The 57,531-nt window shown below is 66.6% G+C and carries 48 protein-coding genes (2 of these 48 only partly in view); 25 read left to right on the top strand and 23 right to left on the bottom strand.

The window, feature by feature from the left end; genetic code table 11:
* The 4 genes from J7I89_RS16850 to J7I89_RS16835 all read left to right on the top strand — a co-directional run.
* A protein-coding gene (locus tag J7I89_RS16850; protein WP_214972694.1) for a 3-hydroxyacyl-CoA dehydrogenase family protein crosses the window boundary here: on the top strand, positions 1–955 show its 3' portion. The gene continues 14 nt to the left of window position 1, outside the view; 955 of the gene's 969 nt are visible here — the last part of the coding sequence; its start codon lies beyond the left edge, outside the window; its stop codon occupies positions 953–955.
* A 136-nt stretch (positions 956–1,091) separates the two neighbouring features.
* The gene (locus J7I89_RS16845; protein WP_214972692.1) at positions 1,092–1,859 is read left to right on the top strand and encodes an SDR family NAD(P)-dependent oxidoreductase; all 768 of its coding nucleotides are present in this window, start codon (positions 1,092–1,094) and stop codon (positions 1,857–1,859) included.
* Between the two features lie 245 nt (positions 1,860–2,104).
* Positions 2,105–3,460 (top strand): MFS transporter, encoded by a 1,356-nt coding sequence (locus tag J7I89_RS16840; protein ID WP_214972689.1) that lies wholly within the window; start codon positions 2,105–2,107, stop codon positions 3,458–3,460.
* Positions 3,461–3,564: 104 nt separating this feature from the next.
* Positions 3,565–4,452 carry a triose-phosphate isomerase family protein gene (locus tag J7I89_RS16835; RefSeq protein WP_214972687.1) on the top strand — a complete coding sequence of 296 codons (888 nt, stop codon included), beginning with the start codon at positions 3,565–3,567 and terminating at the stop codon, positions 4,450–4,452.
* A 37-nt stretch (positions 4,453–4,489) separates the two neighbouring features.
* On the opposite strand, the gene J7I89_RS16830 is transcribed toward J7I89_RS16835, so the two are convergent.
* Positions 4,490–4,786 carry a hypothetical protein gene (locus J7I89_RS16830; protein WP_056633683.1) on the bottom strand — a complete coding sequence of 99 codons (297 nt, stop codon included), beginning with the start codon at positions 4,784–4,786 and terminating at the stop codon, positions 4,490–4,492.
* Positions 4,787–4,999: 213 nt separating this feature from the next.
* On the opposite strand from J7I89_RS16830, the gene J7I89_RS16825 reads away from it, so the two are divergent.
* Positions 5,000–7,591, top strand: a complete 2,592-nt coding sequence (locus J7I89_RS16825) for a Tex family protein (RefSeq protein ID WP_374102022.1) — start codon at positions 5,000–5,002, stop codon at positions 7,589–7,591.
* Between the two features lie 149 nt (positions 7,592–7,740).
* Here the strand turns inward: J7I89_RS16825 and J7I89_RS16820 are convergent, their stop codons facing one another.
* Positions 7,741–10,053, bottom strand: a complete 2,313-nt coding sequence (locus J7I89_RS16820; protein ID WP_214972685.1) for an FdhF/YdeP family oxidoreductase — start codon at positions 10,051–10,053, stop codon at positions 7,741–7,743.
* Positions 10,054–10,244: 191 nt separating this feature from the next.
* Here J7I89_RS16820 and J7I89_RS16815 point away from each other — a divergent pair, with 191 nt between their 5' ends.
* From J7I89_RS16815 to J7I89_RS16805, 3 genes are all read left to right on the top strand, one after another.
* Positions 10,245–11,639 carry an OFA family MFS transporter gene (locus J7I89_RS16815; protein WP_214972743.1) on the top strand — a complete coding sequence of 465 codons (1,395 nt, stop codon included), beginning with the start codon at positions 10,245–10,247 and terminating at the stop codon, positions 11,637–11,639.
* A gap of 189 nt (positions 11,640–11,828) precedes the next feature.
* Positions 11,829–13,742, top strand: a complete 1,914-nt coding sequence (locus J7I89_RS16810; protein ID WP_214972683.1) for a gamma-glutamyltransferase family protein — start codon at positions 11,829–11,831, stop codon at positions 13,740–13,742.
* Between the two features lie 92 nt (positions 13,743–13,834).
* Positions 13,835–14,155, top strand: a complete 321-nt coding sequence (locus J7I89_RS16805) for a hypothetical protein (RefSeq protein WP_214972681.1) — start codon at positions 13,835–13,837, stop codon at positions 14,153–14,155.
* A gap of 314 nt (positions 14,156–14,469) precedes the next feature.
* Here J7I89_RS16805 and J7I89_RS16800 read toward each other — a convergent pair whose 3' ends face one another.
* The 4 genes from J7I89_RS16800 to J7I89_RS16785 all read right to left on the bottom strand — a co-directional run bounded on the left by J7I89_RS16800 (position 14,470) and on the right by J7I89_RS16785 (position 18,931).
* Complete coding sequence (locus J7I89_RS16800) at positions 14,470–16,515, bottom strand: HNH endonuclease signature motif containing protein (RefSeq protein WP_251045434.1); 2,046 nt, start codon at positions 16,513–16,515, stop codon at positions 14,470–14,472.
* Positions 16,516–16,605: 90 nt separating this feature from the next.
* Entirely contained in the window at positions 16,606–17,019 is a 414-nt protein-coding gene (locus tag J7I89_RS16795) for a DUF1622 domain-containing protein (RefSeq protein ID WP_214972679.1), read from the bottom strand.
* 113 nt (positions 17,020–17,132) lie between these two features.
* Entirely contained in the window at positions 17,133–17,993 is an 861-nt protein-coding gene (locus J7I89_RS16790; RefSeq protein WP_214972678.1) for an SDR family oxidoreductase, read from the bottom strand.
* Positions 17,994–18,001: 8 nt separating this feature from the next.
* Positions 18,002–18,931 (bottom strand): MSMEG_6728 family protein, encoded by a 930-nt coding sequence (locus J7I89_RS16785; RefSeq protein WP_214972677.1) that lies wholly within the window; start codon positions 18,929–18,931, stop codon positions 18,002–18,004.
* A gap of 280 nt (positions 18,932–19,211) precedes the next feature.
* Here J7I89_RS16785 and J7I89_RS16780 point away from each other — a divergent pair, with 280 nt between their 5' ends.
* Positions 19,212–19,739: a hypothetical protein gene (locus tag J7I89_RS16780; RefSeq protein WP_214972676.1), complete on the top strand. Its 528-nt coding sequence runs from the start codon at positions 19,212–19,214 to the stop codon at positions 19,737–19,739.
* A 150-nt stretch (positions 19,740–19,889) separates the two neighbouring features.
* Here J7I89_RS16780 and J7I89_RS16775 read toward each other — a convergent pair whose 3' ends face one another.
* Both J7I89_RS16775 and J7I89_RS16770 read right to left on the bottom strand, forming a co-directional pair.
* Positions 19,890–20,546 carry a transglycosylase family protein gene (locus J7I89_RS16775; RefSeq protein ID WP_214972675.1) on the bottom strand — a complete coding sequence of 219 codons (657 nt, stop codon included), beginning with the start codon at positions 20,544–20,546 and terminating at the stop codon, positions 19,890–19,892.
* Between the two features lie 348 nt (positions 20,547–20,894).
* Complete coding sequence (locus J7I89_RS16770; RefSeq protein ID WP_251045433.1) at positions 20,895–23,627, bottom strand: excinuclease ABC subunit UvrA; 2,733 nt, start codon at positions 23,625–23,627, stop codon at positions 20,895–20,897.
* Between the two features lie 132 nt (positions 23,628–23,759).
* On the opposite strand from J7I89_RS16770, the gene J7I89_RS16765 reads away from it, so the two are divergent.
* On the top strand, positions 23,760–24,728 hold the full coding sequence (locus tag J7I89_RS16765) for an adenosine deaminase (protein ID WP_214972739.1): 969 nt from the start codon (positions 23,760–23,762) through the stop codon (positions 24,726–24,728).
* A 15-nt stretch (positions 24,729–24,743) separates the two neighbouring features.
* Here the strand turns inward: J7I89_RS16765 and J7I89_RS16760 are convergent, their stop codons facing one another.
* Both J7I89_RS16760 and J7I89_RS16755 read right to left on the bottom strand, forming a co-directional pair.
* Positions 24,744–25,358, bottom strand: coding sequence for a hypothetical protein (locus tag J7I89_RS16760; RefSeq protein ID WP_214972674.1), 615 nt, complete (start codon positions 25,356–25,358; stop codon positions 24,744–24,746).
* Between the two features lie 100 nt (positions 25,359–25,458).
* Positions 25,459–26,280 carry a CPBP family intramembrane glutamic endopeptidase gene (locus tag J7I89_RS16755; RefSeq protein WP_214972672.1) on the bottom strand — a complete coding sequence of 274 codons (822 nt, stop codon included), beginning with the start codon at positions 26,278–26,280 and terminating at the stop codon, positions 25,459–25,461.
* Between the two features lie 251 nt (positions 26,281–26,531).
* On the opposite strand from J7I89_RS16755, the gene J7I89_RS16750 reads away from it, so the two are divergent.
* Positions 26,532–28,829: an FdhF/YdeP family oxidoreductase gene (locus J7I89_RS16750; RefSeq protein ID WP_214972670.1), complete on the top strand. Its 2,298-nt coding sequence runs from the start codon at positions 26,532–26,534 to the stop codon at positions 28,827–28,829.
* A 57-nt stretch (positions 28,830–28,886) separates the two neighbouring features.
* Here J7I89_RS16750 and J7I89_RS16745 read toward each other — a convergent pair whose 3' ends face one another.
* Entirely contained in the window at positions 28,887–29,252 is a 366-nt protein-coding gene (locus J7I89_RS16745; protein WP_251045432.1) for a DUF6457 domain-containing protein, read from the bottom strand.
* 321 nt (positions 29,253–29,573) lie between these two features.
* Positions 29,574–29,864 carry a hypothetical protein gene (locus J7I89_RS16740; protein ID WP_214972668.1) on the bottom strand — a complete coding sequence of 97 codons (291 nt, stop codon included), beginning with the start codon at positions 29,862–29,864 and terminating at the stop codon, positions 29,574–29,576.
* Between the two features lie 262 nt (positions 29,865–30,126).
* Between J7I89_RS16740 and J7I89_RS16735 the strand changes: the two genes are divergently transcribed.
* Positions 30,127–30,999, top strand: coding sequence for a glycosidase (locus tag J7I89_RS16735; RefSeq protein WP_214972666.1), 873 nt, complete (start codon positions 30,127–30,129; stop codon positions 30,997–30,999).
* Positions 31,000–31,100: 101 nt separating this feature from the next.
* Here J7I89_RS16735 and J7I89_RS16730 read toward each other — a convergent pair whose 3' ends face one another.
* A complete protein-coding gene (locus J7I89_RS16730) occupies positions 31,101–32,318 on the bottom strand; it encodes a mechanosensitive ion channel family protein (protein ID WP_251045431.1) in 1,218 nt (405 codons plus the stop codon).
* Between the two features lie 222 nt (positions 32,319–32,540).
* On the opposite strand from J7I89_RS16730, the gene J7I89_RS16725 reads away from it, so the two are divergent.
* Entirely contained in the window at positions 32,541–33,266 is a 726-nt protein-coding gene (locus J7I89_RS16725; protein ID WP_308159942.1) for a hypothetical protein, read from the top strand.
* A 91-nt stretch (positions 33,267–33,357) separates the two neighbouring features.
* A complete protein-coding gene (locus tag J7I89_RS16720; RefSeq protein WP_214972665.1) occupies positions 33,358–33,660 on the top strand; it encodes an acylphosphatase in 303 nt (100 codons plus the stop codon).
* Here the strand turns inward: J7I89_RS16720 and J7I89_RS16715 are convergent.
* Both J7I89_RS16715 and J7I89_RS16710 read right to left on the bottom strand, forming a co-directional pair.
* A complete protein-coding gene (locus J7I89_RS16715) occupies positions 33,635–37,420 on the bottom strand; it encodes a TM0106 family RecB-like putative nuclease (protein ID WP_214972664.1) in 3,786 nt (1,261 codons plus the stop codon). The genes J7I89_RS16720 and J7I89_RS16715 overlap by 26 nt on opposite strands.
* Before the next feature lie 135 nt (positions 37,421–37,555).
* Complete coding sequence (locus J7I89_RS16710) at positions 37,556–37,840, bottom strand: DUF1540 domain-containing protein (protein ID WP_056633635.1); 285 nt, start codon at positions 37,838–37,840, stop codon at positions 37,556–37,558.
* A gap of 276 nt (positions 37,841–38,116) precedes the next feature.
* Here J7I89_RS16710 and fdhA point away from each other — a divergent pair, with 276 nt between their 5' ends.
* Positions 38,117–39,328 (top strand): formaldehyde dehydrogenase, glutathione-independent, encoded by a 1,212-nt coding sequence (gene fdhA, locus J7I89_RS16705; RefSeq protein WP_214972663.1) that lies wholly within the window; start codon positions 38,117–38,119, stop codon positions 39,326–39,328.
* 404 nt (positions 39,329–39,732) lie between these two features.
* Positions 39,733–40,278, top strand: a complete 546-nt coding sequence (locus J7I89_RS16700; protein WP_214972662.1) for a YceI family protein — start codon at positions 39,733–39,735, stop codon at positions 40,276–40,278.
* Positions 40,279–40,336: 58 nt separating this feature from the next.
* On the opposite strand, the gene J7I89_RS16695 is transcribed toward J7I89_RS16700, so the two are convergent.
* Positions 40,337–41,068: a GntR family transcriptional regulator gene (locus J7I89_RS16695; protein ID WP_214972661.1), complete on the bottom strand. Its 732-nt coding sequence runs from the start codon at positions 41,066–41,068 to the stop codon at positions 40,337–40,339.
* 162 nt (positions 41,069–41,230) lie between these two features.
* Between J7I89_RS16695 and J7I89_RS16690 the strand changes: the two genes are divergently transcribed.
* From J7I89_RS16690 to J7I89_RS16655, 8 genes are all read left to right on the top strand, one after another.
* Positions 41,231–42,676 (top strand): MFS transporter, encoded by a 1,446-nt coding sequence (locus J7I89_RS16690; protein ID WP_214972660.1) that lies wholly within the window; start codon positions 41,231–41,233, stop codon positions 42,674–42,676.
* Complete coding sequence (locus tag J7I89_RS16685; RefSeq protein WP_214972658.1) at positions 42,673–43,707, top strand: L-idonate 5-dehydrogenase; 1,035 nt, start codon at positions 42,673–42,675, stop codon at positions 43,705–43,707. The genes J7I89_RS16690 and J7I89_RS16685 overlap by 4 nt, the downstream gene beginning before the upstream one ends.
* A 54-nt stretch (positions 43,708–43,761) precedes the next feature.
* Positions 43,762–45,003: a D-mannonate dehydratase ManD gene (gene manD, locus J7I89_RS16680; RefSeq protein ID WP_214972735.1), complete on the top strand. Its 1,242-nt coding sequence runs from the start codon at positions 43,762–43,764 to the stop codon at positions 45,001–45,003.
* A 62-nt stretch (positions 45,004–45,065) separates the two neighbouring features.
* Positions 45,066–45,992: a PfkB family carbohydrate kinase gene (locus J7I89_RS16675; protein WP_214972734.1), complete on the top strand. Its 927-nt coding sequence runs from the start codon at positions 45,066–45,068 to the stop codon at positions 45,990–45,992.
* A gap of 71 nt (positions 45,993–46,063) precedes the next feature.
* Entirely contained in the window at positions 46,064–47,449 is a 1,386-nt protein-coding gene (locus tag J7I89_RS16670; protein ID WP_214972656.1) for a mannitol dehydrogenase family protein, read from the top strand.
* Positions 47,442–48,068 carry a bifunctional 4-hydroxy-2-oxoglutarate aldolase/2-dehydro-3-deoxy-phosphogluconate aldolase gene (eda, locus tag J7I89_RS16665; protein ID WP_214972654.1) on the top strand — a complete coding sequence of 209 codons (627 nt, stop codon included), beginning with the start codon at positions 47,442–47,444 and terminating at the stop codon, positions 48,066–48,068. Before J7I89_RS16670 ends, eda begins: the two co-directional genes overlap by 8 nt.
* A gap of 122 nt (positions 48,069–48,190) precedes the next feature.
* A complete protein-coding gene (locus J7I89_RS16660; RefSeq protein WP_214972652.1) occupies positions 48,191–48,361 on the top strand; it encodes a CsbD family protein in 171 nt (56 codons plus the stop codon).
* Positions 48,362–48,643: 282 nt separating this feature from the next.
* Positions 48,644–49,207: a serine hydrolase gene (locus tag J7I89_RS16655; protein WP_214972650.1), complete on the top strand. Its 564-nt coding sequence runs from the start codon at positions 48,644–48,646 to the stop codon at positions 49,205–49,207.
* Here the strand turns inward: J7I89_RS16655 and J7I89_RS16650 are convergent, their stop codons facing one another.
* The 7 genes from J7I89_RS16650 to J7I89_RS16620 form a co-directional block, all read right to left on the bottom strand.
* On the bottom strand, positions 49,208–50,404 hold the full coding sequence (locus tag J7I89_RS16650; RefSeq protein ID WP_214972648.1) for a TerC family protein: 1,197 nt from the start codon (positions 50,402–50,404) through the stop codon (positions 49,208–49,210).
* A gap of 214 nt (positions 50,405–50,618) precedes the next feature.
* A complete protein-coding gene (locus tag J7I89_RS16645) occupies positions 50,619–51,368 on the bottom strand; it encodes an SRPBCC domain-containing protein (RefSeq protein WP_214972646.1) in 750 nt (249 codons plus the stop codon).
* A gap of 208 nt (positions 51,369–51,576) precedes the next feature.
* Positions 51,577–51,870: a winged helix-turn-helix domain-containing protein gene (locus J7I89_RS16640; RefSeq protein WP_214972644.1), complete on the bottom strand. Its 294-nt coding sequence runs from the start codon at positions 51,868–51,870 to the stop codon at positions 51,577–51,579.
* Between the two features lie 95 nt (positions 51,871–51,965).
* A complete protein-coding gene (locus J7I89_RS16635) occupies positions 51,966–53,246 on the bottom strand; it encodes a dicarboxylate/amino acid:cation symporter (protein WP_251045429.1) in 1,281 nt (426 codons plus the stop codon).
* 267 nt (positions 53,247–53,513) lie between these two features.
* Positions 53,514–53,675, bottom strand: coding sequence for a hypothetical protein (locus tag J7I89_RS16630; protein WP_214972642.1), 162 nt, complete (start codon positions 53,673–53,675; stop codon positions 53,514–53,516).
* A 62-nt stretch (positions 53,676–53,737) separates the two neighbouring features.
* Positions 53,738–54,445, bottom strand: a complete 708-nt coding sequence (locus J7I89_RS16625) for a FadR/GntR family transcriptional regulator (RefSeq protein WP_214972640.1) — start codon at positions 54,443–54,445, stop codon at positions 53,738–53,740.
* 167 nt (positions 54,446–54,612) lie between these two features.
* On the bottom strand, positions 54,613–56,295 hold the full coding sequence (locus J7I89_RS16620) for a RecQ family ATP-dependent DNA helicase (RefSeq protein WP_308159946.1): 1,683 nt from the start codon (positions 56,293–56,295) through the stop codon (positions 54,613–54,615).
* A gap of 292 nt (positions 56,296–56,587) precedes the next feature.
* Between J7I89_RS16620 and J7I89_RS16615 the strand changes: the two genes are divergently transcribed.
* Positions 56,588–57,531: the 5' portion of a LacI family DNA-binding transcriptional regulator gene (locus J7I89_RS16615; protein WP_214972638.1), read on the top strand. 115 nt of this gene lie beyond the right edge of the window; 944 of the gene's 1,059 nt are visible here — the first part of the coding sequence; the start codon lies at positions 56,588–56,590; the stop codon falls past the right edge of the window.

The raw sequence follows: 57,531 nt of genomic DNA, 5'->3' as shown, positions 1-57,531 counted from the left end.
TAATAGCTCGCGCAAGATTGCCGTCGTCGGTTCGGGATACATGGGCGGCGGCATCGCGCAGGTCCTGGCCCTTGGCGGCGCACGCGTTGCCCTGGCCGACGTGTCCGCCGAAGTGGCGCAGAAGAACTTCGAGCGGCTGCTCACCGAATCCGACCAGTTCGTGGCCGACGGCCTGTTCCCGGCGGGATCCACCGAGATCCTGAAGCAGAACCTCTGGGCTGCGAAGGACATCGAGGAGGCCGTGGCGGACGCCGACTTCATCGAGGAGGCCGTGCCCGAGGTCATCGAGATCAAGCACCAGACGCTGGCCCGCATCAGCGCCGCCGCCCGTCCCGACGCGATCATCGGCTCCAACACCTCCACCATCTCCATCGCGGAGCTGTCCGAACCGGTCGCCAACCCGGAACGCTTCCTGGGCGTGCACTTCTCCAACCCGTCTCCGTTCATCCCCGGTGTGGAGATCATCCCCCACGCAGGCACCTCGGCCGAGACCGTGGGCGCCGCCCGCGACCTCGTCCACGCCGCCAACAAGCAGACCGCCGTGGTCAAGGACGTCACCGGATTCGTGCTGAACCGCCTGCAGTACGCGCTGTTCCACGAGGCCGCGCAGCTGGTGGAACAGGGCGTCGCGACGGCGGAGGACGTGGACACCCTGGTCCGCACCACGTTCGGCTTCCGGCTCCCGTTCTTCGGCCCGTTCGCCATCGCCGACATGGCCGGCCTGGACGTCTACAACTTCTGCTACAAGTCCCTGCAGACCGACTTCCCCGAGCGCTTCGCCACGCCCAAGATCCTCACGGACCTCGTCGAGGCCGGCAAGCTGGGCACCAAGACCGGCGCAGGCTTCCTGAACGTCCCGGCCGAGCGCACGCCCGAGCTGATCGCCTACCGCAACAAGGCCTACGTCGCGATGCAGAAGCTCATCGAGGACCTGGGCCCGGCGCCGATCAACTAAGCGCTCATCAACTAATAATCCATTAGTCCGGGCCGCCTGATCCGGACTGTCAAGAGCCTCAGTCACTGCCCGGTTTCCGCCGGGCAGTGACTGCTGCCTGCCCACTTTTCCTTCGCCACAACCTAGGAGCCTATTCATGAGCATTTTTCCGTCAGAACGCACAGCCATTGTCACCGGAGCCGTCTCCGAGCGCGGGATCGGCCGGGCCACCGCCAACTACCTCGCGGAGCTGGGCTGGAACGTCGGCATCATCGACCTCGATGACGCCCTGTGCCGGGCCACGGCCAAGGAAATTGCGGAACAGTACGGTGTGAAGGCGCACGGTGTCGGCGCCAACGTCGGCGACGAAGCGTCTGTCCGCAGCGCGATCGATTCGATCGAGGCGGAGCTTCCCCAGATCGTCGCGCTTGCCAATGTGGCCGGCGTCAGCTCGCCCGTTCCGTACCTGGAGCTCGACGCCGCCGAGTGGGACCGCGTGCTCAACATCAACCTCAACGGCGTCCACTACGCCACGCGCCGCGTCGCCGAGTCCATGGTGAAGAACCGGATCGGACGCATCGTGAACATCTCGTCCGTCTCCGCCCAGCGCGGCGGCGGAACGTTCTCCAAGACCCCGTACTCCGTGGCGAAGGCCGGCGTGATCGGTCTGACCCGCTCCACCGCCCGGGAGCTGGGGGAGCACGACATCACGGTCAACGCCATCTCCCCGGGCCCCATCGACACCGACATCATGGGCGGCACCCTGAGCCAGGAACGAAAGGACGAACTCACCAAGGACCTCGTGGTCAACCGCGTCGGCTCCACCCGCGACATCGCAGCAGCCATCGCCTTCCTCATCAGCGAGGACGCCGGATACATCTCCGGCCAGACGCTGAATGTGGATGGCGGACTCTACATGCATTAGGAAGGACCACCATGGCCCAGAACAGCCACCGCGGATTCAGCTCGTGGACCAGGGAACGGAAGATCTACCTTGCCGTCGGCGTCCTCGCCAGCCTGGTCGGCGTACTGCTCATTGCGTTCTCGCTCTGAGGGCGGCGCGCCACTGATTTAGGCGTTCCACTGATTTACCTGGCCGGTTCCCGTCGAATCGGCCTCATCGTTTTGCCCTTCTGATTTGCTCACTGACTTACTCAACGAGGAGTTTGAATGACTGTCACAACTACGACGTCCACCACCAAGGAGTTGCTCGACTCGCCGGTTCTCAAATCGGCCATCTCCAAGGCGTCCTTCCGGCTCATGCCGATGCTCGTCATCCTCTACGTCGTGGCCTTCCTGGACCGCACCAACGTGGGCTTCGCCGAGGCAGCCCTCGAGGTGGACAAAGGCATCACCGCCGGCGCGTATGCCCTTGGCGCCGGCATCTTCTTCATCGGCTACGCCCTGTTCGAGATCCCGTCCAACCTCCTGCTGACCAAGTTCGGCGCCAAGGTCTGGCTGGCACGCATCGCCATCACCTGGGGCATCGTCTCGGCCTGCTTCGCCTTCGTCCAGGGCGAAACCTCGTTCATCATCCTGCGGTTCCTGCTGGGTGTGACCGAAGCCGGACTCTTCCCGGGCGTCATCATGTTCCTCGCCGCCTGGTTCCCGAACAAGGTCCGCGTCAAGATGTTCGCCATCTTCTACCTGGCACAGCCGTTCTCCCAGATGATGGGCGCGCCGCTGTCCGGCTGGCTGATCAACATCGGCGACCAGGTCCCCGGCGTCCAGGGCTGGCAGGTCATGTTCTTCGTCGAGGGCATGCTGGCCGTGCTCGCCGGTATTGCCGCCTACTTCTTCCTCATCAACAGCCCGCAGGACGCCAAGTTCCTGGACAAGGACGAGAAGAAGGCACTGCAGGACGTCATGGCCCTCGAGGACACCGTCAAGGAAGAAACGGGCCCCCGTGGCGTGCTCGCGGCCATGAAGAACGGCAAGGTCTGGTACTTCACGGTCATCTACTTCTGCCTCCAGATCGCGGTCTACGGCGTGACGTTCTACCTCCCACAGCAGGTGGCCCAGCTGACCGGTCAGAAGGTGGGCCTCGCCGTCGGCCTCATGGCGGCCATCCCGTGGTTCTTCGGCATCTTCGCCTGCTACTTCATCGGGAAAGCGGCAAATACGGTTGTCCGCCGCCGTGTCTGGGGCACCGGGCTGTTCATCTCCACCGGCCTGTGCATCTTCGGCTCCGCCTGGGCCGGCGCCAACCACGTCCCGGCGCTGGGCATCGTCTTCATTTCGCTGGCGGTCTGCAGCTTCCTGTCGATCGGTCCCATCGCCTGGTCCTACCCGACGGCGTTCCTCACCGGAACCGCTGCGGCTGCCGGCATAGGACTCATCAACTCGCTGGGTAACCTGGGCGGCTTTGTGGCCCCGATTCTTCGGACCACAGTCAACCAGGTCACCGCATCGGACACCGGAACCATGGGTGTCTACGCGCTCGGCGTGCTGCCGTTCCTCGCAGCAGCGATGATGTTTGGTACCCGGAAGTTCACGAACAAGGCCGACGAACTGCTGGAAAAGTAGGAAAGACAACAGGCTGACGCAGGCGCCCGATCGAGAGTCTCAGCGATCGGGCGCCTGCGTCAGCCCGAGAATGTCAGTACAAGAACGAAACGGCGGGAAACCACATGACGCAGCCCGGCCCAGCCAGCACCGCAGGCACCATTTACGTCGGAGTCAGCACCAAGATGTACCTCGGCTACGGGGACAGCCTGCGCTGGCTGGGCGAGCTGCGCCATGAAGTGGACGCCCGTCCGGCCCTCGCGGCCGGGCGGGTGGTCCCGTTCGTCATCCCGTCCTTTCCAGTGCTGCCTGCCGCCAGCAAGATCATTGCCGGTTCGCCGCTGATCCTCGGAGCGCAGAACTGCGGCTGGGCCGACGGTCCGTGGACCGGGGAGGTATCGCCGTCGCTCCTCGCGGAGCTGGGTGTCCGGCTCGTCGAAATCGGCCACGCGGAACGGCGCCGGCACTTCGGCGAGGACGACGCCATGGTGGCGCTCAAGGTCAAGGCGGCCGACGATGCCGGCGTCACCCCGCTGCTGTGCGTCGGGGAGGAAGCCGCACCGGCTGCGGACGCCGATCCTGCCGGCGCCGCCGGCGCCGCCGAAGCCGCCGCCACGTTTGTGTACGGACAGATCGAGGCCGCGGTCCGCGGCGACTGGGACCTTGCGGCCAGGCTGGTCATCGCCTACGAGCCCGTCTGGGCCATCGGCGCTGCCGAGCCGGCCAGCGCTGGGTACGTGTCCGCCGTCGTCCGTTCCTTGCGCGAATTGTTGGCCGCCCACCGGCCGGATGCACACGGCTCGGACGCCCAGCGGCCGGACGGCGGACCCGGTTTGCAGGAACTGCCCGTCATCTATGGGGGCTCGGCGAAACCCGGGCTGCTGCCAACGCTCGAGGGGGTGTCGGGCCTGTTCCTGGGCCGGTTCGCGCACGACGCCGCGAACTTCGGCAAGGTGCTGGATGAGGCGCTGTCATTGTCGGAGGACCCAAGCGTTGAGGCCCCAAAGCTCTGAGGAACCAAAGCGCTAGGGCCCTGAGGCGCTAAGCGCTTCAGAGGAATGCCTCGCGCCCCGTCCCTTCGCTGAGCACCAGTTCGCCGTCCTCGATGGACACCAAGAGGCTGCGCGGCCGGCCGTGAAGCTTCTTTTCGGCGCTCAGATTGCGGCTGGTGACTTCCACGCCCACCGTGGCGCCTTTAGCCGGCAGTTCCACGGACACTTCCTCGGCCATTCCCAGGAGGGCCCGGGTGGTGACGTCGCGGTCGTACCGGGCCTCCTTGCCGTTGACCGTGATGGCGACCTCATCCCCGTTGAAGCCGTCCTGGAGAATGATCAGCAATTCCTGCATGATGCGCCGCCTATGCCGAGGACTTCCGCTGCCTATTGTCACTACACCACTTAAGCCGGGCCGTGGGTAGAGCGCGTTTGTTCAGCCGGTGCCCGCCTGCGGCTCTTGCTGTTCGCTGTGGTTCCCTCCCGGCACCCCGCCCCGCAGGACTGTTTTCCCGCCCGGTTGGGCTGTTTTCGCGCTTGGCGAGGCCAAGTGAGGCAAAATGTTCTGGTGACCCAATTCCCGCAGCCCCCTTCCGTGCCCGCGCCAGCAAAAGCATCCACACCGGCGCCCGCTGCCGATCACGGCGCCGCCCACATCGCGGCCCAGATCGCCTCCGAGCTGGGCGTGAAATCCTGGCAGGTGAAGGCTGCGGTGGAACTGCTCGACGGCGGTTCCACCGTTCCCTTCATCGCCCGGTACCGCAAGGAAGCCACCGGGACGCTTGACGATACCCAGCTCCGCGAGCTCGACGAGCGCCTGCGCTACCTCCGCGAACTGGAGGACCGCCGTCGCTCCGTCCTGGAGGCGATCGCCGCGCAGGGCAAGCTGACCCCGGAACTGCAGGCCGCCGTCGTCGGCGCCGACACAAAGTCCAGGCTGGAGGACATCTACCTGCCCTTCAAGTCCAAGCGCCGCACCAAGGCGCAGATTGCCCGCGAGGCCGGGCTGGAGCCGCTCGCGGATGCGCTGCTCAAACGCCCCGAGCTGGATCCGGAGCGGGAGGCGGCGAGGTACCTGAACTCCGAGCACGCTATCGACGACTTGACCTCCGCGCTCGCCGGCGCGCGGGCCATCATCGTGGAGCGCGTGGCGCAGGATCCCGACCTCGCCGAGACCCTGCGTGAGCGGCTGTGGACGCAGGGGCGGATGGCGTCGCGCGTGAAGAAGGGCAAGGAGACCGAGGGCCAGAAGTTCGCCGACTACTTCGAATTCTCGCAGGCACCGTCCGGGATGCCGTCGCACCGGGTGCTGGCGCTGCTGCGCGGCGAGAAGGACGGTGTGCTGGAGCTCGACCTCGCCGAGGCGGACCCGGCCGACGACGACGCCCTCGCAGCCGCGCGCGCCCGTTACGAATCCGCGGTGGCCAGGTTCCTCGGGGTCGCGGACCGCGGCCGGCCCGCCGACGCCTGGCTGCTGCAAACGGCACAGGTGGCGTGGCGCTCAAGGGTGCTTGCACGGCTGACGGCGGACCTGCGCGGGCGGATGTTCGCCGCCGCGGAGGACGAGGCCGTCCGGGTCTTCGCCGCCAACCTGCGGGACGTGCTGCTTGCTGCTCCCGCCGGAAACCGCGCCACGCTGGGCCTGGATCCCGGGCTGCGCACCGGCGTGAAGGTGGCTGTGGTGGACAGGACGGGCAAGGTGGTGGCCACGGACACCGTCTATCCGCACGCACCCGCGCGCAAGTGGGACGAGGCCCTGGCGACGCTCGTGCGGTTGGCGCGGAAGCACGGCGTCGAGCTCGTGGCGATCGGCAACGGCACGGCGTCGCGCGAGACGGACAAGCTCGCGGCCGAACTGCTCAAGCGGCTGTCCGCGGAGGCGGCTGCCAAGCCGCAGAAGCTCGTGGTGTCCGAAGCCGGCGCATCTGTCTACTCGGCCTCAGCCTTGGCCGCGGCGGAACTGCCGGGCATGGACGTCTCCCTGCGCGGCGCCGTGTCCATTGCCCGGCGGCTGCAGGACCCGCTGGCGGAACTCGTGAAGATCGATCCCAAGTCCATAGGCGTCGGGCAGTACCAGCACGACGTCACGGCCGCCAAGCTGGACCGCAGCCTGGATGCCGTGGTTGAGGACTGCGTGAATGCCGTGGGCGTGGACGTGAACACGGCGTCGCCCGCGTTGTTGAGCCGCGTGGCCGGCGTGGGGCCGCTGCTGAGCGAAAACATTGTGGCCTACCGGAACGAACACGGTCCCTTCGCCAAGCGCAGCGAGCTGAAGAAGGTGCCGCGGCTGGGCGCCAAGGCGTTCGAGCAGTGCGCCGGGTTCCTGCGGATCACCGGCGGAGCCGAGCCGCTGGATGCGTCGAGCGTGCACCCGGAGGCGTATTCGGTGGCGCGGAAGATCCTGGCCGCGGCCGGGGCTGCATCAGGGGCTGTGTCAGGCAAGGCTGGCGGGCCGTCCCAGGGAGGGCTGCCGCCGGCGGGTCTATCCGGCGCAAACGTCCTGAACCCGGAGGATTTCGTGGACGGCACCTTCGGCCTGCCCACGGTCCGCGACATCATCGCTGAACTCGAGAAGCCCGGGCGGGATCCGCGGCCGGCTTTCAAGGCGGCCACGTTCTCGGAAGGCATCGAGAAAATCTCCGACCTCAGGCCCGGAATGGTGCTCGAGGGAACGGTCACCAACGTTGCCGCGTTCGGCGCGTTTGTTGACGTGGGCGTGCACCAGGACGGGCTGGTCCACGTGTCCGCGCTCGCCAACCGGTTCGTGTCCGATCCGCGCGAGGTGGTGAAATCCGGCCAGGTCGTGAAAGTGAAAGTGCTCGAGGCGGACCCTGAACGCAAGCGAATCTCCCTCACCCTGAGGCTCGACGACGAGCCGGCACCTTCCGGCGGTCGCGCATCTTCCGGCGGCCGCGCATCATCAGGAGGGCGCCAGGATGCCGCAGGCCGCCAGGATGCCGGGAGCCGCCAGGCGGGCCGGGGTGGCAGTCCTGCGCGGGCTGCCGGCGGCGAAGGCGGGGCGCCCGCCCGCGGCGCACGTCCCGCAAGCAGCAACCGCAACGAGGCAGCAGCACCACAGAAGGCCTCTCCTAAACAGGCACCGAACGCGGCGAACACCGCCATGGCGGAAGCGCTGCGGAAGGCCGGCCTCGCGAAGTAGCGGCTGCGCAGGCACGCCACGCGCCTGAGCGCAGCGCAGGCATGCCGCGCCACGGAAGCAGCGGGCAGCCCGCCACGCAACTGAAACGGCCGACGGCTATACCGTCGGCCGCTTCAGTTGGGTGTTGCCGCTTCAGTTGAGCGTTGAGGTCAGCTCAACTGCCTGACCTGCTCCTCATGCGGAAGGAACCGCACCGTCATGGCCTTGTAGCCGGGGGTGTTCGACTCGCGGGCCACGAGCTCGCGGTGCACCAGCGCGTTGGCCTCCGGGAAGTAGGCCGCCGCGCACCCGCGGGGCGTGGGGTAGAACACCAGCCGGAACTTGTCCGCCCGGCGCTCCTGGCCCTGGAAGGTGCTGATGACGTCAACAAGTTCGCGGTCCTGGAAGCCGAGCTCGGCGGCGTCGTCCTGGTTGATGAGGATGACGCGCCGGCCGTTGGAGATGCCGCGGTAGCGGTCGTCCTGGCCATAGAACGTGGTGTTGTACTGGTCGTGGCTGCGGACCGTCTGGAGGATCAGATGTCCCTCGGGGGCCTTCAGGTACTCCAGCGGGCTGACGGTAAACCGCGCCTGGCCGGTGTCGGTGGCGAAGCTGCGGGTGTCCCGCGGCGGGTTCGGGAGAATGAAGCCGTTCTTCGTCCTGAGCCGCTTGTTGAAGTCCTCGAAGCCAGGCAGAACGCGGGAGATGTGGTCGCGGACCACGTCGTAGTCATCCGCCATCGCCTTCCAGTCCACGGCATGGTCCGGGCCCAACGTGGCTGCGGCCATGCGGGCCACGATCACGGGTTCGGCCAGCAGGTGTTCGGACACAGGGGTCAGCCGGCCCTGGGTGGAGTGCACGCAGGACATCGAATCCTCGACCGAGAGGATCTGCCGGCCGCCGGGGTGCTTGTCGTCGGTGTCGGTCCGGCCGAGCGTCGGCAGGATGAGCGAGGTCCGGCCGTGCATCACGTGCGAGCGGTTGGGCTTCGTTGAGATGTGGACGGTCAGCCCGACGCGCTGCATCGAGGCCTCCAGGACCTCGGTGTCCGAGCACGCCAGCGCAAAGTTGCCGCCCATCGAAACGAAGACGTCGACGTCGTCGTTCTCGAAAGCCTCCACGGTCTCCACGGAGTCCAGGCCGTGCTCGCGCGGCGAGACGATCCCGAACTCCTGGTCGAGGGCGGCGAGGAGCCATTCCTTGGGTTTTTCCCAGATGCCCATGGTGCGGTCGCCCTGGACGTTCGAGTGGCCGCGGACGGGGCAGGCCCCCGCGCCGGGCTTCCCGAAGTTCCCCTGCAGCAGCAGGATGTTGATGATTTCCTTGATCGTGTCCACCGAGTGCGGCTGCTGGGTGAGGCCCAGGGCCCAGCAGATGATGGTGGCCTTGGACTTGACCAGCATCTGCGCGACCGTGGAAATCTGCAGCCGGGACAGTCCGGTGGCGGTTTCGATTTCCTCCCAGTCCAGATCCTTGCGGGCTGCGCGGTACGCTTCGAAGCCTTCGGTGTTCGTGGTGATGAACTCGTGGTCGACGACGGAGCCCGGGACCCGCTCTTCCTCTTCAAGCAGGAGGTGCCCGAGCGCCTGGAACAGTGCGAGGTCGCCGCCCACCTTGATGGGCAGGAACTCGTCGGCCAGCGAGGATCCGTTGCCGATGACGCCGAAGATCGACTGCGGGTCCTTGAAATTGAAGAGACCGGCCTCCGGCAGCGGGTTCACGGCCACGATCTTGCCGCCGTTGCTCTTGCAGTCGGCAAGCGCGGAAAGCATCCTCGGGTGGTTGGTCCCCGGGTTCTGCCCGACGACGAAAATGAGTTCGGCCTTGTGGATGTCCTCCAGGGACACGGTTCCCTTGCCGATCCCGATGGTCGGGTTCAGGGCGCTGCCCGAGGATTCGTGGCACATGTTGGAGCAGTCCGGCAGGTTGTTGGTGCCGATGGACCGGGCGAACAGCTGGTACATGAACGCTGTTTCGTTGGCGGTCCGGCCGGAGGTGTAGAAGACCGTGCGTTCCGGGGTGGAGGCGCGGATGTGCTCGCCGATGAGGTCGAAGGCTTCCTGCCACGCGATGGGGGAGTAGTGGGTGTCACCGGGGCGGATCACCATCGGATGGGTGATGCGCCCCTGGTTTCCCAGCCAGTACTCCGTTTTGGTGGCCAGTTCCGCGATGGAGTGCTCCGCCCAGAATTCCGGGGTCACGGTGCGGAGCGTGTTTTCTTCCGCGACGGCCTTGGCGCCGTTCTCGCAAAACTCAGCCGGCTTGCGGGTTCCTTGCGACTCCGGCCAGGCACAGCCCGGGCAGTCCGTGCCGTCACGCTGGTTCAGGCGCAGCAGGGACTGCATGGTGCGGGTAACGCCGGCCTGGGCGATCCCGCGTTCGAGGGCGACCTCGACCGCCTTCAGCCCGGCGGCTGATTTCTTCGGTTTTCCGACCAGCAGGTCATCTTCATTGATGTCATCGACAGGAGCTCCACGTTTCATTAGTTCATCCTGACCGGTACCCGACGCGAAATCGAGCTTATGGGGCAAATTGGCCGCGCGGAAACCTCGCCGGGACCGCTCATCGCTGAATTGTTACCGTTCGGCGCAAAGCTGCAACCAGCAACTGAGAGATGACTCATGCTTGCCAAGGGGAAAGCGCATTCGCGATGGAGCGGCAGAAGGAGACACTCGTGGGCTGGCTGGACAGGGACCGAAGCATCGCCCCGCCGGGCTTCAACCGCTGGCTCGTCCCGCCCGCTGCGCTGGCGGTGCATCTGTGCATCGGGCAGGCGTATGCCACCAGCGTCTACAAGACGGCGTTGGTGAAGCATTTCGGCGCCAGCCTGACGGAGATCGGCGTGATCTTCTCCATCGCCATATTGATGCTGGGCCTCTCGGCGGCCGTCATGGGGACGTGGGTGGACCGGAACGGACCGCGCAAGGCGATGTTCACGTCCGCCCTGTTCTGGTCCAGCGGCTTCCTGATCGGGTCACTCGGCATCTTCACCGGCCAGCTCTGGCTGGTCTACCTCGGCTACGGCTTCATCGGCGGCATCGGGCTGGGCATCGGCTACATCTCGCCGGTGTCCACCTTGATCAAGTGGTTCCCAGACCGGCCGGGGCTGGCAACCGGCATGGCCATTATGGGCTTCGGCGGCGGCGCCCTGATCGCCAGTCCGGTGTCCACGGCGCTGCTCAAGTTCTACGATCCCGCTTCTTCGGACAAGGGCTGGATCGCCAGCGGGGACGCGGTGGGCAAGCTCTTCCTGACGCTGGCCGCCGTCTACCTTGCCTACATGCTGTTCGGGGCGCTCACCATCAAGGTGCCTGCCGAGGGGTGGAAGCCCGCAGGGTTCGACCCCGCCAAGGTCAAGGCGGCCAAGCTGGTGACCACGAATAATGTGTCCGCAGCCAGTGCCGTCAAGACCCGGCAGTTCTGGCTGGTGTGGATTGTGCTGTTCTGCAACGTCACTGCGGGCATCGGGATCCTCGAGCAGGCCGCTCCGATGATCCAGGACTTCTTCCGCCAGTCCGACGGCGCGTCCCTGGTGAGCGCTGCCGTCGCCAGCGGTTTTGTGGGGCTGCTGTCCATCGGAAACATGGGCGGCCGCTTCGCATGGTCGGCCACGTCCGACGTCACCGGGCGTAAGCGCATCTACATGGTCTACCTCGGCGTCGGAGCGGTGCTGTACACCGTGCTGGCGCTGGCGGGCTCCGGCAGCACGGCGTTCTACGTTGCCCTCGCGTTCGTCATCATCTCGTTCTACGGAGGCGGCTTCGCTACAGTCCCGGCGTACCTGCGTGATCTCTTCGGAACGTTCCAGGTGGGGGCAATCCACGGGAGGCTCCTGACGGCCTGGTCTGCAGCGGGCATTGCCGGTCCGCTGATCGTCAATGCATTCCTGGATGCCCAGGGAAAGCCAGGGGAGCTGACGGCGGCGTCCTACCAGCCGGCGCTGCTGACGATGGTGGGCCTGCTGGTGGTCGGCTTTGTGGCCAATCTAATGGTCAAACCGGTGGACGCGCGCTTCCACGAACCGCGTCCGGACGGCATCCGGTCCGCAGAACCCGCAATGGAGGCCTGATATGAACTCGACAAAACTGGCAGTCGGCTGGTCAATAGTCGGCATCCCCCTGGCCTACGGGGTCATACAAACGCTCACCCGCGTGGCCGCGCTGTTTGGCTGAGCCGGGAATTGTCTGGGATTAGAGCTTGGGCCGTGTCCCGGGCGCGGTGTCCGAGCAGCAAGGAAGCTGGTGCCTAGAGTAGCTCCATGAGTTTCACGCGGCCGGATCCCTTCACCACCCGTCCCACCCTGCAAGGCACGTTCGGCATGGCGGCCTCCACCCATTGGCTCGCCACGGCCACTGCCCAGGCTGTGCTCGAACGTGGCGGCAACGCTTTCGACGCAGCCACGGCGGCTGCGTTCGTCCTGCACGTCGTGGAGCCGCACCTCAATGGGCCGGGCGGGGACATGACCGGAGTGTTCAGCGCAGCAGAGGACCCGGGAAGGCCCGTCATCCTGATGGGGCAGGGCCCGGCGCCGGCAGGCGCCACAGTGCAGCACTTCCGGGCCGAAGGACTGGACCTGGTTCCCGGCTCGGGTGCCCTGGCCGCCGCCGTACCCGGCGCCGTCGACGCCTGGCTTTTGCTTTTGCGGGACCGCGGAACGTGGGAGTTGGCGGAAGTGCTGGACTTCGCGATCGGGTACGCGCGGGACGGGCACCCGGTGTTGGCGCGGGTAGGGAGCACCATCTCCGCGGTTGCCGGGCTGTTCCGGGAGCACTGGCCCACGTCCGCTGAGTTGTGGATGCCCGGCGGTCGGATCCCGGCGGAGGGCGACCTGATCCGGAATCCGGCCCATGCCCGGACCCTGCAGAAGCTGGTGCAGGCGGGGGCGGGCATCGGTGAGGCGGTCAGCAGCGCGGCGCACACGCGTGAAGAGCGCATCGATGCCGCCCGACGCGAGTGGAGTGAGGGCTTCGTGGCGCGCGCCGTGGCCAAGGCAGTGCAGACGCCACACCGCCACTCGTCCGGGACAGATCACCGCGGCGTCCTGACCATGGCGGACATGGCAGGATTCCGTGCGTCCTATGAGGGTGCGGCGACGTTGGAATTCCGCGGCCACAGCATCGCCAAGACGGGGCCCTGGGGGCAGGGGCCGGCCCTGCTGCAGACCCTCGCCATACTGGGCGGCTTCGACGACGACCGCCTCGACCCGTCCACGGAACTCGGCGCGCACACCGTTCTTGAGGCGCAGAAGCTGGCGCTCGCAGACCGCGAGGCGTACTACGGCGACGCGGACGTTCCACTGGACTACCTGCTGTCGGCCGAATACTCCGCTTCGCGCCGCGAGCTGATCACCGAGAACGCCTCCCATGAGTTCCGCCCAGGAACGGTTCCCGGCCGGGAGCCGTTCGTGCCCGTATTTCGCACCGAGTATGTTCCGCCGGCGCTCTCCGGTGACGACGGCGGTCCGCGCACCGACGGCGGTCCGCGCCTTTCCGGCGGAGTGGGTGTTGGCATGGCTGGTGTCGGCGAGCCGACGCTCGGCGGGCCCACACTCGGCGAGCCCACAGTGGATGCGACAGGCGAGACGCGCGGCGATACGTGCCACATCGACGTTGTGGACCGCTGGGGCAACATGGTCTCGGCCACGCCGTCCGGCGGTTGGCTGCAGTCGTCCCCGGCGATACCGGAGCTGGGCTTTTGCCTTGGAACCCGGCTGCAGATGACCTGGCTTGACGAGGGAACGCCGTCAACGCTCATGCCGGGCAAGCGGCCGCGTACCACGCTGACACCAACACTGGTGCTGCGCAACGGCGTTGCCGTGACCGCACTTGGCTCACCGGGCGGAGATCAGCAGGATCAGTGGCAGCTCCTGTACCTGCTCCGGACGATCGTTGGCGGATATACGCCGCAGCAAGCGATCGACGCCCCGGCGTTCCATACGACGTCGATGCCCGGCTCGTTCTGGCCCCGCACGTGGGAGCCTGGCGGCGCCGTCGTCGAGGACCGGCTAGGCGACGACGTGATAGCGGGACTCGAGCGCAGGGGGCACCGGATCACGAGGGCGGGTGACTGGGCGCTGGGGCGGCTCTCCGCCGTCGTCCGTGATCCTGCAACGGGGCTGCTGCAGGCCGCCGCCAATCCCCGCGGTGCGCAGGGATACGCGGCAGGGCGATAGCGGTGCGCAGGGACGCACGAGCTCCGGGCCGGCAGGAGTCGCCGCGGCGCGGCGGGGTTTCGGGCGTGCGGCCTTTCTGCAAGGCTGGCAACATGACTTACTTTCTGGAGTACACGATTCCCGCTGCCCCCGACAACGCCGAATTCGAGTTTCCGCACGATGAGATCCAGACCGGGACCACCATCCCGCTGTCCGAAACGGACGCCGAGATAGTCCACACGCCCGAACTGCCGGCGCGCACCGGCATCATTGGCGCGACGGTTCCTGAGGCGAAGCTTGAAGCCGAACAGCTCATCATGCACAGCCGCGCCACCGAAGCCACCCTTTATGAGGACCCCTCCAACTCGCTGCAGGCTGGGATCGGAAACGTCGTGGCCACATTCGTGGAAGGCCGCGGCTGGCAGGACGCGTAAGCATAGCGATGAATTGAGCAGTTACCACGCAGCGCCCGGACTCCTTGAATGGGTCCGGGCGCTGCGTTGATTAAGGCGCGTTGTTGATTAAAGGCTGTGTTGATTAAAGGCGCGAGGGTCAACGCCCGGGCCGCATGCCTCGCCGGCCAAAGGCTGCTTCGACTTGGCCTGCAGGATCCAGCGTTATTCGGACAGTCCCTTCAGACATTCCCAGCGCGCGGGCGAGTGCTTTGTTCGCCGCCTCGCCTTGGACCGTGTCCGCTGGCCTGTGCGGACGGTTCTGCGTTGTTGTGTGCGCGGTTTTCCGGGCGTGTTCATGTTCGGTGGTGGTGGTTGCGGCGGGGTGTTTGTTTGGGGTCGATGTGGGGTGGCGGGATGAACCAGGGGACGCCGGTTTGCATCCGGATTTGCCATTGTTCTTTGTGGATGAGGTGGTGGTGGTGGGTGCACAGGAGGGTGCCGTTGTCGGTGTTGGTGGGTCCGCCGTGTGACCAGTAGGTGGTGTGGTGGGCTTCGCACCAGGGGGCGGGGATGGTGCAGTTGGGGAAGGCGCAGCCTTGGTCGCGGGCGGTGATGGCTTTGCGGATGTGGGGCGGGAAGATTCTGGTGGTGCGGCCGATGTCGAGGATGCGGCCTTCGCTGCCGAGGAGGACGGGGATGATGTCGGCGTCGCAGGCGATTTTGCGGATAGTGGCGGGGGTGACGGGCCCGGTGAAGGTGAACGTTCCGGTGCCGGTCGCGGTGCCGGGAGGCCCGTCCGCGGTGGGCGCGGGGAGGTGGCCTGTCGGGGACGCGGGGTGGCCGGCGGTGAACGCAGGCCCGTCTGCCAGGGACGGGTGGTTGCCGCGGGTGGGGCTAGGGTTTCCGGTGGTGTAGCGGGGTCCGTTGGTTGAAGCCGTTTCGAGGCGGTTCAGGAGGTCCTGGTAGCTGATGGTGACCATGACCTGGGGTCGGAGTCCCCCGGTGGCGGGCAGGGTTCCGGTGGCGAGGGCAGCCTTGCAGGCGCCGATGAGGCCGTCGAGGAGTTGCTGGGGCCGGGTGCGGCGTTCCAGCGGCGCGTCTGCGGCGGCGGTTTCGGCCTCCTCGCCGAACCCCGGCCCGGTATGGGGTCCCGCGGCCCTGCCGTCGTCCGTGCCGTCGTCCGTATCCGTGGGTGTGTCCGTGGTGGCGCCGTTCTCGGCGCGGGCCGCCTCGCTGTTTCCTGCCGCACTGTCGGTGCCGGCGGCTCCGCTGTCTCCGCTGTCTCCGCTTGTGCCTGCATCGGGGCCGGGTGTGGGTTGGGTGCGGGGGTTGGTGGCGGTGTTCATGACGGTGAGGAGGTGTTCGTATTGGTCGGGGGTGGCGAAGATTTCGAGGTGGTGGAGTCCGCGGCGGGGGCGGCGGAGGAAGGCGCCTTGGCGGTGGCGGAGGTCTTCTTCGGTGGGTTCGGTGCCGTCCTGGTCGATGGCGTCGGCCCAGCGGTGGGCGATGCGGGTGAGGAAGTCGTGGTCGTTCTGGATCGCGGTGCGGGTGAGGGTGTGTTCCATCCGGGCGAGGTCGGCGGGGGCGGCGAGGTGGCGGACGCGGTCCAGGGCGGTGGTGATGATGGTTCCGGCGCGGGAGGCGATGGTTCCGGTAGCGAGTGCGGCGGCGGTTTCTTCGTAGGCCGGGGGCATGGGCTGGCCGGTGATGCCGGTGCGGGGGAGTATGGCGGAGGCGAGGGCGAGGCGGCGGCGGGCTTCTCCGGCGCTGATTCTTAGCCGGGTCCTGAGGAACTCGGCGGTGTTGCGGGATCCGTCATCGGCCGGCGACACCGCCGGGACCGGGACGGAGACCGACGTGGAGCTGGCAGCGGAGCCGGAGGCAGCAGCGGCTTCGGTGCCGTCGTCCGTGCCTGTGCCCCAGCCGGTGGTCCATCCGGCGGCTTTGCTAGCGGGGCCGGCGGCGTTGATCGCCTCGGTGCGGGTCCGGTCCACGGCGGCCGCGCCCAGCAGCTGCAGGTACTCGGCACCGCGGGAGATCTCCTCGGCCAGCCCGGCGAAATCCGCGGCGGCCGGGAAACCGGCCAGGGCCAGCTCACCGGGCGCGGACACGACCGCTGCCCCCAGCAGGTCCAGGCAGCGTTTGAGGCAGTCGGTTGGCCCCGTAGTCATGGCATCCCCGCCGGCGGTAACAACGCCGGTGGCACCAAAACCGGCGGCAGCCCCGCCGTCGTGCCCGTCCTGATCGGCGGCTGGCGGTACGATGCGCAGGCCGCCAGCAACGGCGGCACCCAGAGCAACAGCGCGCGAATCGGGGACGCTCCACAGCCTGGCACGACGCGGACCGGGCATTGCTGCCCGGTCCGCGTAACCGCTTGCGCCTTCCCCGATGGCTTCCATATGAATACTTTGTCAGAGGGGTCTGACATTATTGCTCGGGCCGGGATATCAGGCCGAAATAGGTAATTTCAGCCCCACCAGCGGGCCGGGTTACGTCTCCGAAACCGCGGACTCCCGCCGGTGCGAGGCGCCCGATCCAGCTGCGGACGGTTCCTTCTGCCAAGGCCACCGGCCGGTGATCTCCAGCTCCAGCGAGAAGCTCAGGAAGGTACGGATGAGCACGATGATCGCCAGCACGCCCACACTTTCGTACGTCGGCGTGACGGCTACGGTGCGGATGATGTCGGCCGCCACGAGCAGCTCCAGTCCTAGCAGAATGGAGCGCCCCAGCAGTTGGCGGTAAGACCGGTAAACGGACATGCGCTCGGCATCCGCAGGCAGTCGCTTGGGCTGGTAGCCGCGCAGCGCCATTGGGATCGAGACCACGGCGCCGATGACCATCACGGCCACGCCGGCGAAATCCATGTACCTGCCGACTGCTTCAATGATGTGCTGAAAATCCATCGTGCCCCTCGTAGTTCCGGTCTAAGTGGTTCCGCGCTCGTCGAATCGGGAGGCCCGAATCAGGCTGGCGAAACCAGGCAGGCTGAACCAGGCTTGCCCAGGGCCGACGGACGCTATGGATGCCGTACCCCAACACCCGCCAGAATGTCTCGATACCCTTCGCGGAACGTGGGGTACGCAAACGAAAATCCCGAGCCGCGGAGTAGGGCGTTGCTGCAGCGCTTGTTGCCGCCGCGTGCTTCGCCAGCACTGCCCGACGGCGGGACCTCGAGCCCCAGCTCCGAGGCCAGGAAGCGGAGGACGTCGCCGAGTTCGGCCGGATCGTCGTCGACTCCCAAGTACACGGGTGCGGGCTCTTCGGCCATGGTGCACAAGTGCACGATCGCGCCCGCGGCGTCGTCGCGGTGAATACGGTTGGTGTACCGGGGGTTGGCAGGGATGACCGCCGTTCCGCCTCGGACCTGGTCAATGAGCCGCGTGCGGCCGGGTCCGTAGATGCCGCCCAAACGGAGCACCACGGGCGCGGTCCCGGTACCGCGGAACCGCTTCGTCAGGAGTTCCTCCGCCTCGCGGAGGATGCGGCCGGAGAACCCGCCGGGTGCCGGCGTCGTGCCCTCATCCACCCAGCCGCCGTCGGCGTCGCCGTACACCGCGGTGGAGGAGACGAAGAGGACGCGACGCGGGGTCACGCCGTCGCGCTCAAGGGCGTCCAGGACATGCGACAGCCCGTCAACGTAGGCAGCGCGGTAGGCCGCCTCCGTTGGGGAATCGGCAGCAACGGCGACGACGACGGCGGTTGTGTCCGCCGGGACCGGCGGCAGTTCGGCGGTGCTCAGGTCAGCCGGGGAGCCTTCGATTGCCGCTGGCAGTTTTTCCGGCGTACGCCGCCAGCCCACGACTCGGTGTCCGGCAGCGGCGAACCGCAGCCCCGCCTCGGTGCCAAGGTCGCCGCAGCCTGCGAGGAGGATCGTCATACGCCTGTTCAGAGGGCGGGGACCGGGAAGAAGACGCGGGGATCCTGGAGCAGGGCGGGGTAGTCGAACGCTGAACGGTCTACAACGTCGGTGACTTTGAAGTTGCGGCCGAAGCGGCCGTCGTCGAGCGTGATGGGCCGTCCCAGCACCATCCCGAGGGCGAACTTGCTGCCGTTCTCGAGCGGGATGGCCACCGCCGTCTTGCCCGGCAGGGTTGAGAAGGCCGCTTCCTGGCGCTGCCGTTTCCGTGACGGCTTCTTGACGAGCTTTTTCGGGAGCTTTCGGGCGACCTTTGCCGGTCGGCGCGATCCGGTGTCGGCGTAAACGAACTGGTAGTCGTCGTCGCCGGAGTCGCCGCTGCCGGAAGCCTTGCCGGCAGCCTGAGCCGCACGGCCAACGGCCGGCAGGGCAATCTTGTCCAGCCGCTCGGGGTCGGTGTCGCCCACGTGTTCGCGCAGAATCCAAAGAACATCGCCCTCAGGATCCTCCGGCAGAAACTCATGCCGTGGCTCGGGCCAGATGTACTCGAGGTCCGCCTCGGTGCCCGGGAACACCTCCGTGTAGAAGCGCGGTTCCTTGCGGATGAGGTTCGAGCGGTGGCTCAGGTGAAACTCGGGATCCCCGAGCCACGGCGGCATGGGAATCTTGGCAGCGTAGTCCGGATGGGCGGCCTGAGGTGCGAACTCGCGGATGTTCGCCCCGGTGTTGTCAGCGAATCCGCGTTTGGTCCATTCATCCACCATGGCCAGCCCGTACATGGTCAGCGCCGGAACGTAGCCCATCCACATGCGTATCGCGGGGTGGGACTGCCAGCCGTACTCCGGGATCACCAGCGCACGGAGTGTCTGCAGCGCCTCGACGCGCTGCTTGCCGAGCCTGGCAGGGTCCAGCGCGGCTGCACTTTGCTGGAAATCGGGGTACGGAAGGAAGGTTTGCATCCCTTCAGTCTGACGCCCCGGGCCCGATGTGCCAATTGTGGTGGCCGAGGCCACATGCCGCCGCGGGTGCCAGCTGCCGCGCGGGCTGCACGGAGATGTTCACATTGTGGACTGATGCATACGGCAAGGCGTGTTAACCACTAAGATAGCCGAAACCTCCCTAGCGTTCGGAAGCCTTCACATGACTCTTACCTCGCCAGCGCCCCTGTCAGCGGCGTCCTCTGAGCCGAAATCACACGCGCCACAGGAGCCTCAGCTGTTCGTTCCAAAGTACGGCCGGATGCTCGGCCCGGACGCGAACGGCATCCTTGTTCTCGACGAGTTTACGCTGGATCCCGCGGCCACCCGCAAGGAGCAGCACCGCTTCCGCACGGCCCTGGCCTCTGTGGCATTGACCCTGCGCCGCCTGGTTGCCCTCCGTGTGGTGATCGCCGTCGTGGCCGTCGCCAATCTTCCTCTGTTCCTGATGTCCACAGGTTGGTGGATTTACGCCGTATCGCTGTCCCTGGTGATCGGAGTGCACGTGGCCGTGAACTGGCTGAACCGCCACGAACCGCGTGTAAAGCAGCGCCACGAACTTGAACTCCACCAGCACCGCGAACGCAGCGCCAACTACCGCAAAGTGCGCGACGCCGTGAAGTTCGTCATTGACACCCCCTCGCGCATGAACGAGCACCTCTACCTCGAACTGCTGCACGCCAAGCGCGTTGCCCTGCACCTCACCTCCGGCACCGTCGCACTCCTGGACACGAGCGACGACGCCGCCTGGAAGGTTCGCATCGTCCGGGAACTTCCGACCGCCGCCTAGCCGCAGCAGCAAAACACCAAGCAAGAGAACGACGCCGGGCGCCCCTCAAGGGGGCGCCCGGCGTCGTAAGTCACAGCCAGGGTGGTCGCCGTGGTGACAACCGAGCCCGATGCATCAGAGGCTCACGCTGTCGGCAACCGAGCCTGGTAATTAGGCAGGCAGCTGCAGAACCTGGCCGACGAAGACCAGATCGGGATCGGTGATGGTGTCGGCGTTGGCGTCGGCGAGGTGCTGCCATCCGCCGTGAACTCCGAGCTCGTCGGCGATCTTGCTGAGGGTGTCGCCATCCTGGACGGTGTAGGTCTCGCCGCTCAGGGGCACTGTGGCAGCGTGCCTGGCCTGGGTCGGGGCCTCGGCGACCGGCGCCTGGGCCACGGGAGCCGTCTGAACCGGGGCTGCCTGGACAGGGGCGCTCTGGGGCTGGATCTGCGGGGCAGCTGCGGTTGCGCCGCCGCTCAGGCCCAGCTTTGCGGCACAGGCAGGCCATGCGCCCCAGCCCTGGCCGGCCTGGACCTTCTCGGCTACGGCGATCTGCTGGGCGCGTGAGGCGCTTTCAGGGGATCCCGTGCCGCCGTAGGCAGCCCAGGTCTGAGGGGTGAACTGGAGGCCGCCGGAGAATCCGTTGCCGGTGTTGGTGGCCCAGTTGCCGCCGCTTTCGCACTGGGCGAGGGCGTCCCACGTGGAGGCACTGGTGGCCGTGGGCGTTGCTGCGTTTGCGGCGGTGGCGGACAGGGCCAGGCCTGCGACGGAAACGGCGGCCAGGGTGACTCCGCGGCGCGCGGCAGTGCTGAAAGTTGATTTCTTCATGATTGGGATGCTCCTGAGGCCACCCGCGCTCGGTCCGTCCCCGGACGTTGTCGCGCTACCGCCCGCCCCTGACATATAGAGGTCATTACGGTGTCTGCCGGCCGGGCAGTAACTGGTGGAGGCAGCACCGGGCATTCATGGGCCCGCGCGGCGCGGGCATGTGTCCACGGTAAGGCAGTCCTGCTCCGTTATCAAACCGAGATCATCTTCGGCAGTCAAACCAATTTGCACAGCTAACGCGCGTCGCCGAGGTTCGTGGCAGACGGCTCCGGCGGTATCCCGGGGGCGGGCTGCCCGCCTGCTCACCTCAGAGCTGCAGACCCGCCCACTTCAGCGCTCACGCCGTGGTCAGGACGCCAGGGCGGCGGCCAGATACGGTGCCGTCCGGCTGTCGGGTGAAAGGGCGACGGCGGCTGCCGTCCCGGCGGCGACGATCTCGCCGCCGGCGTCGCCCCCGGCAGGTCCCAGGTCAATGACCCAGTCCGCGGCGGCCACCACATCCATTTCGTGTTCCACGACGATGACGGTGTTGCCGGCGTCCACGAGGCGGTTCAGCTGTGCCATAAGTAGCTGGACGTCCGCCGGGTGGAGCCCGGTGGTGGGTTCATCCAGCAGGTAAAGCGTGTGGCCCCGGCGGGCCCGCTGGAGTTCCGTGGCGAGCTTGATCCGCTGGGCCTCGCCGCCGGAAAGTTCGGTGGCGGGCTGGCCCAGGCGGAGATACCCCAGGCCCACCTCGATGAGGGTCTGGAGGCTGCGGGCGGCCGCCGGTACATCGGCGAGGAACCCGGCTGCGGCGTTGACGGTCATGCCCAGGACTTCGGCCACGTTCTTGCCGCGGTACGTGACTTCCAGTGTGTCGGGGTTGTAGCGCGAACCGCCGCATTCAGGGCAGGGCCCATAGCTTCCGGGCAGGAAGAGCAGTTCGACGGCCACGAAGCCCTCACCCTGGCAGGTCTCGCAGCGGCCGCCCGCCACGTTGAAAGAGAAGCGTCCGGCGCCGAAGCCCCTGGCCTTGGCTTCGTCCGTGGCGGCGAATTCCTTGCGGACCGCATCGAAGAGTCCGGTGTAAGTGGCGAGGTTGGATCGCGGCGTGCGGCCGATCGGTTTCTGGTCCACCTTCACCAGCCGGTCCACCTGGTCCAAGCCGGACACGGGACCTACCGTCAACGGTGTGCCGAGCGCATCGGAATCCTCCGCTGGGGCCGCGTCCGCGGGGTCCGCCGTGTCGGCACCGCCGGTACTGCCGCCATCGGGTCCCGGGTGCAGCAGCGATCCCACGACCTCCGCGAGCACCTGGCTGACCAGCGTCGACTTGCCCGAGCCGGAGACGCCGGTGACGGCCGTCAGAACGCCCAGGGGGAAGTTGGCGTCAAGCTCCCGCAGATTGTGGCGGCTGATGTCGCGCAGCTCCAGCCAGCCCCCGGGTTCCCGCCGCGCATCGTCAGAAGCGGGGCCGTCAGCATCGGGGCCGTGTCCGGCGCCACCGTCACCCGTGTTTCCGGCTCCCGAACCGGCGGTGCGCGCGCCGCCGTCGTCCTTCTTTGCACTGGAACCGTTGGAACTCGCGGAACCGTTCGCCGCAGCGGAACCGTTGGAACCCTTGGAGTTCGGGAACAGGAACGGCCGGGTCAGTGAGGCTTCCACCTCGGCGAGCCCGGCCACGGGGCCGCTGTAGAGCACTTCGCCGCCGCCTTCACCGGCGCGTGGTCCGACGTCGACGAGCCAGTCGGCATGGCGCACGATGTCCATGTTGTGCTCCACGACGAACACCGAGTTGCCGGACGATTTGAGCTTGTCCAGGACGGCGAGGAGGGGTTCGGCGTCGGCGGGGTGCAGCCCGGCGGACGGCTCGTCCAGCACGTAGATCACGCCGAAGAGCCCGGAGCGCAGCTGGGTGGCGATCCGGAGGCGTTGCATTTCGCCGGGGGAGAGGGTGGGCGTGGAACGGCCCAAGGCCAGGTAGCCCAACCCGAGCTCCAGCAGCACGTTTACCCGCTGAAGGAGGTCGCGGGTGATGGCCACCGCCACCTCGTTGCTTTCGCCCGAATCGTGCTTGCCAGAGGCCTGCTTCCGCGAGGCGGTTCCGGCTTCGGTGAGCTGGGCGGTGGGGCGGATGATGTCCGCCAGTTCGGCCATGGGCACGGCGTTGAGCTCGGCGATGGTGTGGCCGGCGAAAGTCACGGCCAGTGCCTCCGGAGTCAGGCCGGTGCCGCTGCAGCGCGGGCATGGCCCGGTTTCCATGAACTTCAGTACGCGCTCGCGCATGGTGCTGCTTTTGGAATCGGCCAGGGTGTGGAGGACGTAGCTTTTGGCGCTCCAGAACCGGCCCTTGTAGGGCTTGGCCACGCGGTCGCGCTCGGGCGTCACTTCCACCACGGGCTGTTCTTCGGTGAAGAGGATCCAGTCGCGCTGCTTTTTGGGAAGCTTCCGCCAGGGGGTGTCCACGTCATAGCCGAGGTGGCTGAGGATGTCCCGCAGGTTCTTGCCTTGCCACGCTCCCGGCCATGCCGCGATGGCGCCGTCGCGGATGCTCAGCGAGGTGTCTGGGACCAGCGATGCCTCGCTGACGGTGTGAGCAAGGCCGAGCCCATGGCATTCGGGGCAGGCGCCGGCGGCGGTGTTGGGGGAGAACGCGTCGGAGTCCAAGGATGCGGCGCCGGACGGATATGTGCCGGCACGGGAATATAGCATGCGGAGCGAGTTTGAGAGGGTGGTCACCGTGCCCACGGTGGACCGGGAGCTGGGTGAGCCGCGGCGCTGCTGGAGGGCGACGGCGGGTGGCAGCCCGGTGATCATTTCCACCTTGGGGTTGTTGCCCTGCTGGATGAGCCGGCGGGCGTAGGGCGCCACCGACTCGAAGTAGCGGCGTTGGGCTTCGGCGTAAATGGTTCCGAAGGCCAACGAGGACTTGCCCGAGCCGGAGACGCCGGTGAAGGCGACGATTGCGTCGCGGGGAACGTCCACGTCAACGCTGCGGAGGTTGTTCTCGCGGGCACCCCGGACGCGGACAAAGCCGTCAGTGTGATGTGTCAGCTCGGTTGTCAGCTCGGGCAGGTAGGCGGCAGGCAGTTCACTTCGCATCTGTTCGACTCTAGCGGTGATGTCTGTGCCGGGGTCTATTCTTGCGGTGTGGATACTTACGACGGCGCCGCCGAACCGAACGATCAGACCGCACTTCTGAACGAAACGGAGGCTGCCGCAGCGCCGCCGATCATGCCCGTGGCTGAACTGCACCTGCACATTGAGGGCACGCTGGAGCCCGAACTGATCTTTGCGCTCGCGGAGCGGAACGGAATCGATCTGCCGTATTCAGGCCTGGACGAGCTGCGGGCGCGCTACGAATTCACGGACCTGCAGTCGTTCCTGGATCTGTACTACGCCAATATGGCCGTGCTGCGGACCGAGGCGGACTTTGCGGACATGACCCGGGCCTACCTGGCGCGGGCCGCGGCTGGCGGAGTGCGGCACGCGGAAATCATGATGGATCCGCAGGCGCACCTTTCCAGGGGAGTTTCGCTGGAGACCTGCGTCAACGGGGTTGCCTCGGTGCTGGCCACGTCCCAGGAGGAGTTCGGGATTTCCACGCTGCTGATCGCCGCATTCCTGCGCGATCTGTCCGAAGAGTCCGCACTGGAGGTTCTCGAGGCCCTGCTGGCCATGAATGCGCCGATCGTCGCCATCGGACTGGATTCCGCCGAGGTGGGCAATCCGCCGGCCAAGTTCGAGCGGCTGTTCGCCCGGGCCGGCGAAGCAGGCCTGCGGAGGATCGCCCACGCCGGCGAGGAGGGCCCGCCGTCGTACATTATCGAGGCGCTGGATGTGCTGGGAGTGGAGCGGATTGACCATGGCATCCGGTGCATGGAGGATCCCGACCTGGTGGAGCGGCTGGTGGCTGACCGCGTGCCGCTGACCGTGTGCCCGCTGTCCAATGTTCGGCTCCGGGCGGTGGACATGCTCACCGACCATCCGCTTCCCGCGATGCTGGCGGCCGGGCTGAACGTCAGCGTCCATTCGGATGATCCGGCGTATTTCGGCGGCTACGTGGATGACAACTTCGCGCAGCTGGAATCGGCGATGGTGCTCTCCGAGTTCGACCGGGTCCGGCTTGCCGCGAACTCGATCGGTTCATCCTTTGCCACGGACGAGCGCAAGGCGGAGCTGCTGGCCGAGCTTTCTGGCTAAGCGGAGCGTTTCAGACTAAGCGGAGCGGGCGGGCGGTGCCGCCGTCCTGTCTCCGGTGCGCACGATCCACCAGCCCAGGGCGGCCATAGCCAGCCCAATCGGGATACCGTACGGCGGCAGGCCCGCGTTGTAGCCCAGGAAACCGGCCACGATGAATGCCACGCCCGCCCAGGCCGGGAACATCCGCACCCGCCAGCCGGCGATGCCGAAGACTATCCAGCCGAGGGCAAACAGCACATAGCTGGACAGGCCGCCGACGGCCAGCATGCCCGAGCCTCCGGCGAGGATGGCGCCGGGTGCGACGTCGGCGATCCACGGCGCGGCGAATCCGTCGAACCACATGTTGCCTGCCATGTCCAGCGTGCCCACGAGCGCGAAGCAGAAGCCGACGGCGCCGAGTCCGCCGGTGCGGCTAGCCGAGCGGAAGTACACGGAGACGAGGGCCAGGACGAGCCCGATGAACACCACCCAGTACAGGGCGTTGGTCACCTGGAACGGCGCCTGCCTCATCATTTCGATCCGGTCGAGGCTGCGGTCGGCGGTGAGCAGACGTGCGAGGTCCACGGCGGCGAAAGCGAGGCCCGCCACTAAGGCGATCGGACCGGCAGCTGCGACGAGTGGTGAGGACATCTTCTCCTCCTGGGGATCGGTTGTGACGATGAGCCGGGTGCTGTCCGGTTGGGTTCTGTTTGGGCGCTACTTGAGGCGCGCGACTCCGGGGTGGCCGGTTTCACATGGGGCGCATCCTGAGGGAAAAACGCTCGACGGCGGTGGCTGAGCGGGGTGCCTTGCGCCAGGCTTCGCGGTCGAACATCACGGTGGCGAGAACCGCCAGGAGGACCACGACGAAATAGATCAGCTCAGCGCGGCCGGCGACCGCGCCCGTGAAGCCGAAGGAACCCACGGTGAAGGTGCCCTGGCTGTTGTGGAACAGGAGTGTCAGCAGGACGCTGCCGCCCGTGCGGTTGAACAGCCACACGTACAGGAAGGTGATGGCGAACGTCGTCGGCAGCGCGATCAGGCTCAGCCCTTCGAAGAGGACCAGCGGCAGGTGCCAGAGCGCCACCAGCAGGCCAAGAATCGCCGCGGACTTCAGCGGCGGACGGGCGGCCTGGAGCAGGGGGAGGGCATAGCCGCGGAAACCAGGCTCTTCACCCAGCGGCCCGTCCATCGGATTGACCAGGCGGATGGCGAACACCATCAGCATCCCGCTCCACGTCAGGCGGGCGAGGCCCGGGGCCGACGAGCCCAGGGCGATGGTGACGAGTCCCGTCGCCAGCACCAGAACGGCCGGGAGCAGCAGGGCCACGGCGTACCAGACCCAGCCCACGCGCCAGCGGATCAGCCGGCGGCCCCATGCCCGGAACCCGGCCCTGCCTTCCGCCAGGGCGATCACGATGACTGCGGCAGCCAGCGGGCCTATCGGCAGGAATTCCATCCGCGGCACCAGCCCCGCCGCGTAGGCCGGCCAGGAGGACCATGAGATTGCATAGGCCAGGACGAAGAAGGCCAGTAGCCTGTGGTGTTTCAGCCAAGATTTGGAACGACGCATGACGGGCTCCAAACGATCATTGTTTGGTGGTCCAATTGTCCGCCCCGCTCGCGCGGGGGCGCCAGAGGGAGGGGGCTGGGCGGTGACCCGGCTCAGCGCTGGGCGGCGGCGGAGCAGCCAAGTGGAATGCGCACACGGAATGCTTGCAGCGGCCTGCCATACCTGCTACGCCTGTGAAAGGGGGAACACGAAGGCGGGTCCCGGGCCGGAGGCACAGGAACCCGCACGGGGCGAGTCAAGGAGAGTGCAGCATGCCGCGCAAAAACCCGCGGGTGGAAAAAGCTGACGAAAAAGACCTTGAAGTGGGCAAACCGAAGGAATGGGCCGCCGGAATACCGGGCGTCTACCACTCGATTCAGCCGGCGCTCAAGCACATGGGCGTGGGCAGGACCGGAAAGACGCTGCTGGGGCTGAACCAGAAGGACGGCTTTGACTGCATGAGCTGCGCGTGGCCGGATCCCGGCGACCGCAAGACGTTCGAGTTCTGCGAACAAGGCGCCAAAGCCGTGACGTGGGAGGCCACGCCGGTGGTCATTGCCTCGGAGTTTTGGGCGGAGCACCTGGTCAGTGAACTGCGGCAACAGCCTGAGTACTGGCTCGGAATGCAGGGTCGCCTGACGGAGCCGGTCTACAAACCGGCAGGGGAGGACTACTACCGGCCGGTGAGCTGGGATGAGGCCTTCGGGATCGTGGGCGGCAAACTGAAGGGCCTTTCCAGCCCGGACGAAGCAGCGTTCTACACCAGTGGCCGGACGTCCAACGAGGCCGCCTTCCTGTACCAGCTGTTCGTGCGTGCGTATGGGACCAACAACCTGCCGGACTGCTCCAACATGTGCCACGAGTCTTCAGGCTGGGCCATGGGCCAGACCATCGGCATCGGCAAGGCCACCATCTCCTACGACGACTTCGCCAAGGCGCAGCTGATCATCATCATGGGGCAGAACCCGGGCAGCAACCATCCGCGCATGCTCACCGCCCTGGAGGAAGCGAAGAAGGCCGGCTGTGAGATTGTCGGCGTGAATCCGCTGCCGGAGGCCGGGCTCATGCGCTACAAGAACCCGCAGAAGGTCAGTGGAATCGTGGGCCGCGGCACGGAGCTCGCGGACCAGTATCTGCAGATCCGTGTGGGAGGGGACATGGCGCTGCTGCAGGCCCTCTCCAAGCGCGTCCTCGAGGCCGAAGCGAAGAACCCCGGAACAGTCTTGGACAGCCAGTTCCTCGCGGAACACTGCCAGGGGCTGGAGGAACTCAAGGCGCACCTCGAAGAACTGGACGAGGAAACCGTCCTCCAGGCCACGGGCCTGCGCAGCGACGAAATTGACGAATTGGCTGCCCGCTATTTGAAGGCGGAACGGGTCATCATCACGTGGGCCATGGGCATCACCCAGCACAAAAAGGGCGTCGCCACTATCAAGGAGATCATCAACTTGCTGCTGCTCCGCGGCAACATGGGCAAGCCCGGCGCCGGCGCCTCGCCCATTCGCGGGCACAGCAACGTCCAGGGTGATCGCACCATGGGCATCTGGGAGCGGATGCCGCCCGCGTTCCTCGACGCCCTCGGCAAGGAGTTCGATTTCGATCCGCCGCGAGAACCAGGCGCGGACTCCGTGGACACGATTCGAAAAATGCGCGACGGCGGCATCAAGGTTTTCGTGGCATTGGGCGGCAACTTCGTTTCCGCCATCTCGGATACGCATGCCGCGGAAGCAGCGATGGAGAACACCGACCTCTCCGTCCAGATTTCCACGAAGCTCAACCGCTCGCACACGGTAACGGGCAGGGCCGCGCTTATTCTGCCCACGATGGGACGCACCGAGATCGATATGCAGGCGTCCGGCCCGCAGTTCGTCTCCGTGGAGGACACGGTCTGTGCTGTGCATGCCTCCGAAGGCAGGGTAAGGCCCGTTGCGCCGAACCTGTTGTCCGAGGTGGCCATCGTCTGCCGCCTTGCCCGCGAGACCGTAGGCGGCAAGACCAGCGCGGACTGGTCCGGATTCGAGAAAAACTATGACCTGGTCCGCGAACACATCTCCCACGTGGTGGCGGGCTGCGAGAACTACAACGACCGGATCAGGCAGGAAGGCGGCTTCGTCCTGCCGAACGGACCGAGGGACTCCCGCACCTTCAACACTCCCACCGGCAAGGCAATGCTGACGGTCAACCACCTGGAGCATATGGAGCGGCCCCCCGGAACGCTGATCCTGCAATCCGTCCGGTCGCACGACCAGTTCAACACCACCATTTACGGCTACAACGACCGGTACCGGGGGATCAAGAAGGGCCGCGACGTGGTCTTCGTCAGTCCTGAGGACATTGCTGAGCTCGGGCTCAGCGACGGCCAGTTCGTCGATCTCCATGGGGTGTACGAGGACAACGTGGAGCGCGTGATGCGGAAGCTGCGGGTGGTGTCCTATCCCACCGCCAGCGGATGCGCGGCAACGTACTATCCCGAGTCCAATGTGCTGGTTCCCCTGGACAGCGTCGCGGAGGGAAGCAACACGCCGGCGTCGAAGGCGGTTATCGTACGGTTGGAGCCCAGTACCGCGTGAGGACACGGCGTTAGGACCCGCGGGGTTTAGGACCCGCGGGCAGTCATTGCCGGGTAGTCATTGCCCGGTGCTTGACCAGCCCTCGCTGTCGGGGCCGCCGTCGGCTCCGTCCTCGCAGAGCCGCAAGGCCACCTCGGCAGCGGACTGGACTGCTTCGCCCGGTGTCGTGTTTCCGCTGCGTGCGGCAAGGCCGGCCGCGTAGCCAACGAGCAGGGCGGTGACCGGTCCGGCCGCACTGTTGACGGCACTGGCCGACTCGTCGGTGAGCCTGGCAACGAGCTTTTGATCAACTTCAAGGTCCAGGATCTGCAGCGCCTGGGTGAGCCGCCGGGTCCATTGGGACAGCTCCTGGTCTTCGGCGGCATTGCTGGCAGCGTCCCCGGTGCCGTCTGTGCCGCCGGTGCCCTCGATATTGCCCGTCATGGGATTCCCTTTCGGTTGCTGCTGCGGATGCCGACTACGTCTTGGGCTTGCGGAAATGCAGAACGCCACTATAGGCACCCCGCCTCCGGGGCCACAACGGCCGGAAACACGCCCGCGGCGGCATTTCTGCACCTCTTTAGCCGGGCGATGCCGCCGCCGGGCCCGTGCTGCCGGGGGCCGGGACTGGCGGGGCAGCCCAAAGAGGTGCAGAAATGCGTGGTGGCATGCTTTCGGCTAGGTCGGCTCGGCTCCGTCGGTTCGATGCGCCAGCCAGCGAGGAAGCAGCCGCGCCCAAGCGGACGCGCGGAAGCAGGGATTCGGTTACTGCTCCGCGCCGCCGTGCAGCCCGTCGTCGCTGCTGTCTCCGGAAGCTGCATCGCCGGTGTCGTCGGAGAGGTCCATGTTCCCGCGCGCTTCGTCCATGGTGGGGCCGCCGGCGGGGACGCTGTAGGTTTCGGGCCGGATGCCGTGCGCCTGTTCCTCGATCAACGCCTGTTCTTCGCTGAAGCGGATCACGTTCGCGTCGTCGCCGGCGTCACCCGGAATGTCTTCGCGGATCTCCGAAGGGTTCGGAATTACAAAGCCGTCTTCATTCGAGCTGTGTTCGGTCACTGGTTCGTCCCTTCCATGCGGTGGCTTACATGGTAAGCCTACTTTCCATTTTGGAGCCCCGCGCAACATGGGCGGCCATCGGACCCCAATCGGCAACATTTAGAACGGCTGCAGAGGCCGCCGGATCTGAGACTTTAGGCTCAATTCCGGTGTAATCCTCGTCATAGTCGGTCACGACACACAATGTTTACCGTTTCAAGTCGCCAGATTTGCCGAGTACTTGGCAAACTACTGTGGGAACAATCGCTCTATAAGGGGAACCATGCGCAAGACCGCCGCAGAAAACACCAACTTCCGGCTCAAGACCGTGCTGGACGTTCTGGCAGAGGGGGTGCTGTCTGGTGATCCGCAGAATGCCGGCACCGTCCTGGCTGAAGCTCTCGTCCGGGTTCCATTGAACGCCTACGAGGCCGAGCTGCTCAGCGGGGGCATCCCCCGGGGCCACAAGTCACTCACCACCGCAACTGCCAAGCTAGTCAAGGCCGGCTGGCTGATCAAGGGCCGCTCCGGCTGGACCATCACCGACGACGGCCTGCGTGCCACGGTCGCCTTCGCGGATGCCGAGATTTTCTCCGCAGCGCTCGACGCCGGGACCCCGGTTCCGGCCGGCACGCCCCTTCCGGTGGCGTCGGCCGCCAAGCCGGCGGCCAAGAAGGCTCCCGCAAAGGCCGCAAAGTCTGAGAAGGCACCTTCCAAGACGGCCAAGGTCGTTGACAAGGCTGCCCAGCTGATCGAAGAAGCCGTGGCTCCGGTTGCCAAGGCCGTCCGTGGCAAGAAAGCCGCGGCCGGCAGCGCAACTGAAGCCGCCGCCGTCGAAAGTTCTGTTGAAGCGGTTGAGCAGCCGGGGGCCGTGGCGGTTGCCGGTGACTTCAACATGTTGCTTGGTGCCCCGGAAAACTGGGCACCGCAGTACGACGAAGCGCAGATGCAGTTGGACGTCCTAGACCAGCTGTGGAAGATCTCGGCTGACATCCCGGCCGGGTACTACACCTTCAAGATCGCGCTGAACCGCTCTTGGGAAGAGAACTACGGCGCCTTCGGCGCGTTCGATGGCGCCAACCACGAGCTGCACCACGATGGCGGCCAGCTCACCATCCGCTACGACCACCGCACCCGGGACATCACCGTCAACTGATTCCCGCTGAGGAAGCGCACGACCGGTCGGGTCGAACCCGGACAGTCTGAAGCCCCGTTGCCGCAACCGCGGCAACGGGGCCTCGCCGTTCCCGGCCACACTCACTCGTGCGCGGACAGGGTCTTTTCCCGGTCCTCGAAGACCTGTTCGCCCGGGCCGGTGAACGCCCGGGAGCGTTCCACGGCTTCGATGGAGCCTGTGAAAAGCTGGGAATCGTGGGGATCGGAGGGCTGCCGGGGGTGCGCTTCCAGCTCCGGCCGCTGCGCCGGGGAAGGACTTCCTTGGGCGGAACTCACAGTCTCCCAGCGCAGATGCGGGAGGGCCTGCGGATGGTGCTGCTGCAGGAAGCCGACCAGCTCTTCCCTGATAAGGCAGCGCAGGTCGAACAGTGCCGCGCTGTCCGCGGCGCTGACCAGGATCCGCACGCGAACGAAGCCGCTGGTGGCATCGGTGACCTGGAGGATTCCCACGCGTTCGTCCCAGAGCGCCGTGCCGGCCAGCAGGGACTTGAGCTCGGTGCGCATGGCCTCGACCGGTGCACGCCAGTCGAGGTCAAACTCCACGGTGCCCATGACTTCGGAGCGGCGGCGCGTCCAGTTTTCGAAGGGGGTGGTGGTGAAGTACGTGGAGGGCAGGATGAGCCGGCGGTCATCCCAGATGTGGACCACAACGTAGGTCAGCGTGATTTCTTCGATCCGGCCCCATTCCTTCTGCACCACCACGACGTCGTCAACGCGGATGGCGTCGGTGAAGGCGAGCTGGACGCCGGCAAAGACGTTGACCAAGGCGGACTGAACGGCGAGCCCGGCCACGATGGAGAGCAGCCCGGCCGACGCCAGGATGCCGGCACCAAGGGCGCGGACGTCGGGGAAGGTGAGCAGCGCAACGCCGAAGGCCAGGATCACGATCAGGGCGATGCCGACGCGGCGCGTGAGAATCATCTGGGTGCGGAGCCGCCGGGCGCGGCGGTTGTCCGCCACGTCCACGCTGTAGTGCGTGAGCATGAGCGCCTCGATGATCATGAGGATGGCCACCGCCAGCCAGGCAACCGAGGCGATCAGTGCAATCAGCAGGACGTGGTCCACATTCCTGCGCCACGGGGCGTCTTCAGTGGTCAGCGCCAGGGCGATCCGGACGCCGATCAGGCACAGGGTCAGGCGAAGAGGAACCCGCCCCATCCGGGACGTTTCGCGGAGCGCGGTGAGCCTGCGGTTGAGCCGGACGAGGACCCGGCGGAGGAGCCACGAGAGGAAAAGTCCTGCGGCCACGGCAATGGCGATTGCGAGAAAGGGCATTGCTTGGTCAAGGAGGTCTGGCATGTCTTAACCTCTATCAACCTTCGCCGCCGCCCTGAAATCGAGCCCTACCCGGGCGAGCCCCTCACTGGTTAAGCCCCCCACTTGTTATGAGGGGCAACGCTTTGGATTCAGTGGCCGCCAACTCGTTCCCAATCGATGGATAAACCTCCACAATTGGGAGCACCGTTCGCATCTCAAGGAGGAGCCTTGCGTTATTTAGGGAATTTGCCAGGGGCCGCGGTTGTGGCTGCCGTGCTTGTTGCGCTGTCCGGTTGCGGGGCGCCGGCGTCGCCCGGGGCGGGCGGATCGGCGTCGCCGACCGTTTCACCGGGCGCCTCCGATTCCACCGCCTCGCCTGGGGCCGGTTCCCAGAAGGCGACCGACAGCCCTGCTTCCGCCACCGCCTCGGGGTCTGCGACTTTGCCGGCCGGCTGGAAGACGTTTACGACGTCGGACGGCAAGTTGTCGTTTGACCTTCCGGCCGAGTGGAGCATCAAGGACCCTGCGGGCGCCGTTCCGCAGGGCGGCGGCGTGTTCGTGGAGGTTCGGAATCCCGCAGGCAAGTCGATGGCCACGCTGCGCACCAACATGGTCACCGGCGCGGAATGCACCACGAAGCAGCCGTACGGCATGCTCGATTCCGAGCCGCTGCCTGCCCTTAAGCAGTCAGGCAGCACGCCGCGGTTCACCTTCGAATCCCGGCAGGATAACACCGCAACCGACCCCGCAAAGATGACGGTGCTGGCCTACGGCATAACGTCGTCGCCGGAACCCACCGGGCCCACTGCCTGCCCGATCTTCCACTTCTTCACCTGGCCGCCCAGCGGGGCAATGTTCGGCGGCGTCTACAACCCTTTCGACACGACGCCGGGCAACCCGCCGAACGTGGACACGCCCGAGGCATACATGGGCACGCCTGAATACAAGAACATCCGGGCCATGATCACGTCGCTGCGCCCGGCGAGCTAGGAAGCACTCGCCGGGCGAGCCTGTCGGGACCCGGGCGAGGTGTTGCTGGTCGAGCCTGTCGAGACCCGGGCGCCGGGGCTACATTGGATCCATGGCTGACTCGAAGGCTTCGGAACCGGACAGCGTCCGTCTCACGGCCCGCGTCACGGGCATGGTCCAGGGCGTCGGCTTCCGCTACTGGACGGCGCGCAAGGCCGACGAGTTGGGCCTCACCGGCGCGGTAAGAAACGACGACGACGGCGCAGTCTCCCTTGTGGTGGAGGGTCCGCAGCCGGACATCATCGAATTCCGGCGCTGGCTGAGGTCACCGCAGGCGCCGGGCCGGGTTTCGCACGTGGACGAGAGGATGTCGCCTGCGGAGGGCGGCTTCAAGAGCTTTGAGGTTGTGGGCTGAGCGGCCGGGGGCTGAGCCCGATGAACGCACCGAGTTCCTCCAGCGCCGACGGCCTGGTGGGCATATAGTTGGTCAACTCGGGCGAGCGGACGATCACCGCACGCCATTGGCCGCGCGAAACGGCCACGTTGATGCGGTTGCGGTTCAGCAGGAATTCGGCGCCGCGCGGCGCCTCGGCAATGGCAGAGCATGCCATGGACACGAGCACCACGGGTGCCTCCTGGCCTTGGAACTTATCCACCGTGCCCACCCGCACGTCCTGGAGACCTGCGTGATCGAGGGCGTGCCGGACAGCCTGCACCTGGGCGTTGTAGGCAGCTACGACGAGGATGTCGCTCGGTTCCAACCGGCGCACTGGCTCATCTCTGCCCGGCGTCCATTTGAGCCCGATGTGGTCATTTGCCAGCCTCACGATCGTCGCGGCTTCCTCGCGCGAGCTGGTGGTGTTGCCGCTGTGCTCAACAAGCACCGTCTCCACTCCGGCCGGCGCCCCGTCCAGCTGGCGCAACGACGCTGCCGGAGCTGACTCCAGCTTGGCGTCGTAGCTGAGTTGGGACACTGCCCTACACAGCTGGGGATGCATCCGCCAGGAATCGGCAAGGAAGTAGCCCAGCTCGGCAGGCATGGTGGCGTGTCCGGCGGACAGCCAGCCGAGGGCCGACTCGTCAACCGGCTGGGGATGGGACCCCTGGGTGACCTGCGGCAGTTGCTGCGGGTCGCCGAGCAGCAGCAGGCGCTTGGCGGACCTGGCCACTGCAAGCGTGTTGGCCAGCGAATACTGCCCGGCCTCGTCAATCACGAGGAGGTCGAGCGATCCGGGCGGCACGCACTTGCCGGTCACGGTCCACGCCGTCCCTCCAATCAGGCAGCCGCCCTGCCTGTCCAGGAGGCGGACGATGTCTTCGTCAGCGGTATGGGGCCAGGGAACATCGTGCGGTTGCGCCAGCCGCTTGGCCACCACCCGCGGATCCACACCGGCCTTCTCGATGGCGGTGCACAGCATGTTTTCGACGACGGCGTGCGACTGGGCAACGACGCCTACCTTCCACCCGCCGCGCACCAGGCGGGCGATGACGTGCGAGCCGACGTGCGTCTTGCCGGTGCCCGGTGGTCCCTGGACGGCGAGGTAGGAACGGTCCAGATCTTCCAGCGCACCGGTGATGGCGGAGGCGTAGTCGGCATAGCCGGAGGCATCGTGCGTCACCGGCGGGAGTGCTGGCAGCGCGGTCAGTCGCGGGGGCACCCGGCGAAGGATGTCGAGCCCGGCGTGCTTGGGCAGCGACGGGAGTGTGGCGCCGACGAGCTGGGCGAGTTCGGCCAGGGCCGCTTCAATGCTCGCGGTGGGGATGGGCCGGTCTGGGGCCAGCGCCATGGGCAGCTGGAAGTACGGGGGCACGCGTCCGGAAGACTTCTCCGTGATGGTGATGACGGTCTTGCCTGGCTGATCGGGATGGTCCTCCACGGTCTCCACCAGTGTGCCGAAGATCCCGTCCCGCGAGAGTGCCTCCCTGGCGGTTCCGGCCTGCGGTGTGCCATCAACGGGGTGGAGCCCAATGCCGGGAGCCGAGGGCCGCGGCGTGCGCCCGCCGTCGACGTCTCCGAGGCCGTCAGGCAGGGGATCCTCGAACATGCGGAACCAGGTGGAGCCTGCACGGAACTCTGAGGCCTCGCTCATGACGCCGGTGAGCCGCAGAGTCCTGGATTCCGTGCGGGCACGGGCGGTGGGCGGCGCCCAGTCCGACAGGACGTCAGCCGATTCGACGATGAAGACGTTCCGCTGATCCGACCATCTGTCCACCTCGGATTCGAGGCGGTCGAAGTGCTCCCACCAGAACTGCTTGCGCTCCCGGCGGTGGTAGCCCGTGGCCGCCGCGACCATGGCCACGGCTTGCTCGTCTGCTGTCAGCTCCCGGGTGTCCGGGACCGCGTCCAGATATGCGCGCAGGCGTTCCTCCTCGGCCGTTGGCTCGGCGTCGGGTTCTATTGCACTGGCCCCCGGCGAGGAAATGTCCGCCTGGCCGGCAGTAGGCGCCGCGGCAGTAGGCGCCGCGACAGCACCAGCCGCGGCAGCGCCAGCCAGCTCAGCGCCACCGGCCGGGACCGCAGGCGTCCGGGCCTGCCGGCGCAGTTCCAGCAGCCAGTCACGGAGCCGCAGCGTGGAGAGGCAGTCGTACTCGTTGTAGTCGGAGATGGAGGCGAGGATGGCGGCAGCCTCCGCCTGGGTTCCCGGTCCGCCGTCGCGCGCGGTGCAATACGCCGCATAGGCAACCACGGAGGCGCCGGCGTCCTTGACGTCTCCGGACCGCAGGTTGCTGCCCATGTACAGCGGCTCGAGTTTCTTGATGGAGTAGGAGGCCTCGGAGATCCTCAGCGAGTGCCTCACCCTGGCGTACAGGTCCACGAGCAGCCCCTCGCGAAGCCAGCTGTCCACGATGTCCTCACCGGCGACGTGGGTCAGCGACAGCTTGCGAAGCGCCGTCTTTTCGTAGGGCGCGTAGTGGTAGACGTGCATGTCCGGATACCTGGCCCGGCGTTCCTCCACGTAGGCGAGGAAATCCAGGAAAGCCTGCCTCTCGCCCGCACGGGAATGTGCCCAGAAGGGCCGGAACGCCGGTTCGGCTCCGGGCGGGTCTCCGGGCAGCGGTGCTTCGATGACGCCGAAGAGGTATTCCAGTCCCCATTGGCCTGTGGCGGGATCCTGCCACAGCGGATCGCCTTCGAAGTCGAAGAAGATGTCACCATCGCTGGGTTCGGGGATGCTGGCCAGCGCGTTGTCTGCCAGCACTTTGTAGGTAACGGTGTGCTGCTCGCCGTCCTTGATGAAGGTGCGCGAACCGTCCGGATCCTCACGGCCGGTCTGCATCCTGGCCTGATCGCGCAGGCGGCGCCTTGATCCCGTGGCCAGTGCCAGGGGGAGTTCAGCGAGGGCATCGATGGTGGTGACGCCGTCGGCGATGAGCTTCTTCCGCTGCACGGAGGTCATGCCCGCCACCATCAGCAGGTCACGGTGTTGGGCCACCTGCTCCGCGCAGTAGTCGCACCTGCCGCAATGGCCGACGCCTGGCTGCTGCCACCGCACTGGCGTATCCGCGGCACGGTGGACTGCGGTCAGGTCGCGGAACCGGATTCGGCGCTCGCGGTACACAGGCAGCAGATCGGCGAGCGAGTGGACGCTGTGTTCGAGGTTGCCGAGAACCAAGGTGACACGTGGCGCCGGGGTGAGCCCGAGCTGGATCAGCTGGTCACCGTAGGCGGCCAACTGCAGCAGGGCGCCCACCTTGGCATGCCGGGCGAGCTTGGTGTCCCACACGGCGTAGCGGCCGGCGGCCTCCCCGGCGGCGCTGCCCTCCTTGATCAGGAAGTCCGCATAGCCCAGGAATTCGCCGTCGAAAAAGGTGGCCTGGAATACGACGTCGGCACCGGCATGGAGCGCGGCAGCTGTTTCATTGTGCTTGCCCGTCAGATCGGTGCGGTCGGTGGTTCCGCGCTCCACGGAGTAAACGCCTGCGCCGTGCGCGGCATCCCAGGCGCCGTACTCAGCGATGAGGCCCGCCAATACCTTGTGCTCGTGGAGATCGCCCAGCTTGCCGGCGCGCGCCTGCATCTCGTCGGCGGGAAAGTCGGCCCTGGGGGAGCGGCCCAGCTTCTCGTCGAGGATCCGGAGCGTGCGGTATTCGCACTCGCTGGCGGCCACAAGGTCGCTCGCCGAGAACACCAGATCAGCGGGTGCTCCCGGCGTAACAGGATCGAGCAGGAACATGGGGCCTCCCCATTGGCAGCCTCGCTCCGGGACGGTTCCCGGTGCGCTGATTCGAATCTAGCAAGAGGCTATGACATTGAAGGCTATGCCAATGAAGAACCCAAGGTTCCCGCGTTGTTTAGGTGCAGGAGTTGGTTACGTGTGCGCGTAGGTGAGGCAGTCGGCGTTGTCAGGACCCGGACCCACGTGGACTTCCGGGGCGTTGCACATCAGGTGGTCGTTGTGGACGCACTCCGAGCGCTGGCAGGCCCCGACATTGGCCAGGACCTTCGGCAGGCCGCCGTGAATGCCCGTGTCAATGAAAGTGGCGCAGGACGCGTGGTCGGTGGTGCCGCCAACCGTGATGGCCTCGGCATTGCAATGGGTGTGGTCGTTGAAGGAGCAGTTGGTGACGCTGCAGTCTGCGACGTGCGTGCTCATGGAGTTCCTCCGCGATTGAGGCCGCCCGGAATGGGCGACGCGCTGGTTCCAACGTAGGCCTGTGCGGCGCAATCAAAAAGACCCAATTGTGTTGCGTATTTATTCGGTAGACCTCACCTCCGGAGGAGTCCTAGACTGGCCTCATCCCTCCATTGTCCAGGCACTGACGACGGCGTCCAGCCTGCCGCCGGGACCTGCCCGGGAGGGCGCATCAGATCGCTCATGTTTCACCGCCGACCCTTCATTGGGGAGGGTCCGTGACGCCAGGAGGAAAAGATGGAAGGGAACAAAGCCGTTGCCTACAAGGCACCCGGCAAGGTGGAAGTCATTGACATTGACTATCCAAGTTTCGAACTAAAGGACGGGCCGGGCGTCAATCCGGCCAACGTGGGGCGCCAGGTTCCCCACGGCGCAATTCTGAAGACGGTGGCCACCAACATCTGCGGCTCGGACCAGCACATGGTGCGCGGCCGGACTACCGCTCCGCCGGATCTGGTCCTGGGCCACGAGATCACCGGTGAGGTTGTGGAAGTGGGGCCGGGCGTTGAATTCATCAAGGTGGGCGATATCTGTTCGGTGCCGTTCAACATCGCCTGCGGCCGCTGCCGGAACTGCAAGGAACGCAAGACCGGCGTCTGCCTCAACGTGAACCCGGACCGCCCGGGCAGCGCGTACGGATACGTGGACATGGGCGGCTGGGTGGGCGGCCAGGCCAACTACGTGCTGGTCCCGTACGCCGACTGGAACCTGCTCAAATTCCCGGACAAGGACCAGGCCATGGAGAAGATCCTGGACCTGGCCATGCTGTCGGACATCTTCCCCACCGGGTATCACGGGGCAGTAAGCGCAAACGTGGGCGTGGGCTCCACGGTGTACATCGCCGGCGCGGGTCCTGTTGGACTCGCAGCGGCGACCAGCGCACATCTGCTGGGTGCCGCCGTCGTGATTGTGGGCGACCTGAACAGCGACCGGCTGGCGCAGGCCCGCAGCTTCGGCTGCGAAACCGTCGACCTGACTAAGGGCGGCCCGGTGGACCAGATCGAGCAGATCCTGGGAGTTCCCGAGGTGGACTCCGCCGTGGACGCAGTGGGCTTCGAGGCGAAGGGCCACGGCCAGGGTGCGAAGGAAGCCCCGGCCACGGTGCTGAACTCTCTGATGGACATCACTGCTGCCGGCGGCGCGCTGGGCATTCCCGGCCTCTACGTGACGGGTGACCCGGGCGGCATTGACGAGGCCGCGAAGAAGGGGTCGCTGAGCCTGAGCCTCGGTACGGGCTGGGCGAAGTCGCTGAGCTTCACTACGGGGCAGTGCCCGGTGATGAAGTACAACCGGAAACTGATGATGGCCATCCTGCACGACCGCGTGCACATCGCCAAGAACGTCAACGCGAAGCCGATCCTCTTGGACGACGCTCCCAAGGGCTACGCCGAGTTCGACGCCGGTGCGGCCACCAAGTACGTCCTGAACCCCAACGGCTACCTGAGCTGAGGAGGGAGCCCGAAGGATAGATGGGGGCGGCGGTCCGCACGCCGGGCTGCCGCCCCTAACACCGAATGTCCACACCGAATGTCCAGGAAACAGAGAGCCCCGCACTGCCTAATGGCAATACGGGGCTGCTCCTAGCGGCAGGACCATCACGGATGGGGGATCGCGGTGGACCCATAAATAAGGCTACGGACGTTTCCTGAAAATTGGCTAAGAGTTTGGAGGCCTGCGGCCGCTTTAGGGGCGGTCCACGGCCGGTTGCGGGAGCCTGCGCGGTGCCGTGCGGGGACCTGCGCAGTGCCCTGCGGGGCCCCAGTCTTATGTTGATCCTTGACTTCGCCACCGTGCAGAACAAGTGTTGAAATCGCACCATTCGGCTGGTTTTTCGTCTTTAAGGAGATACGGACATGACTCTTCCTGCAGGGTTGACTCCCGGCACGTGGACCCTCGATACGTCCCACAGCGAGATCGGTTTTACCGTTCGGCACGCCGGGATCAGCAAAGTCCGTGGGCGGTTTACCGAGGCTGCCGCCGAGGCCCACGTGGGCAACTCGCTGGCGGCGTCATCGCTGCACGGCACGGTCAAGACTGCCAGCTTCGACTCGGGGGACGCCAACCGCGATGCCCACGTGCGCGGAGCCGACTTCTTTGACGTTGAGCAGTTTCCCGAGATGACGTTCCGGGCCACGAGCATTGAGGGTGACGGCGAGGACTACACAGTGATGGGGGACCTCACCATCCGAGGCGTCACCAAGCCCGTGGAACTTGAAGTCGAGTTCACCGGGGTGGCCGTGGATCCGTTCGGTGCCACCCGGGCCGGTTGCTCCGCGGAGGCAGAGATCAGCCGCAAGGAGTTCGGCCTGACGTGGAACGCCGCGCTGGAGACCGGCGGCTTCCTGGTCAGCGACAAAGTCAAGATCGATATCGATGCAGCGCTGGTCAAGCAGGCATGAAAAGGGTCGGGCAGGAATAGGGTCAAGCAGGAATAGCGCCACCAGGAGTGGCAGCCCCTCAGGAAAGCCGCGCGATGCTCCGCCGGACAGGGCGGGACGCCGTGCCGTCCGAGAACAGGTCAGGCGACGACGCCTGAATGCGTTTGACGTCCTCGAACACGCCGCGGAGGTGGACGCGGAGGGAGCTGTCCGCGTCCGCAAGGTCGTTGGCTTCCAACGCGTCCACCACTGCCGTGTGCTGTTCAATCAGGGTGGAGACGGGCCGCGTATCAATCAGGCTCAATCGCCGGGCGCGGTCCAGGTGCGCTTTAGCTGAATTCACGGCGGTCCAGGCAGATTCGTGCCCCGCCAGCCGAAGGAGTTCGCGGTGGAAGTCTTCGTCCAGCCGGAAAAACTCCTCGACGTCACCCTTGGCCTCGGCGGCGCGCTGGCTCGCGAGGATATCCCGCAGGCCGGCTATCCCGGACGCATCGAGCACCACGTCCGCGAGGGACGCGCATTCGATGGCCTCGCGGACAAACTGCGCCTCAGACACGCGCCCCAGGTCCACCAGGGAAACAAACGACCCGATCTGCGGAAAGACCTGGACCAGGCCCTCTTCCCGCAACAGAATGAGGCTTTCGCGCACCGGCGTCCTGCTGACGCCGAGTTCCTGGGCAAGCTCGTTTTCGGACAGCGGCTCGCCCGGCGGGAGCTGCAGGGAAATGATCCGACGCCGGAGGGTCTCCAAGGTCTGGTCGCGCACCGAGAGCCGCGGTGACTGTCCTTTTTCGGGTTTGCCGATTGTCATGTATCCAGTCTAGCCATCGTTGACAAACTAGAATGGTAGTGCTTGTATGGTAGCAAGAAGGCCGCCGGAACGCAGTCTCATGCGCTACCCAGGATGGCGGCCACCTTCGCACCGCAGAACTCTCCCCACCTTCCTTTTTCATCGCCTGCAAAGGAGCAACAGATGACCGAGAGCATCGCACCGCCCACTACCACCAAGCGGGAATCCAGGACCACCCGAGACCTCGCCAAGGTCGCCGTGTCCGGCTGGCTGGGAACGGCCATGGAATTCATGGATTTCCAGCTCTACTCCCTGGCCGCGGCCATCGTCTTCAACAAGATCTTCTTCCCCGACGTGAGCCCCGTCATCGGCCTCATCGCCGCGATGGCGACTTACGGCGTCGGCTATGTTGCCCGCCTCGTGGGCGCCGTCTACTTCGGCCGCATGGGCGACAGGATCGGCCGCAAGAAGGTCCTGTTCATCACCATCGCCCTCATGGGCGCGTCCACCACCCTCATCGGTGTCCTGCCCACCTACGCAATGATCGGCATCTGGGCCCCGATCCTGCTGGTGGCGCTGCGCCTGATCCAGGGCTTCGGAGCCGGCGCGGAAATCGCCGGCGCCACGGTGATGCTCGCGGAATACGCTCCTGTCCGCCGGCGCGGCCTGATCTCCTCGCTCGTCTGCCTCGGCACCAACTCCGGAACCCTCGCGGCCTCCGCCCTCTGGGCCATCCTGGTCAGCGTGCTCCCCGAGGACCAGCTGCTCAGCTGGGGCTGGCGCATCCCGTTCCTTGCCAGCTTCGTGCTGATGATCTTCGCAGTCTGGATCCGCCGCTCCCTCAAGGAAAGCCCGGTCTTCGAGCAGCGTGCAGACGTCCTGGACGGCGTGGCGCTGTCCAAGGCAGAGATCGCCAAGCAGGACATCGCCAAGCAGGAGCTCGCCCAGCAGGACACCGCCAAGCCTGCCACCCCCGCGGTTCCCGACCTCGCCGGAACCAGCACCATCGAAGCCGCGCTGCACCAGCGCAAGGGCAAGGCCTTCCTGATCGCCCTTGGCCTCCGCTTCGGCCAGGCCGGCAACTCCGGGCTCATCCAGACCTTCCTCATCGGCTACCTGGCAACCGTCCTGCTGGTCGACAAGTCGGTCGGCACCACGGCAATCGTCTACGGCTCGCTGCTGGGCTTCATCACCATCCCCATCATGGGCCTCCTGGGTGACCGCTTCGGCCGCAGGCCCCTCTACCTGGCCCTGAGCACACTCACCGCCCTGTTCTCCATTCCCATGATGCTCATGGTCACCAGCGGCAACACCACGTTGATCACCGTTGCCATCGTCGTCGGCCTGAACCTCGGCGTGCTGAGCCTCTTCGCCATGGAAAGCGTCACCATGGCCGAGTTCTTCGGAGCGCGCACCCGCTTCACCCAGCTGGCCCTGGCCAAGGAGATCGGCGGCATCCTCGCCACCGCTATCGGCCCGCTGCTGGCCGCCACGCTCACGGCCGTGACCGGACACTGGTGGCCGCTGGCCGCGATGCTGGTGGGCTACTCGCTCATCACGCTGGTCTCCGCCGCCGTCGGTCCCGAGGTCCGCGGCCGCGACATGGTCCGCCTGGAAGACGCGGTATGAAAGCCGTCGTAGTCCACGGAGCCAACGACCTCCGCATCGACGACCGCCCCGAGCCCGTAGCCGGGTCGGGGGAGGTGGTGCTCGACGTCGAATGGGGCGGCATCTGCGGCTCTGACCTTTCGTACTGGCGCCACGGCGCCTCGGGGACGGCGGCGCTGAAGGCGCCGCTGGTCCTCGGCCACGAGGTGGCCGGCCGGATCGCCCAGTTGGGCGCCGGCGTCGAAAACCTCGACGTCGGGCAGCCGGTTACGGTGCACCCTGCGGAACTGGTGGGGGACGGGATCATGCCGGACCGCCTCAAGGGCAGGACCAACCTGTACCCGCAGATCAGGTACTTCGGCTCGGCGGCCTTCGATCCGCACACTGACGGCGGATTCAGCGAGCGGAAGCTCGCCAGGGCTTCGCAGATCCGCCCGCTGCCCGACGGCGTGGACACGCTGCACGGGGCGCTCGCGGAACCGCTCGCCGTCGCCATGCACGCCGTCAGCCGGGCGGGTTCGCTTGCCGGCCGGGACATCCTGGTCAACGGTGCCGGGCCCATCGGCTCGCTGGTGATCGCGGCGGCCAAGTACGCCGGCGCGAGGACCGTCATCGCCACGGACATCAACGACGCATCGCTGCGGATCGCCAAAGCCATGGGTGCCGACGAGGTCCTGAATGTCTCCGGCGGCGGCGCGCTGCCGCAGGACATGGAGCTGGTGTTCGAAGCCACCGGCATCCCGGCAGTGCTGGGCGGCGTCCTCCGGGCCACCGCCCGCGGCGGGACCCTGGTGCAGGTGGGCAACCTGCCCGGCACCCCGGCTCCCGCGGCGCTGGGTGACCTGGTGACGCGGGAGATCACCTGGATCGGCTCCTACCGGTTCGTGGACGAGATCGGCGACGCCCTCCGCGCCATGGCCGACGGCCTGGACGTCTCCCCGGTCATCACCCACAAGTTCGGCATCGACCAGGCCGAGGAAGCCATGCGCGTCTCGGCCGATCCAACCTCCGGCAGCAGCAAGGTCATGCTCCGCCTCAGCCCAACTGAGTAGCAGTAGGTGTCGTTTTGAGGGCTCAAAACGACACCTGCTGCGACCTACTTGCATATTTCCCACGAACATCCGAAGGACCAACCAGTGAAGATCACCGACGCACGGGTAGTGGTTTCGTCGCCAGGACGGAATTACGTCACGCTCGTTATTGAAACCGAGGACGGCGTGACCGGCATCGGCGACGCCACGCTCAACGGCCGCGAACTGGCCGTGGCGTCCTACCTCTCCGAGCACCTGTGCCCGCTGCTGATCGGCCGCGACGCCCGCCGCATAGAGGACGCCTGGCAGTACTTCTACAAGGGCGCCTACTGGCGCCGCGGGCCGGTGACCATGACCGCGATCGCCGCGATCGACGTCGCGCTTTGGGACATCAAGGGCAAGGTGGCCGGCATGCCGGTCTACGAACTCCTGGGCGGGGCGGCCCGTGAGGGCGTCATGGTTTACGGGCACGCCAGCGGCTCAACGCTGGAGGACCTCAGCGCCGATTTCCAACACCACCTGGACCTCGGGTACAAGGCCATCCGGGCGCAGGCTGCCGTGCCGGGGCTGGAAAAGACCTACGGGATCGCGCCGGTGGACGGCAAGACCTATGAGCCGGCCAGCGGGAACGTCCCGCAGGAGGACATGTGGGAAACCACGTCCTACCTGGACTTCGCGCCCAAGATGATGGCGCACGTACGCGAGGAGTTCGGCTACGGCGTGCACGTCCTGCACGACGTGCACCACCGGCTGACGCCGATCGAGGCCGGCCGGCTGGGCGCCTCGCTGGAGCAGTACCGGCCGTTCTGGATCGAGGATCCGACGCCGGCCGAGGACCAGTCGGCGTTCCGCCTGATCCGCCAGCACACCACCACGCCCATCGCCGTGGGCGAGGTGTTCAACTCGATCTGGGACTGCCAGCAGCTGATCACCGAACGCCTGATCGACTACATCCGCACGTCCGTTTCGCACGCCGGCGGCATCACGCACCTGCGCCGGATCTTCTCGCTCGCGGACCTGTACGGCGTCCGGTCCGGCTCGCACGGCGCCGGCGACCTTTCGCCGGTGTCCTTCGCGGCGGCCCTGCACGTGGACATGAGCATTCCGAACTTCGGCGTTCAGGAGTACATGGGCCACCGGGATCCTGCGGGTGAGGTCTTCAAGACGTCCTACACGTTCACCGACGGCTACATGCACCCCGGTGACGCCCCGGGCATCGGCGTCGAGTTCAACGAGGAGGCGGCTGCCGCCTTCCCGTTCGACCCGAAATACCTGCCCATCAACCGCCGGCTCGACGGGTCGGTGCACGACTGGTGAGCGCCTCGATATTCGACGCGGGCGATTCCGTGCAAGAGAACCGGCCGTTCGACGTCGTCGTGATGGGGGAGATCCTCGTTGAGGTGGCCACGGACGTGGCTTTCGGCCATGGCGTTCCCGCCCAGCTGGGCATCTCGGGCGACGCGCTGAACGTCGCGGCGGCCGCTGCGGCGGCCGGAGCCCGCACGGGGCTGCTGGCCGTGCTGACCGACGACGACCTCGGCCAGGCGATCGCCGCCAGGATCCGGGAACTCGGCATTTCCGATGAACTGCTGACGTTCAGGACCGGCCAGCAGGGCGTCTACCTGGTGCACTGCGATCCGGACGGGCAGCGGGAGTTTTCCTACGCCCGCTCCAGCAGCGTCGGTTCCACGCTCGGCCCGGATGACGTTGATCCGGCCGTGGTTTCGGCGGCGGGGGCCGTCATTGCCGGCGGGATCGCCTGCGCCATTTCCGCGTCGTCGCGGGCTGCCGTCCTCAAGGCTGCGGCCTCGGCTGGCCGCTTCGTTTTCGATCCCAACTTCCGCCCCCGGCTCACCTCCGTGGAGGAGGCGACGGCGGTCCTCGCCGAACTGGCGCCGCGGACCTTCCTGGTCACTCCGTCCTTTCCGGGCGAAACGTCAGCACTCCTCGGCTGCGCCTCGCCGAAGGAGGCGGCGGCCAAGCTCCGCAGCCTCGGTGCTGCGAACGTCGCCGTGACCTGCGGGGCGGAGGGAATCCAGCTTGAGAGCGAGCACGACTCTTCCTGGGTCGACGCGATTCCGGCGCCGTCGGTCGTGGACCAGACGGGCGCGGGCGATGCCTTCGTGGGCACCCTGACCGCCCGGATGGTGCTGGGCGACGGCCTCCCGGACGCCGCCCGGTACGGCGCGGCTGCGGCATCGCTCGTGGTCGGCGGCAAGGGCGGGACCGGCTTCATCCCCACCTTTGAACAGACCCGGACCCATGCCCTGCGGACCCCCGAAGGAGAGCTGTCATCGCACGCCTAAGCTCCGCTTCGCTGGCTGCCAGCGGAAGCCATCAGGGACTGCTGCCGCGGGAAAAGCTGCGGCCCGGCATTGTGCACCTTGGCCTGGGCGCCTTTGCCCGCGCCCACACGGCCGTGTTCACCGAAAACGCGATGCTGGCCTCCGGCGATCTCAATTGGGGGATCGCCGGGATCACCCAGCGTTCGGATACGGTGGCGCGCCAGCTGGCGCCGCAGGACGGGCTGTTCACCGTGACCGAGAGGGGGAGCGGTGCCGCGCCGCTCCGCGTGGTTTCGAGCATCGTGGAGGCCATCTCCGGAAGGGACAACCCGGGAGCGGTGGTGGACCGGATCGCCGACCCGTCGACGTCGGTCATCACGCTCACCATCACGGAGAAGGGGTACCGGATCGATCCCCACACCGGAACCCTCAACACCGCCGACGAACAGGTCCGGGCCGACCTCGCGGGGCAGCCTCCGCAGACGGCCATCGGACAGATCGCCCGCGGGCTCCAGCAGCGCGCCCGGGCCGACGCCGGGCCCCTCACCGTGGTCTCGTGCGACAACCTTCCCGGCAACGGGGAGCTGACAGGCAAGCTCGTTCGCGCCTTTGCCGCAGAGCTCCCTGCGGCCGAGGCGGAGCCGCTGCTGGCCTGGCTCGAAGCGAACGTCACGTTCCCCAACACGATGGTGGACCGGATGGTGCCGGCCACGACGGCCGGCGACCTGGACGCCGTCGAACGCGAACTGGGGCTCCGGGACGAGGCCGCCGTGGTGGCCGAGCCGTTCCTGCAGTGGGTCATCGAGGACAACTTTGCGTCCCGCCGCCCGCGGTGGGAGGACGCCGGGGCACTGTTCAGCACGGACGTCGCGGCGTGGGAGGCGGCCAAGCTGCGACTGCTCAACGCGAGCCATTCCATGCTTGCCTACCTGGGCCTGGCTGCGGGCAAGACGACCATCAGCGACGCCGTGGGCGAGGACGCCTTCCTCACGGCCTGCCGGCGCATGATGCACGAGGACGCGCTGCCCACCATCAGCCTCCCGGAGGGACTGGACGGGGATGAGTACTGCGCGCAGGTGCTCAGCCGGTTCGCGAATCCCGCGCTGGGCCACACCACGGCGAAGGTGGGCAGCGACGGCTCGCAGAAGATCGGGCTGCGGCTGCTGAGCACCGTCCGCGGAAATCTCGACGCCGGCCGCGAACCACGGTGGGCCGCGCTCGCCGTTGCTGCCTGGATGCGCCACGTGGCCACCACGCCGGCGGCACAGCTGGACGATCCCCTTGCGGCTGAACTCCACGCGGCACTGCCCGCGTCTCGCACGGCCGCGGCGGTGGTCCCGGCGCTCCTTGGCTGCCGCAGCATTTTCGACGGCGAACTGGCGGCGAACGCTGTTTTCGCCGGCCTCCTCACGCACTGGTACGGCATTATCGACACGCACGGGCTGGACGGCCTGAGAAAAGAGATCAACCATGGCTGACGCCACCAGCGTTCTGCACGTTTCCCCGGTCATTCCGGTGGTGACCATCGACGATCCGCAGCACGCGGTTCCCGTGGCCCGGGCACTGGCCGACGGCGGCATCCGGATCATCGAGCTCACCCTGCGGACGGACAGCGCCCTCACCTCGCTGAAGCTCATCGCCAACGAAGTTCCGGACATCCTCGTGGGAGCGGGCACCATCCTCACGCCGGGCCAGGCGGACGCCGCGGTCGCGGCCGGTGCCCAGTTCCTGGTCAGCCCGGGCGTGACGCCCGCCCTGCTGGGGCACATGCTCAGCCTGGACATTCCGGTGCTGCCCGGCGTGGCGACGGTGGGCGAGGTGATGGCGGTCCTGGAAAGCGGGCTCGAGGCCATGAAGTTTTTCCCGGCCGGCCCCGCCGGCGGCCCGGCTTACCTAGCGGCCATCGGGGCACCCATCCCGCACGTCCAGTTCTGCCCCACCGGAGGCATCAGCCTGGCCACCGCGCCGGACTACCTCAGCCTGACGAACGTGCAGTGCGTCGGCGGCAGCTGGCTCACTCCGCGTGCGGCTGTTGAGTCCGGGAACTGGCAGCAGATCACGGAGCTCGCGCGGCAGGCGTCGGCCCTCGGGATTTAGGCCAAGGTCAACGAACTCAGAAATTCCGTAGTCGTGGGCCACGGACGCGCGTAGAGTCGGGAACGACCGGACTACCGACGGTCGAATGCTGGATAGACGGACACTGAACGGAGGAGTTCACCATGAACTTGGGCAACAAGATCAGGCATGCCGCAGAACGTCTGAAGGGACGGGCGGGAGGTGCCGCCGGAGGACACACGGGCGTGGCCCGGCCGAATGTCTCGGGACGCGCCGCCCACACAGGCGCCAGCGGAATCGGCGAAAGAATCCGCCACTTCCTGAAGAGGCACTAACCCTGCGTGCATACGCCGCGCGTCCTGAGTGCCCGTGGTGACATGTCGTGACTGACATGCGCCTGACTGACATGCACGGGGACGCCGGACTGGCAGAAAAGTTGCGAAGCGGTCTTGGCCGCCGCCATCCAGTGGCGGCGGCCGCCGCCGTTAACGCCGGGATAGCGACCGTGGCGAGCCTGGGTGCATCCCTGGACGCGGACTTCGAAATCGGGTCGGTATCGAAGGGGATCACCGGGCTTCTCTACGTTGACGCGTGCGGCCGGGGTGAGGTGGGCCCGGATGCCACGCTGGGGGTATCCAAGGCCCCGGTATTCAAACCTTGGCTTCGAACTGCTGGGCCATGCCATTGCGTCAGGGGCCGGAATGAGCTTTCGCGACCTTCTCCGGAACCGGCTGTCCGTTCCGCTGGGTCTGGGTTCGGTGTACGCGCCGGCCGCCCCCGATGAATTGGGTCCGCGGGCGGTCCCGGGCGGAGCCGCTGGGGGGAGGGTCATGGAACCGTGGACCGGAGAGGCACTGGCTCCGGCCGGCGGCATCCGGGCCTCCATCACGGAGATGGCACGGCTGGCCCAGGCTCTTCTTGACGGCTCAGCACCGGGCCTGGCCGTCCTGGACCCGGTGGCGAACGTCGCCGGTCCGGCCGCGCGCATCGGCGCCGCCTGGGTGACGCTGGATGTGAAGGGCCGAGCGGTTACCTGGCACAACGGCGGCACCGGCGGGTTCCGCTCGTGGTTCGGCCTGGACCGCGAGGCGGGCGCCGCCGTCGTCGTCCTGTCCGCAACGGCTGCCTCCGTGGACCGGCACGGGTTCCGGCTGCTGCAGCAGCTTACGGCCCGGAGCTGACTACTTCTCTCCGGCCCGCTCCAGTGCCTGGTCGTGCTCGGCGTGCGCCTTTCGGATCAGGTCCATGACCGCGGTTTCGTTGCGGATGAGCCTCTTGTACTTCTCCGGGAGCTTCTTGAGTTCCTGCTCCTCGCGGACCATCTTGTCGAAGATGCGCTCCCGCTCCTTGATGTCCGTTTCGTAGTTGAGGTCAACGTACTCCGTGGCATGCCGTTTGGCTCCGGACACCATGTTCTTGGCCTTGCCCTTGGGACTGAAGATGGAGGCAAGGACGGTGACGGTCAGGACGCCGAGGATCACGGCAAGCGAAGTTCCGGTGCTGATTTCAACGACGTTGACGGGTTCGCCGTCATTGACGAACGGCAGGTTGTTCTCGTGCAGGGCGTGCAGGATGAGCTTGACGCCGATGAAGCCGAGGATGGCGGCAAGGCCGTAGGACAGGAAGATCAGGCGGTCCAGCAGTTCGTCGATGAGGAAGAACAGCTGCCGCAGGCCCATGAGTGAGAACGCCGTGGCGGTGAAGACGATGAAGACGTTCTGCGTCAGGCCGAAGATGGCGGGGATGGAGTCGAGCGCGAACAGGATGTCCGTGCCGCCGATCGCCACCATGACCAGGAGCATCGGGGTGAGGACGCGGTTGCCGTCCACCTTGGTGAAGAGCTTGTCGCCGTCGTACTGTTCCGACGCCGGCAGGAACTTCTTGGCGAGCCGCACCACCACGCCTTCGCTCTCCTCGTCGTGGGAGTCGGGCTTGAGCAGGTTGCCGGCGGTGATGAGCAGGATCAGCCCGAAAATGTAGAAGACCCAGGCAAAGCTGTTGATGAGCGCCGCGCCGAGGAAGATGAAACCGGTCCGGGCGATCAGCGAAAAGACGATGCCGAACAGGAGCACTTTTTGCTGGTCTTTGCGGGGCACCTTGAAGCTGGCCATGATGATCAGGAAGACGAAGAGGTTGTCCACGGACAGCGCCTTCTCGGTGACATACCCGGCGAAGTATTCGGTTCCCATCGTGTTGCCGCCGAAGCTCCAGACGCCCAGGCCGAACAGCAGGGCTATGCCGACGTAGATGGCGGACCACGCGGCGGATTCCTTCAGCGACGGCGTGTGTGCCTTCCGCACATGGAAGAAGAAGTCGAAGGCCAGGAGGGCCAGAATTCCTGCGATTGTCGCAGTCCAGACCATAAGGGGAACTTCCATGCTGCCTCTTTCCTGAGCGGTGAGGGGCGCGCCGGAGAGTCCGGCCAGGCAACTCTCCCATGTGGAACGCACGCCGGGGCTTGGAATCAACCCTACCCAGGTCGGTCTGGCGCGCCGCAACCCGCAGTTTCTGAGCAGCTGTGACTGCCGGCTGCGCGCGCCAGGTCCGCGCGCCTAGTCCGCCCTCCGGCGGCGCCCCGGCTGCGCCCCGGCGTCAGGCGTACATGAGGGAGCCCGGCGTGGTGAGTTTCTGGCCTGTTTCGAGCCAGGTCTTCAGGCCGGAGAGGATCATCGGCCAGCCGCCGTAGAGCTGTTCGTTGGCGCCTTCGCGGAGCTGATCGTGCGTGACGGTCAGGTGGCAGGAATCGCCCACCGGTTCAATCTCCCACGTGATCCGCGAGGTGCCCTCGGCCTTGACGTCGTCGCCCCAGAGGGCGCGCATGGTCTGCACCAGCCGCCGCGGAGGTTCGACCTCGACGTTCTCGCCATCACCGAGAAGGTCCCCTCCCTCGGGCGCCATCTCGAACCGGGACCCCGGCGTCCAATCCGAGCTGATGCGCATCCCGAACTGGTACTTGCTGCGGATCTCGCTGTCCGTGATGGCCTCCCAGAGCCGTTCCGGGGTGGTCTTGATGTAGATCTCGAAAATCTTTTCCATGGGACTTTCCAATCTGGTTTTGAGGTCGCTTAGCGCAGCGGCCCATGGTTGTGCATATTTGCTCACCCAGCGGTCGTGGACGAGCCTGATGGGCACCGGATTCAGGAAGTGCAGCTTCTCGCGCCCGCGACGGCGGGTCACCACGAGGCCCGCCTCTTCGAGCAGCTTGAGGTGCTTCATGACCCCGAAGCGGGTGATCTCGAACCGCGCTTCCAGGGCAGTGAGCGTCTGGCCGTCCTCCCGGAAAAGCTCGTCCAGCAGTTCCCGGCGGATGGGGTCGGCGAGAGCCTTGAATACGGCGTCCACAAGCCCAGAATAGGTGACCATTTGGTCACATGTCAACGGGTTTCGGGTTCTGGTTGCGGATGCGGACCCCAGATTCCGGGCCTCGGCTGCGGACTCCGGGTTCCGGCTTCGGGCCTCGGCTCAGGACCCAGACTCCCCAACTACGTAGCAGCTCACGCCGTTTTCAGCGCTGAGAACAGCGTGTACTGCTACCTAGTTGGGCTGCGCGCTACTTTGGGGGAGCGCCGACGGCGGTGAGGGAATAGAAGGGGGTGCAACTGGCCCTCATCCCGGGGGAAATATTGGACCGGACCATCGACGCGCCCTCGAGCGCTGCGAGGTGGTACCGGACGGTGTCCCTGGAGGAGCCAACGGCGCTGCTGATATCGGATACTTTGCTCGCCCCGTTGCGTGCCAGGTATTCGACGATCCGCGATCTGACCTGGCTGCGTCGTAATTTGGGGCGGCGATTATCCGATTGAATTGTTGCCCTGCGGTACGGGACGTTCAGTACATCTGGCAATTCAACTGCCTTTCAGCCGGGGGCCGGGAGCCCGCTGTTTTGCTTGTGTTAGCGCACCCTGGGCAGGAGCCGCCTCACGTGCGCGTGTGACTCGGTCAGCGCGTCGCAGTTTCCAGCTCTCTGGCCTCTTGCCCGTCGTGCGCCGGGAGAGGCTCCTCGCGGGGAGCGGCTTTATCGTGGCTTCGGCCGATGACTGCGGTGGCGATGGCATTTCCCAGGATGTTGGTTGCCGTGCGTCCCATGTCCAGGAGCTGATCGATCACGAGCAGGACGCCAATACCTGCTGCAGGGATGCCGAAGGCCGGGACGACGGCGGCAACGACGACGAGCGAACCGCGCGGCACTCCGGCCATGCCTTTGCTGCTGAGCAGAAGCATTGCGGTCATTGCAATCTGCTGCCCGAGGTCCATGTCAATGCCGTACGCATTGATGAGGAAGACCGATGCGAAGGTCATGTACATCATGGAACCGTCGACGTTGAAGGAGTAGCCCAAGGGCAATACGAAGCCGGTGGTGCGTTTCTCGATGCCGAACCTGGTAAGGCCCTCAATGAGCTTGGGCAGGGCTGCTTCGCTGCTGGAGGTGGCGAACGCGATGACCATGGGTTCGCGCACGATCCGGACCAGTCGGAAGGCGGCCTTTCCGAGGAAGCCAACGGCGACGGCGATCATGAGGACCCACAGCGCCGAGAGGGAGACGTAGAAGCCGCCGATGAAAGAAGCGTAGGTGGCGAACGCGTCCAGGCCCTCGGCCGTGAAGGCCGATGCGATGCCCGCGAAAACGCCAATGGGTGCTGCCAGCATCACGTACCCGGTGACCTTGAGCATGACGCCCATCAGCTCGTCGATTGCATTCGCGATGGAGGAGTGGCCCTTCTTCCGAAGGTTCAGCAGGGCGATGCCGAAGAGCGCGCCGAACACCAGGATCTGGAGCGGGTTGTTGGCCGTCAGGGCCGCGAAGACGCTGGTGGGGATGATGTGGGTGATGAATTCCGCGTAATCGAGGGGCTTTGTTTCCATCCCCGCGTCACCGCCCGGGACCAGGTTCAGGCCGTCGCCGACGTTGAGCACGTGCGCGGTGATGAATCCGAAGGCGCCCACCAGGACGGAGGCGGAAAGGAACCAGATCATCGAGCGGCCGAAGAGCTTCCCCACGCCGGCGGACTTGGCCGCTCCTGCGATGCCGGAGACGAGGGTGGCGAAGATCAGCGGGGCGATGATCATCTTGATGAGGTTCAGGAACATGTGCGTCACGGTGTCGAGCACCGCCACGAGGGATTCGCGGGCGTCTGCGGCGAGCAGCCAGTGGCACACCAGCCCACTGATGATCCCGAACAGAAGCGCTGCCAGAATCCACATCGTTGATTTGTTTTTCATGATCAATCCTTGGGTAGGGGCCGGGATGATGGCCCGGTGCTGGAACGGACCTCCTCATTGAGTTCCGTTGTCTCCGTAAGTCGGTCAGGGTATTTGGGCACGGCGGCGTGCCCTCTGCTCCCTGACGGGCGGGGTCGTGGTGGTGGCCGGTCGAGCCTGTTTCGGCAGGCTCAACCAGCGGCGGTGGATATTAGCTGAGTTTCGCGCCCCGGCCGGTGGCGGTGGCGTAGCACAGGTGGGGGTTCAGGATGGTGGTCATGGGGGTCCTCACGGGGCTTCGTTGATGGGTTTGGACGGGAAATCAGGGTTTTGCGGCAGGCCGAATTGGGGCGCGGCCCAGGAAAGGACATAGAAGTTCTGTATTGCAGGGTGATTGGGCGTGGCGACGGCGGCGGCGGCGGCGGCCGCGGCCGCGGGGGCAGGCAGCACGGAGGCGACCGCCTGCAGCGACTAAGTAACGGGGATAGATTCGGGACGGGGCAGGTGCTCGGTCAGCCTTCGCCTCCGGGGACGATGCTGCCCAGCGCACACTCCACACCGTGCAGGTGCCGTGTCATGGCCCTGGACGCTTCTTGGGCGGACCCGCGCTCGATGGCAGCGAAAATGCGGGCGTGCTCGCGGTCGGAATCCTTCCGGCGGTCAGCTACCAGGTTCAGGGTGTTCGACTGGTCAGCCATGGCCTCGCGGATGTCCGTCAGAACGCCGACAAATACCTCGTTGCCGCTGCACCGGGCAATGGTGGCGTGAAATTCGGCGTTGAGGAGGATCCACTGCTGGAGATCATCTTCATCCGACATGGCCTCGAGAATGTCCCGAAGTGCCTCCACATCCTCGCCAGTCCGGCGTTCGGCGGCAAGGGCAGCGGCGGGTACTTCAATGTGGGGGCGCGCCTCCACCAGGTCACGGGCAGAGTATTTTCCGAGCTTCAGGTCAGGGGCAACCCGGTCGGCGATGACGAAGGTGCCTTTGCCGGTGAATGTAGCCGTCAGGCCGAGCGCATTGCACGACTTCAGTGCTTCCCGGACCATCGATCGGCTCACTCCGTACAGCTGGGCCAGCGATGCCTCCGAATCCAGCCGTGCGCCGACCGGAATCTTGCCGCCTTCTATGGCGTTTCGAAGGGATGCGAACACGGCTTCGGCTGCGCCGACCCGTATCACTTTGGCTTGTCCAACTGTCCAGCTGTCCAACAGGTTCATGCCGCAAATATGGCACGCGTCACGTCTTGCTGTCAACAGGTTACGGCGCGGGTTGCGGCCCAAGTAGGTAGCAGCACACGCCGTTCCCAGGGCTGAGAACGGTGTGTGCTGCTACCCAGTTGGGGGTGCGAAACCGGCCCGGCCAGCCACCCAACCGGTCCGGCCCGTCACCTTGCCAGCGTGAGGAGCTTTCCCTCCGTGACGGCCTGCCGGGACAGCGTCTTGTAACCCTCCTGCTCGAACAGCACTGTGATCACGTCTTCCTCGTGCCGCATCACCAGGCCGGGCCCCCATTCCTTGTGCACAACGGCGGCCTGGAGCGGGAAAGGTTCCCCGCCCGCGGCGGCCGCGGCGCCGTCGTCGTAGTCCTCCTCGTAAGCGGAGCCGTCCGCGCAGGTATCGCAGTTTCCGCACGGCTCGGGAAGGTCCTCGCCGAAGTAGCCCAGCAGGAACTGGCGCCGGCAGCCGTCCGTCTCGGCGTAGCCGCGCGCCATCTCGATGCGGGAACGGTCCACGCGCTGGCGCGCTTCGGCCAGTTCGACGGCGTGTTCCACCACCTTGGGCAGTTTGGCGCCGGCGTCGAGCCGGATGCCGCGCTTGCCCGCCTTCACGGCACGGGTCTCCTGCAGTTGGTTCAGCAGGCCGGTGAGGCGACGGGCGGAGAGTCCGGTCTGCTCGGCGAGGGCCCTCTGCGTGAGTGGTGCGTCGGCCGCGCGCAGCACCTGAAGGACAGCCAGCAGCGATTCCTCGTCCGGCGCGTGCGTCCCGAAGAACTTGCGCAGGCCCAGGTCCTCGGGCCGGTAGTGCAGGACGGCGGCGGCCGGTTCGCCGTCGCGGCCGGAGCGGCCTATCTCCTGGTAGTAGCTGTCCAGGGACTCCGGGATGTCCGCATGGATCACGAAACGGACGTTGGGTTTGTCGATGCCCATGCCAAACGCGGTGGTGGCCACCACGACGTCGAGTTCGTCGTCGAGGAACTGCTCGTGGACCCGGTCCCGCTCGCCCTGCTTCCGGCCGGCGTGGTACGCCTCGGCGCGCAGGCCGCGCCCGGCCAGCTCGGCGGCGTAGGTTTCGGTGTCCTTGCGGGTGGCGGCGTAGAGGAGGCCCGGGCCCTTGAGGTTTGCCACCTGATCCAGCACGGCGCGGCGCTTGTCGCTGTCCTGGAGGTGGCGGACCACCTCGAGCCGGATGTTGGGGCGGTCGAAGCCGTGGACCAGCACCAGCGGGTCCTTCATCTTCAGGCGCCGCTGGATCTCGTCGCGCACCGGGGGAGATGCGGTGGCGGTCAGCGCGGCGACGGGCGGATTGCCGAGATTTTGGCGGACCTCGCCGAGCCGGAGATAGTCAGGGCGGAAGTCGTGCCCCCACGAGGACACGCAGTGGGCCTCGTCCACCACGAACAGCGAGACGTTCAGGGCGGCGAGCCGCTCCGCGGTTTCGGCCTTGGCCAGCTGCTCGGGCGCGAGGAAGATGAAGGCCGCGTCGCCCCGTTCCGCGGCTTCCCAGGCGGCATCAACGTCGGAATCGCTGCGCCCGGAGTTGATGGCGACGGCGGCTTCCCCGCCGAGGTCTTCCAGCAGTCCGTCCAGCTGGTCCTCCTGCAGCGCGATGAGCGGGGAAACGACGACGGCGGGACCGGCCGCCGGGGCATCCGGACTTTCGCCGTGGCCGGCAAGCGTGCGGTGCAGGCGATGCGCACGGTGGAGGTGCAGTGCGGCCACCTGGTAGATGGCCGACTTTCCATAGCCGGTGGGCATCACGGCGAGGACGTCCCGGCCGGTGACAAGGGCGCGCATTCCGGCGAGCTGGCCGTCCCGGAGGCGGTCGAGGCCCAAGGCGCCGGCCGCGATCTGGCGGAGGTCGCCGTCGGGGTCTGTGGTGTTGGCGGCGGGACTTGGCGCGCTGGCGGCCGTGGCGGAGGAATCGCTGGGGGCTTGGTCGACAGTCAAAGGGCTACTCCCGGGGTGACGGTGCAGTGGCCGGACGTCTTCAGCCGTAGGCCCAGCCTAACGCGGCGGTGCGCTCCGTCGGGAAGTGCGGGGGCGCTGTGTTCTCGGGGAAAACTTAACGTTGCTTAAGGGTTTTACCCGCAACTAACGTAACTGAGGTCACATCAACCCGGATTGCAGGGAAGGAACGGTCATGAAACAGCCCAGCGGCAACGAAGCTGTGGTGACCCGTCCGTCCCCTGTATCGGCAGCGGCAGTCGCGAGGGCCGCGGGTGTTTCCGCTGCAGCGGTGTCCTATGTTCTCAACGGCAAGGGCGGCGTCTCCACGGAAACCAGGCGTCACATCATCGGCGTCGCCAACGAGCTGGGCTTCAGGCCCCGTAAGTCCACCCAGACCGCGGATCCCCAGCGGACGCGGGTCATCGGCCTGATCCTCCCCAACATCATCAACCCGATGTTTCCGCGGTGGGCCCAGAGCATCATCACGGCAGCGGCGGACTCGGGCTATGACGTTTTTGTCGCCACCACCCAGGATGATCCCGCAGTCCTGGCCCAGGTGACGGCCACCCTGGCCACCCGCAACGTGGACGGGATCATCCTCGCGGCGGCGCTCAGGGAGGACTCAACCGCCCTGCGCACCCTTCGCTCGGCGCGGATCCCGTACGTCTGCCTGTCCCGGCGCGCCGAATTCCTTCAGAGCGACTTCGTAGGAATCGACGATGACGCCGCGGCGACTCTGCTGATGGAGCACATGCTGGAACATGGCTACGCGGACATCGCCACGGTGATCGGACCACGGTTTTCCACCGCCTCGCTCGCGAGGGAACAGGCTTTCGTGCGCACCGCCGCCGCTGCCGGCATCACCATCGCCGGCGAACGCAGGATCAGCACCCGAGTCAACAATGAAGGGGGTCAGCTCGCTGCCGAGCGGCTCTTCTCATCGGAGCGGCCTCCGCGGGCGGTGGTCTGCGGGAGCGACGAGTTGGCGATCGGAGTCATGGAATATGCGTTGGCCCGGGGCCTTCGAATTCCGGACGACGTCGCCGTGGCAGGGTGTGACGGCCTCCCGCACAGCCGGTCCGGCCTCATCAACCTGACCAGCATCGTCCAGCCGCAGCAGGAGATGGCTCAAGAGGC

It is taken from the genome of Arthrobacter sp. ISL-5 (assembly GCF_018613835.1).
GTDB lineage: Bacteria > Actinomycetota > Actinomycetes > Actinomycetales > Micrococcaceae > Arthrobacter.
Note: the sequence above shows the minus strand (reverse complement) of the source record. Positions and strands in the feature narration are given on the sequence as shown.

Bases quoted from the DNA above. Each gene is read 5' to 3' on its own strand.
- J7I89_RS16845 (WP_214972692.1), top strand. From the start codon at position 1,092: ATGAGCATTTTTCCGTCAGAACGCACAGCCATTGTCACCGGAGCCGTC.
- J7I89_RS16840 (WP_214972689.1), top strand. From the start codon at position 2,105: ATGACTGTCACAACTACGACGTCCACCACCAAGGAGTTGCTCGACTCG.
- J7I89_RS16835 (WP_214972687.1), top strand. From the start codon at position 3,565: ATGACGCAGCCCGGCCCAGCCAGCACCGCAGGCACCATTTACGTCGGA.
- J7I89_RS16830 (WP_056633683.1), bottom strand. From the start codon at position 4,786: ATGCAGGAATTGCTGATCATTCTCCAGGACGGCTTCAACGGGGATGAG.
- J7I89_RS16820 (WP_214972685.1), bottom strand. From the start codon at position 10,053: ATGAAACGTGGAGCTCCTGTCGATGACATCAATGAAGATGACCTGCTG.
- J7I89_RS16810 (WP_214972683.1), top strand. From the start codon at position 11,829: ATGAGTTTCACGCGGCCGGATCCCTTCACCACCCGTCCCACCCTGCAA.
- J7I89_RS16805 (WP_214972681.1), top strand. From the start codon at position 13,835: ATGACTTACTTTCTGGAGTACACGATTCCCGCTGCCCCCGACAACGCC.
- J7I89_RS16800 (WP_251045434.1), bottom strand. From the start codon at position 16,515: ATGGAAGCCATCGGGGAAGGCGCAAGCGGTTACGCGGACCGGGCAGCA.
- J7I89_RS16795 (WP_214972679.1), bottom strand. From the start codon at position 17,019: ATGGATTTTCAGCACATCATTGAAGCAGTCGGCAGGTACATGGATTTC.
- J7I89_RS16790 (WP_214972678.1), bottom strand. From the start codon at position 17,993: ATGACGATCCTCCTCGCAGGCTGCGGCGACCTTGGCACCGAGGCGGGG.
- J7I89_RS16785 (WP_214972677.1), bottom strand. From the start codon at position 18,931: ATGCAAACCTTCCTTCCGTACCCCGATTTCCAGCAAAGTGCAGCCGCG.
- J7I89_RS16780 (WP_214972676.1), top strand. From the start codon at position 19,212: ATGCTCGGCCCGGACGCGAACGGCATCCTTGTTCTCGACGAGTTTACG.
- J7I89_RS16775 (WP_214972675.1), bottom strand. From the start codon at position 20,546: ATGAAGAAATCAACTTTCAGCACTGCCGCGCGCCGCGGAGTCACCCTG.
- J7I89_RS16770 (WP_251045433.1), bottom strand. From the start codon at position 23,627: ATGCGAAGTGAACTGCCTGCCGCCTACCTGCCCGAGCTGACAACCGAG.
- J7I89_RS16765 (WP_214972739.1), top strand. From the start codon at position 23,760: ATGCCCGTGGCTGAACTGCACCTGCACATTGAGGGCACGCTGGAGCCC.
- J7I89_RS16760 (WP_214972674.1), bottom strand. From the start codon at position 25,358: ATGTCCTCACCACTCGTCGCAGCTGCCGGTCCGATCGCCTTAGTGGCG.
- J7I89_RS16755 (WP_214972672.1), bottom strand. From the start codon at position 26,280: ATGCGTCGTTCCAAATCTTGGCTGAAACACCACAGGCTACTGGCCTTC.
- J7I89_RS16750 (WP_214972670.1), top strand. From the start codon at position 26,532: ATGCCGCGCAAAAACCCGCGGGTGGAAAAAGCTGACGAAAAAGACCTT.
- J7I89_RS16745 (WP_251045432.1), bottom strand. From the start codon at position 29,252: ATGACGGGCAATATCGAGGGCACCGGCGGCACAGACGGCACCGGGGAC.
- J7I89_RS16735 (WP_214972666.1), top strand. From the start codon at position 30,127: ATGCGCAAGACCGCCGCAGAAAACACCAACTTCCGGCTCAAGACCGTG.
- J7I89_RS16730 (WP_251045431.1), bottom strand. From the start codon at position 32,318: ATGCCAGACCTCCTTGACCAAGCAATGCCCTTTCTCGCAATCGCCATT.
- J7I89_RS16720 (WP_214972665.1), top strand. From the start codon at position 33,358: ATGGCTGACTCGAAGGCTTCGGAACCGGACAGCGTCCGTCTCACGGCC.
- J7I89_RS16715 (WP_214972664.1), bottom strand. From the start codon at position 37,420: ATGTTCCTGCTCGATCCTGTTACGCCGGGAGCACCCGCTGATCTGGTG.
- J7I89_RS16710 (WP_056633635.1), bottom strand. From the start codon at position 37,840: ATGAGCACGCACGTCGCAGACTGCAGCGTCACCAACTGCTCCTTCAAC.
- fdhA (WP_214972663.1), top strand. From the start codon at position 38,117: ATGGAAGGGAACAAAGCCGTTGCCTACAAGGCACCCGGCAAGGTGGAA.
- J7I89_RS16700 (WP_214972662.1), top strand. From the start codon at position 39,733: ATGACTCTTCCTGCAGGGTTGACTCCCGGCACGTGGACCCTCGATACG.
- J7I89_RS16695 (WP_214972661.1), bottom strand. From the start codon at position 41,068: ATGACAATCGGCAAACCCGAAAAAGGACAGTCACCGCGGCTCTCGGTG.
- J7I89_RS16690 (WP_214972660.1), top strand. From the start codon at position 41,231: ATGACCGAGAGCATCGCACCGCCCACTACCACCAAGCGGGAATCCAGG.
- J7I89_RS16685 (WP_214972658.1), top strand. From the start codon at position 42,673: ATGAAAGCCGTCGTAGTCCACGGAGCCAACGACCTCCGCATCGACGAC.
- J7I89_RS16675 (WP_214972734.1), top strand. From the start codon at position 45,066: ATGGGGGAGATCCTCGTTGAGGTGGCCACGGACGTGGCTTTCGGCCAT.
- eda (WP_214972654.1), top strand. From the start codon at position 47,442: ATGGCTGACGCCACCAGCGTTCTGCACGTTTCCCCGGTCATTCCGGTG.
- J7I89_RS16660 (WP_214972652.1), top strand. From the start codon at position 48,191: ATGAACTTGGGCAACAAGATCAGGCATGCCGCAGAACGTCTGAAGGGA.
- J7I89_RS16655 (WP_214972650.1), top strand. From the start codon at position 48,644: ATGCCACGCTGGGGGTATCCAAGGCCCCGGTATTCAAACCTTGGCTTC.
- J7I89_RS16650 (WP_214972648.1), bottom strand. From the start codon at position 50,404: ATGGAAGTTCCCCTTATGGTCTGGACTGCGACAATCGCAGGAATTCTG.
- J7I89_RS16635 (WP_251045429.1), bottom strand. From the start codon at position 53,246: ATGAAAAACAAATCAACGATGTGGATTCTGGCAGCGCTTCTGTTCGGG.
- J7I89_RS16625 (WP_214972640.1), bottom strand. From the start codon at position 54,445: ATGAACCTGTTGGACAGCTGGACAGTTGGACAAGCCAAAGTGATACGG.